Source organism: Pseudomonas bharatica CSV86, from assembly GCF_000319305.2.
In the GTDB taxonomy this organism is placed as follows: domain Bacteria; phylum Pseudomonadota; class Gammaproteobacteria; order Pseudomonadales; family Pseudomonadaceae; genus Aquipseudomonas; species Aquipseudomonas bharatica.
Genome location: NZ_AMWJ02000001.1, coordinates 2,900,774 through 2,958,444, shown reverse-complemented (window position 1 = coordinate 2,958,444; position 57,671 = coordinate 2,900,774). Strand labels below are relative to the sequence as shown.

Annotated in this window: 43 protein-coding genes and 5 pseudogenes (1 of these 48 cut by a window edge); 29 read left to right on the top strand and 19 right to left on the bottom strand. The window is 65.2% G+C overall.

Going from position 1 to position 57,671, the window contains the following annotated elements; genetic code table 11:
- Positions 1–125 precede the first annotated feature (125 nt).
- The 3 genes from CSV86_RS13090 to CSV86_RS13080 are packed head-to-tail and all read right to left on the bottom strand — an operon-like array spanning position 126 to position 3,131.
- Positions 126–1,421 carry an MFS transporter gene (locus tag CSV86_RS13090; RefSeq protein ID WP_009401591.1) on the bottom strand — a complete coding sequence of 432 codons (1,296 nt, stop codon included), beginning with the start codon at positions 1,419–1,421 and terminating at the stop codon, positions 126–128.
- Between the two features lie 43 nt (positions 1,422–1,464).
- Positions 1,465–2,241, bottom strand: coding sequence for an SDR family NAD(P)-dependent oxidoreductase (locus CSV86_RS13085; protein WP_009401590.1), 777 nt, complete (start codon positions 2,239–2,241; stop codon positions 1,465–1,467).
- On the bottom strand, positions 2,238–3,131 hold the full coding sequence (locus CSV86_RS13080) for a sugar phosphate isomerase/epimerase family protein (protein WP_009401589.1): 894 nt from the start codon (positions 3,129–3,131) through the stop codon (positions 2,238–2,240). Before CSV86_RS13080 ends, CSV86_RS13085 begins: the two co-directional genes overlap by 4 nt.
- 118 nt (positions 3,132–3,249) lie before the next feature.
- Here CSV86_RS13080 and CSV86_RS13075 point away from each other — a divergent pair, with 118 nt between their 5' ends.
- Positions 3,250–4,167 carry a LysR substrate-binding domain-containing protein gene (locus CSV86_RS13075; RefSeq protein WP_009401588.1) on the top strand — a complete coding sequence of 306 codons (918 nt, stop codon included), beginning with the start codon at positions 3,250–3,252 and terminating at the stop codon, positions 4,165–4,167.
- 166 nt (positions 4,168–4,333) lie between these two features.
- On the opposite strand, the gene CSV86_RS13070 is transcribed toward CSV86_RS13075, so the two are convergent.
- Entirely contained in the window at positions 4,334–5,107 is a 774-nt protein-coding gene (locus CSV86_RS13070; protein ID WP_009401587.1) for an IclR family transcriptional regulator domain-containing protein, read from the bottom strand.
- Positions 5,108–5,255: 148 nt separating this feature from the next.
- Here CSV86_RS13070 and CSV86_RS13065 point away from each other — a divergent pair, with 148 nt between their 5' ends.
- The 5 genes and pseudogenes from CSV86_RS13065 to CSV86_RS13045 all read left to right on the top strand — a co-directional run bounded on the left by CSV86_RS13065 (position 5,256) and on the right by CSV86_RS13045 (position 10,695).
- Complete coding sequence (locus tag CSV86_RS13065; RefSeq protein WP_037060872.1) at positions 5,256–6,065, top strand: shikimate dehydrogenase family protein; 810 nt, start codon at positions 5,256–5,258, stop codon at positions 6,063–6,065.
- An 11-nt stretch (positions 6,066–6,076) separates the two neighbouring features.
- Positions 6,077–7,806: pseudogene (locus CSV86_RS13060) on the top strand (FAD-dependent oxidoreductase).
- 2 nt (positions 7,807–7,808) lie between these two features.
- Entirely contained in the window at positions 7,809–8,129 is a 321-nt protein-coding gene (locus CSV86_RS13055; protein ID WP_037060827.1) for an NIPSNAP family protein, read from the top strand.
- Positions 8,126–9,780 (top strand): annotated as a pseudogene (locus tag CSV86_RS13050) (FAD-dependent oxidoreductase). Before CSV86_RS13055 ends, CSV86_RS13050 begins: the two are co-directional and overlap by 4 nt.
- Before the next feature lie 192 nt (positions 9,781–9,972).
- Positions 9,973–10,695: pseudogene (locus CSV86_RS13045) on the top strand (CPBP family intramembrane glutamic endopeptidase).
- Here CSV86_RS13045 and CSV86_RS13040 read toward each other — a convergent pair.
- Complete coding sequence (locus CSV86_RS13040) at positions 10,692–11,543, bottom strand: LysR substrate-binding domain-containing protein (RefSeq protein WP_009401579.1); 852 nt, start codon at positions 11,541–11,543, stop codon at positions 10,692–10,694. The pseudogene CSV86_RS13045 and the gene CSV86_RS13040 overlap by 4 nt on opposite strands.
- A 135-nt stretch (positions 11,544–11,678) precedes the next feature.
- On the opposite strand from CSV86_RS13040, the gene CSV86_RS13035 reads away from it, so the two are divergent.
- The 3 genes from CSV86_RS13035 to CSV86_RS13025 are packed head-to-tail and all read left to right on the top strand — an operon-like array spanning position 11,679 to position 14,732.
- The gene (locus CSV86_RS13035; protein WP_009401578.1) at positions 11,679–12,740 is read left to right on the top strand and encodes an agmatine deiminase family protein; all 1,062 of its coding nucleotides are present in this window, start codon (positions 11,679–11,681) and stop codon (positions 12,738–12,740) included.
- Positions 12,737–13,645: an N-carbamoylputrescine amidase gene (gene aguB / locus CSV86_RS13030; RefSeq protein WP_009401577.1), complete on the top strand. Its 909-nt coding sequence runs from the start codon at positions 12,737–12,739 to the stop codon at positions 13,643–13,645. The genes CSV86_RS13035 and aguB overlap by 4 nt, the downstream gene beginning before the upstream one ends.
- A gap of 1 nt (position 13,646) precedes the next feature.
- A complete protein-coding gene (locus CSV86_RS13025) occupies positions 13,647–14,732 on the top strand; it encodes an extracellular solute-binding protein (RefSeq protein WP_009401575.1) in 1,086 nt (361 codons plus the stop codon).
- A 5-nt stretch (positions 14,733–14,737) separates the two neighbouring features.
- On the opposite strand, the gene CSV86_RS13020 is transcribed toward CSV86_RS13025, so the two are convergent.
- Positions 14,738–15,592: an AraC family transcriptional regulator gene (locus CSV86_RS13020; protein ID WP_009401573.1), complete on the bottom strand. Its 855-nt coding sequence runs from the start codon at positions 15,590–15,592 to the stop codon at positions 14,738–14,740.
- Between the two features lie 187 nt (positions 15,593–15,779).
- A complete protein-coding gene (locus CSV86_RS13015) occupies positions 15,780–16,652 on the bottom strand; it encodes a LysR substrate-binding domain-containing protein (RefSeq protein WP_009401572.1) in 873 nt (290 codons plus the stop codon).
- 108 nt (positions 16,653–16,760) lie between these two features.
- On the opposite strand from CSV86_RS13015, the gene phnD reads away from it, so the two are divergent.
- The 8 genes from phnD to CSV86_RS12975 all read left to right on the top strand — a co-directional run bounded on the left by phnD (position 16,761) and on the right by CSV86_RS12975 (position 24,564).
- On the top strand, positions 16,761–17,627 hold the full coding sequence (phnD, locus tag CSV86_RS13010) for a phosphonate ABC transporter substrate-binding protein (RefSeq protein WP_009401571.1): 867 nt from the start codon (positions 16,761–16,763) through the stop codon (positions 17,625–17,627).
- The gene (phnC, locus tag CSV86_RS13005; protein ID WP_009401570.1) at positions 17,624–18,418 is read left to right on the top strand and encodes a phosphonate ABC transporter ATP-binding protein; all 795 of its coding nucleotides are present in this window, start codon (positions 17,624–17,626) and stop codon (positions 18,416–18,418) included. Before phnD ends, phnC begins: the two co-directional genes overlap by 4 nt.
- A 1-nt stretch (position 18,419) precedes the next feature.
- A complete protein-coding gene (gene phnE / locus CSV86_RS13000; RefSeq protein ID WP_037060821.1) occupies positions 18,420–19,238 on the top strand; it encodes a phosphonate ABC transporter, permease protein PhnE in 819 nt (272 codons plus the stop codon).
- 112 nt (positions 19,239–19,350) lie between these two features.
- Positions 19,351–20,442, top strand: coding sequence for an iron-containing alcohol dehydrogenase PsrA (psrA, locus tag CSV86_RS12995; RefSeq protein WP_009401567.1), 1,092 nt, complete (start codon positions 19,351–19,353; stop codon positions 20,440–20,442).
- Between the two features lie 90 nt (positions 20,443–20,532).
- On the top strand, positions 20,533–21,831 hold the full coding sequence (locus CSV86_RS12990; protein ID WP_009401566.1) for an MFS transporter: 1,299 nt from the start codon (positions 20,533–20,535) through the stop codon (positions 21,829–21,831).
- 29 nt (positions 21,832–21,860) lie between these two features.
- On the top strand, positions 21,861–22,721 hold the full coding sequence (locus CSV86_RS12985) for a LysR substrate-binding domain-containing protein (protein WP_009401565.1): 861 nt from the start codon (positions 21,861–21,863) through the stop codon (positions 22,719–22,721).
- A 37-nt stretch (positions 22,722–22,758) separates the two neighbouring features.
- Positions 22,759–23,586: a phosphonoacetaldehyde hydrolase gene (gene phnX, locus CSV86_RS12980; RefSeq protein ID WP_009401564.1), complete on the top strand. Its 828-nt coding sequence runs from the start codon at positions 22,759–22,761 to the stop codon at positions 23,584–23,586.
- 234 nt (positions 23,587–23,820) lie between these two features.
- Positions 23,821–24,564: a sulfite exporter TauE/SafE family protein gene (locus CSV86_RS12975; protein WP_009401563.1), complete on the top strand. Its 744-nt coding sequence runs from the start codon at positions 23,821–23,823 to the stop codon at positions 24,562–24,564.
- Here the strand turns inward: CSV86_RS12975 and CSV86_RS12970 are convergent.
- Positions 24,561–25,022: an Lrp/AsnC family transcriptional regulator gene (locus CSV86_RS12970; protein ID WP_009401562.1), complete on the bottom strand. Its 462-nt coding sequence runs from the start codon at positions 25,020–25,022 to the stop codon at positions 24,561–24,563. The two genes, CSV86_RS12975 and CSV86_RS12970, sit on opposite strands and share 4 nt — an antisense overlap.
- A gap of 128 nt (positions 25,023–25,150) precedes the next feature.
- Between CSV86_RS12970 and CSV86_RS12965 the strand changes: the two genes are divergently transcribed.
- From CSV86_RS12965 to CSV86_RS31935, 5 genes are all read left to right on the top strand, one after another.
- Positions 25,151–26,380, top strand: a complete 1,230-nt coding sequence (locus tag CSV86_RS12965) for a Zn-dependent hydrolase (RefSeq protein WP_009401559.1) — start codon at positions 25,151–25,153, stop codon at positions 26,378–26,380.
- Positions 26,381–26,452: 72 nt separating this feature from the next.
- Positions 26,453–27,661 (top strand): diaminopropionate ammonia-lyase, encoded by a 1,209-nt coding sequence (locus CSV86_RS12960; protein ID WP_009401558.1) that lies wholly within the window; start codon positions 26,453–26,455, stop codon positions 27,659–27,661.
- A 161-nt stretch (positions 27,662–27,822) separates the two neighbouring features.
- Entirely contained in the window at positions 27,823–29,448 is a 1,626-nt protein-coding gene (locus tag CSV86_RS12955; protein WP_009401557.1) for an APC family permease, read from the top strand.
- On the top strand, positions 29,445–30,407 hold the full coding sequence (locus CSV86_RS12950; RefSeq protein WP_240160424.1) for an amidohydrolase: 963 nt from the start codon (positions 29,445–29,447) through the stop codon (positions 30,405–30,407). The genes CSV86_RS12955 and CSV86_RS12950 overlap by 4 nt, the downstream gene beginning before the upstream one ends.
- 5 nt (positions 30,408–30,412) lie before the next feature.
- Complete coding sequence (locus CSV86_RS31935) at positions 30,413–30,604, top strand: hypothetical protein (protein WP_240160423.1); 192 nt, start codon at positions 30,413–30,415, stop codon at positions 30,602–30,604.
- A 175-nt stretch (positions 30,605–30,779) separates the two neighbouring features.
- Here CSV86_RS31935 and CSV86_RS12945 read toward each other — a convergent pair whose 3' ends face one another.
- The 8 genes and pseudogenes from CSV86_RS12945 to CSV86_RS12910 all read right to left on the bottom strand — a co-directional run bounded on the left by CSV86_RS12945 (position 30,780) and on the right by CSV86_RS12910 (position 40,252).
- Positions 30,780–31,670 carry a DMT family transporter gene (locus tag CSV86_RS12945; RefSeq protein WP_170394652.1) on the bottom strand — a complete coding sequence of 297 codons (891 nt, stop codon included), beginning with the start codon at positions 31,668–31,670 and terminating at the stop codon, positions 30,780–30,782.
- A 258-nt stretch (positions 31,671–31,928) separates the two neighbouring features.
- Entirely contained in the window at positions 31,929–33,419 is a 1,491-nt protein-coding gene (locus CSV86_RS12940; RefSeq protein ID WP_009401554.1) for an aldehyde dehydrogenase, read from the bottom strand.
- A 1-nt stretch (position 33,420) separates the two neighbouring features.
- Positions 33,421–34,323, bottom strand: coding sequence for a dihydrodipicolinate synthase family protein (locus CSV86_RS12935; protein ID WP_009401553.1), 903 nt, complete (start codon positions 34,321–34,323; stop codon positions 33,421–33,423).
- A gap of 41 nt (positions 34,324–34,364) precedes the next feature.
- Positions 34,365–35,693: an MFS transporter gene (locus tag CSV86_RS12930; RefSeq protein ID WP_009401552.1), complete on the bottom strand. Its 1,329-nt coding sequence runs from the start codon at positions 35,691–35,693 to the stop codon at positions 34,365–34,367.
- A 209-nt stretch (positions 35,694–35,902) separates the two neighbouring features.
- Positions 35,903–37,222, bottom strand: coding sequence for an NAD(P)/FAD-dependent oxidoreductase (locus tag CSV86_RS12925; RefSeq protein WP_009401550.1), 1,320 nt, complete (start codon positions 37,220–37,222; stop codon positions 35,903–35,905).
- Positions 37,223–37,316: 94 nt separating this feature from the next.
- Positions 37,317–37,898 (bottom strand): annotated as a pseudogene (locus CSV86_RS12920) (GntR family transcriptional regulator); the annotation flags it as partial.
- Positions 37,899–37,957: 59 nt separating this feature from the next.
- Positions 37,958–39,235 carry an ISL3 family transposase gene (locus tag CSV86_RS12915; RefSeq protein ID WP_000610830.1) on the bottom strand — a complete coding sequence of 426 codons (1,278 nt, stop codon included), beginning with the start codon at positions 39,233–39,235 and terminating at the stop codon, positions 37,958–37,960.
- A gap of 12 nt (positions 39,236–39,247) precedes the next feature.
- Positions 39,248–40,252 (bottom strand): permease, encoded by a 1,005-nt coding sequence (locus tag CSV86_RS12910; protein ID WP_040363373.1) that lies wholly within the window; start codon positions 40,250–40,252, stop codon positions 39,248–39,250.
- A 141-nt stretch (positions 40,253–40,393) separates the two neighbouring features.
- On the opposite strand from CSV86_RS12910, the gene CSV86_RS12905 reads away from it, so the two are divergent.
- Positions 40,394–40,708: an ArsR/SmtB family transcription factor gene (locus tag CSV86_RS12905; protein ID WP_000349485.1), complete on the top strand. Its 315-nt coding sequence runs from the start codon at positions 40,394–40,396 to the stop codon at positions 40,706–40,708.
- Between the two features lie 174 nt (positions 40,709–40,882).
- On the opposite strand, the pseudogene CSV86_RS12900 reads toward CSV86_RS12905, so the two are convergent.
- Positions 40,883–41,032, bottom strand: a pseudogene (locus tag CSV86_RS12900) (GntR family transcriptional regulator); the annotation flags it as partial.
- Between the two features lie 621 nt (positions 41,033–41,653).
- Between CSV86_RS12900 and CSV86_RS12895 the strand changes: the two are divergent.
- From CSV86_RS12895 to souR, 5 genes are all read left to right on the top strand, one after another.
- Complete coding sequence (locus CSV86_RS12895; protein WP_009401548.1) at positions 41,654–42,505, top strand: glycine betaine ABC transporter substrate-binding protein; 852 nt, start codon at positions 41,654–41,656, stop codon at positions 42,503–42,505.
- 107 nt (positions 42,506–42,612) lie between these two features.
- The gene (locus CSV86_RS12890) at positions 42,613–43,710 is read left to right on the top strand and encodes a quaternary amine ABC transporter ATP-binding protein (RefSeq protein WP_037060817.1); all 1,098 of its coding nucleotides are present in this window, start codon (positions 42,613–42,615) and stop codon (positions 43,708–43,710) included.
- Positions 43,707–44,564, top strand: a complete 858-nt coding sequence (locus CSV86_RS12885) for an ABC transporter permease (protein ID WP_009401546.1) — start codon at positions 43,707–43,709, stop codon at positions 44,562–44,564. Before CSV86_RS12890 ends, CSV86_RS12885 begins: the two co-directional genes overlap by 4 nt.
- Positions 44,554–45,402 (top strand): ABC transporter permease, encoded by an 849-nt coding sequence (locus CSV86_RS12880; protein ID WP_009401545.1) that lies wholly within the window; start codon positions 44,554–44,556, stop codon positions 45,400–45,402. Before CSV86_RS12885 ends, CSV86_RS12880 begins: the two co-directional genes overlap by 11 nt.
- A 149-nt stretch (positions 45,403–45,551) precedes the next feature.
- Positions 45,552–46,562: a transcriptional regulator SouR gene (souR, locus tag CSV86_RS12875; protein ID WP_009401543.1), complete on the top strand. Its 1,011-nt coding sequence runs from the start codon at positions 45,552–45,554 to the stop codon at positions 46,560–46,562.
- Between the two features lie 218 nt (positions 46,563–46,780).
- Here souR and ydiJ read toward each other — a convergent pair whose 3' ends face one another.
- Entirely contained in the window at positions 46,781–49,795 is a 3,015-nt protein-coding gene (gene ydiJ, locus CSV86_RS12870) for a D-2-hydroxyglutarate dehydrogenase YdiJ (protein ID WP_009401541.1), read from the bottom strand.
- Positions 49,796–49,945: 150 nt separating this feature from the next.
- Between ydiJ and CSV86_RS12865 the strand changes: the two genes are divergently transcribed.
- Positions 49,946–50,839: a LysR substrate-binding domain-containing protein gene (locus CSV86_RS12865; protein ID WP_009401540.1), complete on the top strand. Its 894-nt coding sequence runs from the start codon at positions 49,946–49,948 to the stop codon at positions 50,837–50,839.
- 5,202 nt (positions 50,840–56,041) lie between these two features.
- Here CSV86_RS12865 and CSV86_RS31930 read toward each other — a convergent pair.
- A protein-coding gene (locus CSV86_RS31930; protein WP_240160422.1) for a lytic transglycosylase domain-containing protein crosses the window boundary here: on the bottom strand, positions 56,042–57,671 show its final stretch. It continues 5,030 nt past the right edge of the window; only the last 1,630 of its 6,660 coding nucleotides appear in the window; its start codon lies beyond the right edge, outside the window — the gene reads right to left on this strand; it ends in the stop codon at positions 56,042–56,044.

Below are 57,671 nucleotides of genomic sequence, written 5' to 3'. Positions count from 1 at the left end.
GCGGTGCGGCGGTCCGACAAGCCAGCTCCCACAGTGTCCGCGGCGCTGCTGACCCTGTGGGAGCTGGCTTGCCAGCGATGGGACCGACCCGGTATCAAGCCTGGCTGAACAGCCGGATCTCTGAATCAAGCGTGCCGCGCCTGCAACACCGGCTCGTCGGCACCTGCCGGGCGCGACACCAGTGCCGCGATCGCCGCGAGCAACGACAGCCCGCCGATAAAGCACGCCACTGGAACCCAGTCGTTGCCATCGCTCATCAGCGCGTAGCACAGGCTTGGCGAGAAGCCGGAGATGATGAAGCTCAACTGGGTCGCCAGGCCGACGCCGGTGTAGCGCACGCGGATGCTGAACATCTCGGCGTAGAACGACGGCCACAAGGCGTTCGGTGCGCTGTACAGCACGCCCTTGAGCAGGACGGTGCTGAACAGGATCAGGCCAAGGTTGCCGGTGCTGATCGACCAGAGGAACAGGAATACCCCGGCACAGCAGGCCAGCGAGCCGATGGCGAAGATGCGCTTGCGTCCGATGCGGTCGGCCAGCAGGCCGAACAGCGGCTGGCAGATCAGCGCCACGACCTGGCTGGCGGCGATGGCGCTGAGCATCGATGGACGATCAACGTTTTGGTTGTTGGTCGCCCAGGACAGCCCGAAGATCATCACCAGCGACGACACCGCGCAGATCAGCGCGCAGCTGAACACGGTGAAGAACGCGCGGCGCTCCTTGTTGAACAGCTCGGCCACCGGCAGGCGCCGTGCGGCCGGCTTGCTCGCCTTGAATTCCGGGCTTTCCTCCACGCCGCGGCGGATCAGCCAGGTGATGACCACCATCACCGCACTGAGCAGGAAGGGAATCCGCCAGCCCCAGGCCAGCAGCTGTTCCTGGCTGAGCATGGACAGCGGAATGAACACCGAAGTGGCGAGGATCGAGCCCATGGAAGCGCCATTGATCAGCCAGCTGGTGTAGAAGGTTTTGCTCTTGCCAGGGGCGTGCTCCATGGTCAGCAGGCTGGCACCGACCTGTTCGCCGCCGGCGGAGAAACCTTGCAGCAGGCGGCAGAACACCAGCAATGCTGGGGCCCAGGGGCCGATGCTCGCGTAGGTGGGCAGCAAGCCGATGGCAAAGGTGGCCAGGCCCATCAGCAGCAGGGTCATCATCAGCACCTGCTTGCGTCCTATGCGGTCGCCCAGGTGGCCGCAGACCAGCGCACCGACGGGCCGGGCGATATAGCCAACGCCAAAGGTCGCCAGGGCCGCGAGGGTACCGGCCATCGGGTCGCCGGAGGGGAAGAACAGCGTGCTGAACACCAGTGCCGCAGCCGAGCCGTAGATGAAGAAGTCGTAGTACTCGACAACGCTGCCGAGGAAGCTGCCGAACGCAGCCCGACGCGCCATGCGCCGGTTTTCGGGATGGGGAGTGGTCATAGCGAACCTTTCTTGTAGTTGTGGTGGTCGGGTAAGGCGGGTCTCAGTTGCCGAAGGGCGCCAGCTGGCTGCCGCCGCAGACATGAATGACTTCGGCGGTGATGAAGGCGGCGTCCTCCGAAGCCAGGAAAGCGGTGGTGCCGGCGATGTCCTGCGGGGTGGCCAGGCGCTTGAGCGGGGTGTTGTTGATAGAGCCCCGGGCCATGCGCTCGAAGCTTTCCGCATCGCGGCCATCGAGGGTGAAGGCCGACGGCAGCAGGCCCGGGGCGATGGCGTTGACGGTCACGTTGTCCGGCGCCAGTTCTCGTGCCATGGAGCGGGTCAGGCCGACCAGCCCGGCTTTGCAGGCTACATAGGCAGGCGGCCCACCGGCGACCCAGCAGCGCGAGACGATATTGATCACCCGGCCGCTGGCCTGGGCTTTCCAGTACGGCGCGACTTTCTGGCACAGCAGGGCCGGGCCGCGCAGGTTGACGGCCATCATGTGGTCCCATTGCGCCGGATCGAAATCATGCAGCGAGCCGCGATGATTGACTGCGGCATTGTTCACCACCACATCGATACGTCCGAAGGCGCCGCCGCCCAGCTCCACCAGGGCAGCGATGGAGGCAGCGTCGCCCAGGTCGGCGTGCACGGCGATGGCGCGTTGTCCCTCGGCCAGCGGCAGGCTGTCGACCAGGGTTCGGGCGGCGTCCAGGTTGATATCCGCAGCAATCAGATCGAGGCCGTCGTGGCTCAGGCGCTGGCAGATGGCGCGGCCCAGCTCGCCGGCGGCGCCGGTGACCAGGGCAACACGGCGGGGGATGTGGGGCAGGTTCATTGGCAGGGTACCTCCGGGGTGGAAACAGGGGCGACCGGCGTATCCAGGTCGAGATAGCGGCAGATCAGGTCGCGGTTGCGCAGCATCTTGTGGGCGTCGGGCCAGGTGGTGTCGAAGTCTTCGATCGACAGCCAGTCGGCGAAACCGCGCGCGGCCAGGGTCTGCAGCATGCTGCGCAGGGGCAGCACGCCCTGGTCCGGCGGGCACCATTCCCAGCGCCAGCCCAGGTCGTCGGCCTGGGCCACCCAGGCCACATTTTTCACCTGCACATGGGCCAGGTGCTCGCCCATCAGGTCGAGGGACAGGCGCACATCCTCGCGGCCTTCGATGGCCAGGTTGCCCAGGTCGTAGATGATTCCGAGGTGTTGCGCCGGGTAGTGTTCGGCGATGCGCATGGCCAGGGACGGGCTGGAGCAGATGGTGCGCTGGTGCACCTCCAGCGCCAGGCGTACGCCGGCGGCTTCGGCGCGCGGCAGCAAGCGATCGAGGAAGCGACGCATGCGCATGCTGGCTTCGCTGTAGCGCTCGTTCTCGTAGCCCGGCGCCCACAAGCGCAGGCGGGCATTGCCGGCCAGGGCAGCGAGGTCGATCAGACGCAAGGCCTGCTCCACATCGCCCACTGGCAGGTAGGGGCTCAGGCCGAAGATCTCCAGGCCATTGGCCTGGCATTGCTGGCGGATACGGGCGATGGCCTGCTCGCAGGGGGGCAGCGTGCAGCGGTTGTTACTGCGTGCATCCCAGGCACGACTGGAGTTCAGGTTGTCGATATCGGCGACCCGCCATTCGACGCCCTGGTAACCCAGGCGGGCGAGTTCGTCCACCAGCGCCTCGGGAGCGAGGCTGGGCAGCGAGGCACTGGAAACGCCCAGGCGAGGGCGGGCTTGAGTCATGGCGAGGGAATCCTTGTTGATGATGGAGAGGATGCTAGATGAAGTTGCTGGTTGATTAAATTGATATAAAAGCGCTGCCTGGTTAACTTGCAGGTTGATTAACTTCCGGGCCATTCCAGTGAATCTTTCCACCATCAGCCTGCGCCACTTCCGTGTATTTCTTGCCGTGGTCAGCTCCGGCAGCCTCGCCACCGCCGCGCGCTTGCTGCATATCACCCTGTCGGCGGTTTCCAAGAGCATCAAGGAATTGGAGCAGGAGCTGGGCTCGCAACTGCTGGTGCGCGGGCGCAAGGGCGTGCAGTTGACCCGCGCCGGCGAGGCGTTCCACAAGCACGCGGCGCAGGCCATGGCCAGTTTCCGCATGGCCCTGGATGAGGGGCAGGTGCAGCCCCAGGCGCCGCAGGTGCTGAGGGTCGGCGCCTTGCCGACGGCGGCGGGCTACATGCTGGCCCCGGTGATCGCGCAGATGCGCCAGCGTTTTCCGCAGATCCAGGTGCAGGTGCTGGCCGGTGTCTATGACTTTCTCGTCGGCAAGCTGCGCACCCATGAGCTGGACCTGATCGTCGGACGCCTGATCGGGCGCGACATGCTCGGCGTAGTCTTCGAGGCACTGTACGAAGAAGACCTGCTGCTGGTGGTGCGCAGCGGGCACCCGCTGGCGGCGCGGGAAAGGCTCATGCTGGAGGATTTGCGGCCCTATGTGCTGCTGGTTTCGCCCCAGGGCACGCTGGTGCGGATCAGCGTCGACAACTTCCTGCTGTCCAGTGGCGCGGAGGAAGGGTTTACCATCCAGGAGTCGCTGAGCGAGACGTTTTCACGGGTGTATGTGCAGGACTACGACGGGGTGTGGTTCGTCCAGCGTGGGGTGGTGGATCTGGATCTGCGGCTGGGGATCGTCAAGGCCTTGCCGTTCAGCAGTACCTTGCTCAGGGCGCCGATCGGCCTCACCACACCGACGGACCGGCCGTTGTCGGAAGCGGCGCAGGTGTTTGCGGGGTTGTTGCGGGAGTGGTGTGCCCCTCAGGTTTCAGGGTGATCTTGCGGGCCTCATCGCTGGCAAGCCAGCTCCCACAGGGTACGCGGCGCACTCGGGCCTTGCAGCTGGTCGCCATCCAAAAGTTCATCATTTTTCTCAAGAGCGGCTCGGAACCTGTGGGAGCTGGCTTGCCAGCGATGAGGCCCTTCCAGGCAACACAAGGCTTTCAGGCCTCCATGACGGGCTTCAACAACGCCTGTGCCTCATAAAGCGGCATCAGATACCTCCGCCGCATTTCCTCCAGGCTGATCCTTGAAGCATGGGTGGTGATGGTCAAGGTCGAGCGCAACACTCCATGCCGATCCACCAGCGGTACCCCCAGCACGCGCATGCCCACCTCGAACTCCTGGTCCACCTCGGCATATCCCTGGGCCGCCACACGACGCAGTTCCTCACGCAAGGCCTGCTCATCGACACAGGTATGCGGCGTCAGGCCACGCAGTTCGACCCGGGCGAAATACGCCGCCAGTTCCTCCTCCGCCAAGGACGCCAGCCAGATTCGCCCGCCAGCGGTGCAATACAGCGGCAAGCGCGACCCGGGCCGGATCGATAGCGAGGCGATGTGGCTGTACCGGCTGCGCACGATATGCACGATCTCATCGCCATCGCGGGTGCCCACCGACACATGCTCCTGGGTGGTCCGCGCCACCTGTTCCACCACCGGTCGCAGCATCCTTGGCAGTTGCGCCGAATCCACATAGGCCTGGCCGATGCGCAGCGCCTTGGGTGTCAGCCAGTAGTGACGACCATCGGTTTCGACGAACGCCTCATGCACCAGCGTCAGCAGGAAGCGTCGTGCCGCACTCGGGGTCAGGCCGGACAGGCGCGCCGCCTCGGGCACGCTGAGCTTCGGTTGATCGACGCTGAACAATTGCATCAACGCCAGCCCCTTCTGCAGGCCGACGATCAGGTCACGGGCATGGATCTCGGGCTGGGCCATGGCCTGGCGCTCCGTTGATTTGCTGAAAGACTGCGATTATCGCAGTGCTACAGCGAATAACAACCTAAACGACGATCTGCGCCATTGGCCCTGACGGCGTTGAACCGCACCCTTGCAGCACAACAACACCGACCCTTTGGAGGTCAGCATGCTGCACGGCTCCACCGAACTGGTGGCGATCGTCGGGTCGCCCATCACCCAGGTCAAATCCCCGGAAAACTTCAATCGCTGGTTCCAGGCCAACCGCCAGGACCTGGCGATGTTGCCCATCGATATCCGCGAAGACGCCCTCGACGCCTTTATCGAGACCCTGCGCGGTTGGCAGAACCTGCGCGGTGTGGTGGTCACCGTGCCCTACAAGCAGGTGCTGGCCGGGCGTCTCGATGAGGTGAGCGAGCGGGCGGCGGCACTGGGCACGGTAAACGTGATCCGCCGCCAGGCCGATGGCCGCCTGCTGGGCGATAACGTCGACGGCGAGGGCTTTCTCAATGCGGCCTGCCTCAACGGTTTCCAGGCCCGGGGCAAACGTGCTCTGGTGATCGGTGCCGGCGGCGTAGGCAGCGCCATCGCCTGGTCGCTGTGCCAGGCCGGGGTCGCCTCGCTGGTGCTGGCCGATGCCAGCGCCGCCCGGTGTGAAAGCCTTGCCGGGTTGCTGGGCAAGGCCTTCGCCGAGGTGCCCATCGAGATCGGCTACGAATCGTTGGAAAGCTTCGACCTGCTGGTCAACGCCACCCCGGCAGGCATGGGCGGCACCGGTGAGTTGCCGCTGCCCACGGCGCTGCTGGAAGGCCTGCGTGCCAGCACCTTGGTTGCCGATGTGGTCACTTCGCCGGAGATCACCCCCTTGCTTGCCGCCGCCCGCGAACGCGGTTGCGCGGTCCAGACCGGTGCACAGATGGCCTTCGCCCAGCTTGGCAACCTCGGTCATTTCATGGGCGTCACGCCCCTGCAGTTGTGAGGAGCGGCACGATGAACACAGCAACCCGCTTTCCGTCCGAGGGCGACGCGCGGTTCGACCTGATCGTGCTGGGCAGCGGCGCGGCCGGCTTTGCTGCGGCAGCCACCGCCGCATGCAAGGGCCTCAAGGTACTGATGGTGGAAAAGGCCGGGCAGTTCGGCGGCACCTCGGCGATCTCGGGGGCGCGGTGTGGATACATGGCACCGACCAGGCCCGTGCCGCCGGGGCCGAGGACAGCCCCGAAGCCATGCGCCGCTACCTGCACAAGACCATCGGCCCGGGCTACAACGCCGAACTGGTAGAGGCCTATATCGAGCAGGGGCGGCAAGCGCTGCACTGGCTGGAGGCCAATACCGAGCTCAAGTACGCCCTGCGTCCACTGTCGCCGGATTACTACCCGGACGAGGAGGGCGCCACCGATCGCGGGCGGGCCCTCGAGATTCTGGAGTACGACGGGCGTCGCCTCGGCGCGCATTTCAACGACCTGAAGATGCCGCCGGCGGGGATGCTGCTGTTCGGCGCGATGATGGTCAATCGCGTGGATATCCAGCACTTCCTCAGCTTCCGGCGCTCGCCGCGTTCGTTGCTGCATTGCCTGAAACTGATGGGACGCTATGCCATCGACCGTATCAGCCATCCTCGTGGTACCCGGCTGACCACGGGCAACGCGCTGATCGCCAGGCTGGCGACCAGTGCCTTCGAGCATGGCCTGACCCTGTGGCTGGACAGCCGTACCGAGGAACTGATCGTCGAGAACGGCGTGGTGGTGGGCGCGGTTATCACCCGCGAAAGTCGCCAGCATCGCGTGCTGTCCCGTGGCGGCGTGGTCTGCGCCACCGGTGGTTTCGCCGCCTCGCCGCAAGCGGCGGCACAGCGCCCGGATACCGGCAGCGCCCACCTGAGCATGTCGCCGCCGTCCAACACCGGTGACGGCCTGCGCCTGGCCCAGGCGACCGGCGCGGTACTGGGCCAGGGACTGGCGGCCAACTTCTTCTGGGCGCCTGTCTCCGAAGTCACCCACAAGAACGGCGAGCGCGAACGCTTTCCCCACCTGGTCACCGACCGCGCCAAGCCGGGGGTGATCGCGGTCAACCGCAAGGGCGAGCGTTTCGTCAACGAATCCGACTCCTACCACCATTTCGTCCAGCGCATGTTCGCCACGGGCAGCACGCCGTGCTGGCTGATCTGCGATGCCCAGGCCCTGGACAAGTACGGCCTGGGCCTGGCCCGGCCCAAGCCGGTGGACAACCAGGCGTTGATCGACGCCGGCTACCTGCTGCGTGCCGACAGTGCCGAGCAACTGGCGGCACGGGTCGGTATCGATCCCCAAGGCTTGCGCCGCACCCTGGACAGCTACAACCACGATGCCCGCGACGGCCTGGACCGCGCCTTCGGCAAGGGCGGCAATAGCTACAACCGCTACATGGGCGATCCCGGACACCAGCCGAACCCGTGCAACGCGCCGTTGCTACAGGCGCCCTGGTACGCGATCCGCCTGCACACCGGTGACCTCGGCTCGGCCCGTGGCCTGGTCACCGACGGCCGGGCACGGGTACTGGATGCCAGCGGCACGCCGATCCCCGGCCTGTACGCCGCTGGCAACGACATGAATTCGCTGATGGACGGCACCTACCCGGGGCCGGGCATCACCCTTGGCCCCGGCCTGACCTTCGGCTGGCTCGCCGCCTGCGACGCCGCCGAACGGCTCGCCCACACCCCTTCGCTCACCCTGGAGAAATGACCATGTACTACGAACTGCGCACCTATACCCTCAGCCCGACCCGCATGGCCGACTGGCTGGCGCTGTACCAGAGCGATGCCCTGGCGGTGCAGACCGAGCACCTCGGCCAGTTGGTGGGTTTCTTCACCACCGAATTCGGCGAGGCCAACCAGGTGGTGCATATCTGGGCCTATGAAAGCCTCGACGATCGCAGCGCACGTCGCGCGAGGATGGCCGCCGATCCGCGCTGGGCCGAGTTCGGACGCAAGAACAAGGAATTGGGCGCCGTGCTGAAACTGGAGTCGCGGCTGCTGCGGCCCACCGGTTTTTCGCCGCTCAAATGAGTTCGCAACCGATGCAGACGCTGGAATGCGATGTGCTGGTGATCGGCTCGGGAGCCTCGGGACTGGCGGCGGCGGTGACTGCGGCCAGTCATGGCCTGAGCGTGATTGTCGCGGAGAAAAGCCGTTGGCTGGGCGGTACCAGTGCCTGGTCCGGTGGCTGGTTGTGGGTGCCGCGCAATCCGCTGGGGCGGGTCGAGACCGACGATGCGCCGGAGCGGTATCTGCTGGCCCAGATGCATGGATCCTCGTTGAGCGAGCAGCAGCGGGTGTACCTGCAGCGCGGTGCGGAGATGGTCGAATTCTTCCACAACCATACCGCGGTGCAGTTCTACCCGGGCAGTGCCATGCCGGATATGCGTGATGGCGAGGGCTCGGCTTCAGGTGGCCGCTCGCTGTGCGCGCAGCCCTTCGACGGTCGCCGGCTGGGACGGTGGATCGAGCACCTGCGGCCGCCGCTGGATATCGTCAGCCTGTTCGGCATGGGCATCGCCGGCGGTGCCGACATGGGCGCGTTCTTCAATGTTCGCCGTTCGTTCAAGGCCGCTTGGCATGTGGGCACGCGTTTGGGGCGACATGGCCTGGACCTGCTGCTTCACCGGCGCGGCATGTACCTGGTCAATGGCAATGCCCTGGTGGCGCGGCTGTTGCGCAGTGCGTTGGACCGGGAGGTGCAGTTGCTGACGCAAAGCCCGGTGCTGGGGCTGCTGCGCGACGGCGAGCGGGTGAGCGGGGCGCAACTGGACGGTCGCCGCGTACTCGCCCGGCGCGGGTGGTGCTCGCCTGTGGCGGCTTCGCCCATGATCCACAGCGCCTGGCGCAACGTATCGAGCATCGACACTACTGCGCCGCACCGCTGGACAACAGCGGTGATGGCCTGCGGCTTGGGGAAGGCGTGGGCGGCCTGGTTGGTGACGATCTTGCCCACGACGCGGCCTGGGCACCGGTTTCGCTGGTACCTCGGCGCAACGGGCCGCCAGGGCGATTTCCTCACCTGGTGGATCGCGGCAAACCGGGCTTCATCGCGGTGGGCGCGGATGCCCGGCGATTCACCAACGAGGCCGACTGTTATCACGACTTCATGAACCACTTGTTCGCGCGCACGCCGCCAGGGCAGGAACCCGAGGCCTGGATGATCTGCGACCACCAGGCGCAGCGCCGCTTCGGCATCGGCTGGGCCAAGCCATGGCCGTTCCCGCTGGGGTATTACCGGCGTTGCGGCTACCTGCGCGAGGGGCGGGATGCACGGGAGCTGGCCGCGCGCTGCGGGCTGGACCCGCTGCAGTTGCAGGCAACCCTAGAGCGTTTCAACCAGCATGCGCGGCTGGGCAACGACCCGGATTTCGGGCGAGGGCAGTCGGCGTACAACCGGGCCTCGGGAGATCCCTCGAACAGTCCGAATCCGTCGTTACGGCCATTGCACGGGCGCCTGTATGCGGTAAGGCTGGTGGCGGGCAGCCTCGGCACCTTCGCCGGGCTGAAGACCGATGCGGCGGCGCGGGTGCTGGACCGGAACGGGCAAGTGATTCCGGGACTGCACGCGGTGGGCAACGACATGAACAGCATCATGGGCGGTTATTACCCCAGTGGCGGGATCACCCTGGGGCCTGGGATGGTGTTCGGGTATCTGGCGGGGTTGGCGCTGGCTTCATGATGTTCTGGTGATTTTCAGGGCCTCATCGCTGGCAAGCCAGCTCCCACAGGTTCCGAGCCGCTCTTGAGAAAATTGGTGAGCCTTGGGATGGTGACCAGCTACAAGGCCCGAGTGCCAACGATGGGGCCCTGAAGACCCACAACACATCATCGGATAGACTGCTGACCCCCCAGTCGCAGACGGACACCTGCAATGCTCCAGGACGGACTCGCCCACCTTGCCACTTACCTCGTGCACATCACCCCCGGCCTGATCCTATGCCTGCTGTGGTTCGCGCTCACCCCGAAAGCCCAGGCCGGCCTGCGCATCGCCATCCTGCTGCTGACCTTCATCCTCCTGCGCGATGCCATGACGCCCACCGGTCTGTGGGCGCTGGACGGCCAGGTGCGCATCGGCTTCATCGACAATCCGCTGGTGCTCGCTGCGCTGGGGCTGATGTCGTTGGGACTGATCGCGGTCTTGCAGCAACTGGCGCCGGAGCTACTGGCATTGGTCGTCTGGCGCAAGGGCCATCTCGCCACGGGGCTGGCCCTCGGGCTGTTGGCTGGTTGTGCCATCGGTCTTCCGTTGCGCCTGTATCAGGGCGGCGGGTTCAGCGGTTTCAACCTCTGGTTCGGTGGCTTGCTGCTGCTTGCCTATGGCGGCAATGCACTTGAAGAAGTGCTGTTCCGCGGGGTATTGCAGGGCTATTTGGAACAGCATGCCTCGCCGCTGCGGGCCGCGCTGGGCAGTGCGCTGGCCTTTGCCGCCTGTCATGTGTTTCTCGCGTTCACCGTCACCCAGGCGGGCTGGCCGGTGTTGGTGTTCACGCTGCTGTAGGGTGTGGCCTGCGCCTTGATCAGGCTGCGCTATGGTGTGATTCTGGCAATCGCTGCCCATGGCACGGCAATCCTGCTGATCGCACAGCCTTTCTAAAGGCAAGCCCGCAACCACCCCATGAACGACCGGGTCAACGGACTCTTCTCACTGTCCTGATGCACCAGGCAAACCCAACTGACACCCGCTACCCGCTGCTCGCTCAGCGGTTGCAGCAAGCCTTTCTCCAGCGCCCGCGCGGCCAGCAGCTGGCTGACCAGCGCCACCCCATGCCCCTCGCACGCTGCATCCAGCAACAAGCCCGGATCGGAAAAATTCAGCCCGTGGGTGCGCTGCCCGACATCCTCGCCGCCCTGCACCGACCAGCGACTCCAGTCCATCTCCCGTTCGCCGTGCAGGGTGGTGCGCCGTGCTGCCGGTTGGTCGATCAGCCCGGGGTGGCAGGCCGGGTAGAGCCGATCTTCCAGCAGGACTTCATAGCTGCATCCGGCCTGCTGCTCCAGGTCGTCCCGCAGGCACAGGTCCACCGTCTGGCTGGACATGTCCGGTGTTTCGTAGGTGGTGAACAGCCACAGGTCCACCTGCGGATGCAGCCGATGGAAATCCCCCAGGCGCGGCAGCAGCCAGTGCCGGGCGAACGCCGGGGTGGTGTTGACCACCAGTTGGTTGGGCTTGCGGTATTGGTCGAGGCGGCGAATCCCCACCGACAACTGTTGCAGCATGGCCTGGGTGGTGCTGTGCAGGTCGTGCCCGGCATCGGTGAGGCTGACGCTGCGCCCGCTGCGGTGGAACAGCGGCTGCTCGAGAAAGGTTTCCAGGCTGCGGATCTGCTGGCTGATGGCCGATTGGGTCAGGTGCAGTTCCTCCGCCGCCTGGTGAAAGCTGCCCAGGCGCGCGGCGGCTTCGAAGCCGCGCAGGGCGTTCAGGGGTGGCCAGTGTTTGAGCATGATTGATAAGTCCTGCTAATCAGTTGTCGGCTAAATCCATCGTTTGTTGCTGCTCAGTCTGCGCCATAGCATGACATTCATTCCGCAACAGCGGATTTAAGTCATAAAAAATACTTAACTGAAGGTGGATTGAGCATGATGTGCAACGGCGATCGAAGCACTGGTTGGATGATGCCCGCGGAGTGGGCGCCCCATGCCGCGACCTGGATGGTCTGGCCGCATAACCGGGCCTTGTGGGAGAGCACCTGGAGCGTGCGCCTGGAGCAGGTGCAGGAAGACTTCGCCCGGGTCGCCAATGCCATCGCCCGCTTCGAGCCGGTGAAACTGGTGGTCGCCCTCGGCGCCCGGGCCCGCGCCGCCGGGTTGTGCGGGGCGAATGTCGAGTTGATCGAGCAGCCGGTGGACGACAGCTGGTGCCGCGATTCCGGGCCAACCTTCATTTGCCACCCGCAGCACGGCCTGGCCGGCGTCAGCTGGCGCTTCAATGCCTGGGGCGGCAAGTCGGCCCATGGCATGGACGAAGGCCTGGCCCGGCGTGTGCTCAACGGCATGGGCCTGGACTGCTTTGGCACCTGGCTGGCCAACGAAGGCGGGGCCATCCATGTCGATGGCGAAGGCACCCTGGTCACTACCGAGTCGGTGCTGCTCAACCCCAATCGCAACCCGGGGCTGGACAAGGCCGACGCCGAGGAACTCTTCGCCCGCCTGCTTGGCGTGAAGAAGACGATCTGGCTGCCGGGTGACCCGAAGTACGTCACCGGCGATATGACCGACGGCCATGTCGATGGCGTCTGCGCCTTCGCCCGCCCTGGCGTGCTGCTGGTGGATGCGACCCATGACCGCGATTCGGTGTACGCCGAAGTGGTGCGGGAAAACCGTCGTGCCCTGTCCCTGACACGGGATGCCCAAGGGCGCAGCTTCGAGCTGATCGACCTGTACGAAGCCAGCGCTGCCGTGGACCCGGAGGCCGAGGTGTTCTGCGCCTCGTACACCAATTTCTACATCGCCAACGGCGCGATCATCATGCCGGCCTACGGCATCGAGGCCGATCGTGACGCGGCGCGAGTGCTGGCCGGGGCCTTCCCCGATCGTGAAGTAGTGCCGGTGCGCATCGAGCATCTGGCCCATGGCGGCGGTGGCGTGCACTGCATCACCCAGCAACAGCCGGCCTGGCCATTGAAGAGGGAAGCAGCATGACCTTTCTCACTATTGCCACCACCCAGATGCCATGCACCTGGGACCTGAACGACAACCTCGACCGTGCCGAACAACTGGTACGCGATGCCGCCGCCCAGGGCGCCCAGGTAATCCTCTTGCAGGAGCTGTTCGCTACTCCGTATTTCTGCATCGAGCAGGACCACAAGCATCTCGCCCTGGCCGAGGAATATGCCCACAGTCGGGTGCTCCAGCGTTTCGCCGCGCTGGCCCGGGAACTGGGCGTGGTGCTGCCGCTGAGCTGGTACGAGAAAGCCGGCAATGCCTTCTTCAATTCCCTTAGCGTGGCCGACGCCGATGGCCGCCTGCTCGGCGTCTACCGCAAGACCCATATCCCCAACGCCGTCGGCTACCAGGAGAAGGAATACTTCAGCCCCGGCGATACCGGCTTCCGCGTCTGGGACACCGCCTTCGGCCGCCTTGGCATCGGCATCTGCTGGGACCAGTGGTTCCCGGAAACCGCGCGCAGCCTGGCGCTGATGGGCGCCGAGGTGCTGCTGTTCCCCACGGCGATCGGTTCCGAACCGGGTGCTGCCGCCTTCGACTCCCGCGATCACTGGCAGATGACCATGCGCGGGCATGCCGCGGCCAACCTGCTGCCGGTGGTGGCCGCCAACCGCATCGGTCGCGAGGTGGCGACCGGTGATCCCGGGTTGCACATGGATTTCTACGGCTCGTCCTTCATCAGCGACCACAAGGGCAAGCTGCTGGCCGAGGCCGACCGCGAAACGCCCGGCGTGCTGATGCGCACCCTGGACCTCGCGGCCATGCGCGAAGAGCGCCTGACCTGGGGCATCTTCCGCGACCGCCGGCCGGAAATGTACGGCACCCTGCTCAGCCTCGACGGTGGTTCGACCAGCGTCTGGCGTCCTGCCCGGGAGGTGTGAGATGAAACGTCTGCTTAGTGTGATCGGCCTGTCCCTGTGCCTTGGTACGGTCCAGGCCGACGACCAGGACAAGCTGCTGCGCCTGTACAACTGGTCCGATTATTTCGCCGAGGACACCCTGGCGCGTTTCACTGCCGAAACCGGGATCAAGGTGATCTACGACGTGATGGACAGCAGCGAGGTGCTGGAGGCCAAGCTGATGACCTCCGGCAGCGGCTATGACCTGATCTTCCCGGGCGACACCGTGGCCGAGCGCCTGATGCGTGCCGGCAGCCTGCAAAAGCTCGACCCGGCGAAGATCGAGGCGCTGGCGGATATCGAGCCGGGCCTGCGCCGGTTGCGCGAGCACTACCCGCACTCGGCGGCGGCCACGGTGCCCTATACCTGGGGCAGCATCGGCCTGACCTGGAATGACGAGATGATCCGCAAGCGCATGCCCGACGCCCCGGTCAACAGCCTCGACCTGCTGTTCAAGCCAGAGTACGCGGCCAAATTCGCCGACTGCGGGATCTCGGTGATCGATTCGCCGGACGAGGTGCTGGCGGTGGTGCTCAACTACCTCGGCCGCGAGCCGCGCAGCGCCAGGCCGGAAGACCTGGCCGCCGCCAGCGAGCTGCTGATGAAGGTGCGTCCCTATATCCGCAAGTTCCAGTCGCAGCCGGTCACCGACCTGGTCAACGGCAATCTGTGCCTGTCCCTCGGCTACAGCGGCGACATGACCCAAGCCCAGCGCGCCGCCGACGCCGCCGGCAAGCCGGCCAGCTTCCAGTACCGCATCCCCCGCGAGGGCACCACGGTATGGATGGACAACATGGCGATCCCGGTGGACGCCCGGCATCCGGAGTACGCCTACGCCTTCATCAACTTCGTCATGCGCCCGCAGAACATGGCGGCGATCAGCACGTTCACCGGTTACCCGACGTCCAGCGTCAAGGCGCGGGCGCAGGTCGATCCGAAGATGCGCGACAACCCGGATATCTACCCTGATGAAAGCGCCTTTGCCCGCCTGATTCCCGGCAAGGACATCCCGCAGTCGGACATGCGTGCACGGATGCGTGCCTGGACCAGGTTCAAGACCGCCAGTTGACGGCGCTACTGCAAGGGCACGTAGATATCCGTCTGCCACTGCTCCAGCGGGGTCTGCGGGAACACGCTGAGGTAGTGGAAGAACAGCGGCTGGTCGCGCAGTTCCTCGCCGCTTGCCGGCAACCAGTCACGGTAGACCGGGTAGATGGTTTCGCCGATATGGTCCGGCGAGCCGTGATGGCGGACCACTGCGTAGCGGCCACCGGCGATACGCAACTCGCCGACGCCTGTGTCGTTGGGCCTGACCGCTTCATCGATCTCGCCACAGACGGCGAAGCGGAATTCCTCGGGCGGCGTGGTATCCGGGTTGTTGAAGGGGATACCGAAGGTGCGGCTCGATGCCACCGGCGACTGGCCGCTGTGCATCCGCCAGTCGATGAAGCGGCGCACGGTGTCCTGGACCAGGCCGGGCGGGCCCAGGTGTTCCAGGGCGGCGACGCGGACTTCGGCAAACTCTACGATCTTCACTTGCATGCTGATGTTCCTCGAAAAGTGGGGGATGGCGAACACCGCATTCCACACCTGCCATTCCGGGTTCTGGCGAAAGGCGCTGGGGCTGGTCCCGAAATCCCGGCGGAAGGCCCGGCTGAAGGCCTCCGGGCTGTCGAACCCGGCGTCCAGCGCCGCTTCCAGCACCGAATACTCCGCCTGACCTGCCAGGCGCCGGGCCGCGCGGCGCAGGCGCATCAGTTGCACATAGCGGGCAACCGGCACGCCGACGAAAGCGCTGAACTGGCGATGGAAGTGGTAGGTCGAGAAGTGCGCCACCTGGCTCAGGGCCTTCACGGACAGATCGCCTTCGAGGTTGGCATCGATGTAGGCGAGGACGGCGCTGAAGCGGGCGGTGTAGGAGGTGGACATCATGTGGGTACCGGGTGGTGTGGCTTGCGATGGGCACAGGTTCGGGGATTTCGAGAAGGGCAGCCTAGCCGGATTTGCTGTTGTCAGTCAGGGCCCTATCGCTGGCAAGCCAGCTCCCACAGGGTTTTGCAGCGACTCGGACCCTGTGGGAGCTGGCTTGCCAGCGATAGGGCCCGGACTGACACCATCATCTCCTCAGCCGAGCCTGATCCGCACACCGCAGAAATGTCTCCACCACCTGGCTCGTCCGCCGTTCCGCCAGGCAATACAGGTAGGTCTCGGTAAACACCGGATCCCCCTCGATCCTGATCGCCTTCAACTGCGGCCCCGGAATGAACTCCGCCTCCGACACCACCCCCAGCCCGATCCCGCGCACCACCGCCTCGCGCAGGGCTTCCCGGCTGCCGATTTCCATCAGCATGCGCGGTGTCACCTCGCGCTCGGCCAGGGCCTTTTCGAAGTTCAGGCGGGTGGTCGAGCCCTGTTCCCGGCGCAGCATGGGCTGTCCCTGGAGTTCCTCCAGCCGTACGCTGTCGCGCCTGGCCAGCGGATGCTGGTGGTGAGCGAAGACGATCACCGGATGCCGGGCGTACAACGTGGCGTGAAAGGCCGGATCCTCATGCAGGCCGGCCAGCACACCGACATCGATCACATAGTTCTCCAGGTCGGCCAGCACCGAGGCCGAATTGCCGACCCGGATCGACAGCTCGATCTGCGGATACTCGCGCTGGTAGGCATCTACCATCTCGATCACATGGAACGGCCCCACCGCGCCCAGGCGCAACTGCCCGCGCACCAGGCTGCCAGAGTCCTTCAGCAGTCCCTCGGCCTCGGCCTCAAGGGCCAGCAACTGCTGGGCAATCGGCAACAGCTGCCGACCCACCGTGGACAATTCCGCCCGTCGTCCACGCCGATGGAACAGCTCCAGATTGTGCGAGCGCTCCAAGGCCTGCACCTGGGTGGTAATGGTCGGCTGGCTCAGCCCCAGGGCCCGGGCCCCGGCGCTGAAGCTGCCATGCCGGGCCACAGCGAGAAAGGCGCGCAGCTTGCTGTTGGACATATTGATCCTTTCAATACTTTTTAGAGAAAAGCCATATTGAATCGATGGCATGACCGTCACATTACAAGGCGAGGATGGGCCCATCTCCACCACGACCCGGAACCGCCCATGAATCGCCTTCGCCAGTTGCTGTGTGCCGCCAGCCTTTCCCTGCCGTTGTTCACCAGCCTTTCCATCCACGCCGAGGAGGCGCTGCGCATCGGCCTGATTCCTTCCGAAGACGCCCAGTCGATGATCGAGAGCAGCCAGCAGGTACTCGACCAGTTGCAGGCGCAACTGGGCATGCCGGTCAAGCCCTTCGTCGCCACCGACTACAACGGGGTGATCGAGGCGCTGCGCTCCAGGAAGCTCGATGTCGCCTACCTCGGCCCGTTCTCCTACGTATTGGCGAACCAGGTCGCCGGCGCCGAAGCCTTCGCCGTGGCGGTGACCCGCAAGACCGGCAAAAGCGCGTACCACAGCCTGATCATCAGCCGCGCCGATAGCCCGATAAAAAGCCTGGCCGACCTCAAGGGCCATACCTTCGCTTTCGTCGACCCCAGCTCGGCCTCCGGCCACCTGTTCCCCAAGGCCGGCCTGGAGCAGGCGGGGTACACACCGGAGACGACCTTCTCACGGATGATCTTCTCCGGCTCCCATGACGCCAGCATTCTCGCCGTGGCCAACCGCAAGGTGGACGCCGCAGCCGTGGCCGACCGCATCCTTGCCACTGCCCTGGCCCAGGGCTCGGTGAAGCAGGGCGAGCTGAAGGTGATCTGGACCTCCCCGGACATCCCCGAGTCGCCCATGGTCTGGCGCAAGGACCTGGACCCTGCGCTGAAGCAGAAACTCGCCGCCGCCCTGGCCAACGTCAAGGACGTGCCCTGGGGCGACCAGGGCATGCTCAACGGCTTCCAACCCACTACCGACGCGGCCTACGACGTGGTCCGCGACACCGCCACGGTGCTTGATCTCGACCTGGGGAAAATGAAATGATCCGCGTCCGCCAGCTCACCAAGCAGTACGGCGACAATCCGGTGCTGCGCGGCATCGACCTGGATATCGGTGCCGGCCAGTTCGTTGTGGTACTGGGCCAGTCCGGCGCCGGCAAATCGACCTTGTTGCGCTGCATGAACCGTCTGGCCCGGGCCGACGGCGGTGAGTTGCAGGTGGCCGGCATCGACGCGATGCGGGCTCGCGACGAGCGCGCCCTGCGCCGCCAGGTGGCGATGATTTTCCAGCATCACAATGTGGTGCCGCGCCTGTCGGTGCTGAAGAACGTGCTGACCGGGCGCCTCGGCGCCGTTTCCACCCTGGCGTCGTCGCTGCAGTTGTTCCGGCGCGCCGATGTCGATCTGGCCCGGCAATGCCTGGCCCGGGTCGAACTGGAACATAAGGCCGCGGCCCGCACCGACGCCCTGTCCGGCGGGCAGATGCAGCGGGTCGGCATTGCCCGGGCCCTGGCCCAGCAACCACGGGTGATCCTCGCCGACGAACCGGTAGCGAGCCTCGACCCGAAGACCGCGCGCCTGGTCATGCAGTACCTGCGCGACGCCAGCCGCGAACTGGGCATCACCGTGCTGTGCAACCTGCACCAGGTGGATTTCGCACGGGAGTTCGGCGACCGCATCGTTGGCCTGGCCCACGGCCGGCTCGTCTATGACGGTGATGCCGGTGGGCTCGATGACGCAGCCTTGCAACGTATCTACCCGACGACGGAGGAGGGCGCCTCGAACCGCCTCGCCGTCCCGGCCACCCTGCACTATGCCAATGGCCTGGGAGGTTGAAATGACGACCCGCGATTACCGCTGGATGGTCAAGACACCGCACAGCCTGCGTGGCTGGTCACTCGGCACGGGCCTTGTGCTGGCGCTGCTGGTCCTGCTGCACTGGAGCGCCGACGGTGCCCAGCTCAGTTGGGGCGAACTGGCGGCAGGCATGCCGCAGATCGGCGATTTCATCAGCCGTTCGCTGCCGCCGGATCCGGAGATCCTGCCGCGCCTGCTGGCGCCGGCCCTGGAAACCGTGCAGATCGCGATCTGGGGCACCTTGCTGGCGATCATTTGCGCCGTGCCCCTGGCGTTCCTGGCTGCGCGCAACCTGCATGGCAATCGCTGGCTGTACCAAGGCACCCGCCAGTGCCTGAACGTGATTCGCAGCATCAACGAACTGATCCTCGCCCTGGTCTTCGTGTCGGCTGTCGGCCTGGGGCCGTTCCCCGGTGTGCTGGCCCTGGCGGTGCATGGTGTGGGCATGCTCGGAAAATTCTTCGCCGAAAGTATCGAGGAAATCGACCAGGGGCCGCTGGAAGCCCTGCGTGCCACCGGAGCGCGGCCATTGCAGGTCATCGTCTTCGGCGTGCTGCCCCAGGTGATCACCGCCTGGATCGCCGTGGTCCTGTATCGCTTCGAGGTCAACCTGCGTTCGGCCACGGTGCTGGGCATGGTCGGCGCCGGCGGCCTGGGCTTCGAACTGGTCAGCAGCCTGAAGCTGTTCAAGTATCAGGAAACCGCCACCTGCATCATCGTCATCACGCTCATGGTGATCGCCGCCGACCTGCTGTCCAGCCGCCTGCGCCAGGCCATCCAGGACAACGGCCGGCACTGAGCCGGCGCCCGCTATCGGCCAGGCCGATGCTTACCCAGGATCAATCGATTGGAGTGGGTCCCGCTGGGCACCGAAGATGTGCCCACGCACCCACAACAAGAACGGAGACACCATGCCTGCCTACTTCCACAACCCGGTCGCCAGTCATTTCGGCGCCGGCAGCCTGAACCGCATCGTCGAACTGACCGAGGGCCAGACCGTGGCCCTGGTGATCTTCCCCGAAGCCCGTGCCCTCGGCCTGCTGGCGCGGATCGAAGCGCTGCTGGGAGAGCGCCTGGTGCATGTCGTCGAGGATGTCCAGCCCAACCCCGACGTGGCTCATCTGCGCGCGACCTATGAAACTTTCTGGCGCGAAGCCGCCGACTGCGAAACGGTGCTGGCGGTCGGTGGCGGCAGTGCCATCGACACCGCCAAGGCGCTGATGGTCGGTACCGCGTCCGGGCGCTTCGACGAACTGCTCGGCCTGCTGGCCGCCGGCAAGCCCTTCACCCCGCCACGCTGCAAGACCCTGATCGCCGCGCCGACCACCGCCGGCACCGGCAGCGAGGTCACGCCCTGGGCAACCCTATGGGACGCAGGGGCCCAGAAAAAATACTCCCTGCATCTGGACTGCACCTGGCCGCGGGTGGCGCTGATCGACCCCGAGCTGATGCTCACGGTGCCGGCAGGGGTCACCGTGTCCACCGGCCTCGATGCGCTGTCCCATGCCCTGGAAGCGATCTGGAACGTCAACGCCAACCCGCTTTCCGACACCTTTGCCATCTCGGCCATCGAGGACATCCTCGACTGCCTGCCGCGCCTGCGCGGCGACCTGGAGAACCCTGATCTGCGCGCGCGCATGGCCCTGGCTGCGCTGAAGGCCGGGATGGCTTTTTCCAACACCAAGACCGCGCTGGCCCATTCCATTTCCTACGAGATGACCCTGCGCCACGGCTTGCCCCACGGCATCGCCTGTTCCTTCACCTTGCCCCGGGTCCTAGGCCTGGCCTGGGGGCGCGATGCGGCGCGCGACCAGACCCTGCAACGGGTGTTCGGCGCCGACCTCGACCAGGCCCAGGCCCGCCTGCGCGACTTCCTGCACAGCCTCGGGGTCAAGACCGAGTTCGCCGACTACGGGGTGAGCGAAGAGCAGGCCCAGGCCATGATCCGCCATGCCCTGCAGGGCGCCCGGGGCAAGAACTTCATCGGTTCGCAGGCCGCCTGACACGCCTTTTTTGCTGTTTTTGTCGCACCCACGAGAATGCCAGCTTGCGGCGGCGACGCCGCGGGCGCATAACAACAAGGAAAAAGCCTCATGAACCGTGCGCAATCCCTGTCTGCTCCTGCCGTGCCTGCCCATTCGTCCTTTCGCCTGGCCCAGTGGCGCATGCTCCTGGCCGCAATGTTCTGCTACCTGTTCTTCTATACCGGCCGACAGACCTTCGGTTTCGCCATCCCCGGGATCCAGGCCGAGTTCGGCCTGAGCAAGGAAACCCTCGGCTGGATCTCCGCCGCCATGCTCTGGGCCTACGCCATCGGCCAGGCGATCAATGGCAGTCTCGCCGACAGCTACGGTGGTCGGCGCATCATGAGCCTCGGCGCGGTGCTGTCCTGCGCGGCCAACTGGCTCACCAGCTTCGCCACCGGCTTCATCAGCCTGATCCTGCCCTGGGCCCTGAACGGCTACCTCCAGGCCCTGGGCTGGGCGCCGGGCAGCCGGCTGCTGTCGAACTGGTGGGGCGTGTCCGAGCGCGGCAAGGTCTATGGCTTCTATGTGTTCGCCGCCGGCTGCGCGTCGATCCTGTCCTATGTCACCTCGATGGTGGTGCTGGAAGTCCTGCACCTGGAGTGGCGCTGGATCTTCCGCTTGCCGGTCTTGCTGATGCTGGCCGGCGGCATCCTGTTCTACTTGATTGCCCGTGACCGCCCGCAGGACCTCGGCTTCGAGCCCTTGGCCGACACCGGTGTGGCCAACGCCGACGACAAGGGCCATGAAGTCGCCAGCGATGCACAGGAAACTGCCGCGCAACGCTACAAGGCGGTGCTCAAGAACGTACGCCTGCTGATCGCCGCCGTGTCCCTGGGCTTCCAGAACGCGGCGCGCTACGGCCTGATCGTCTGGGTTCCGGTGCACTTCCTCGGCGCCGACTGGAAGCATGGCGATGGCTGGATCGATCCGAAGTGGATCACCGTGGCCCTGCCGGTGGGCATGGCGGTGGGTGCGCTGAGCAATGGCTGGATCTCGGACAGGTTGTTCGGCTCCAAACGCTACCTGGCGATCATGCTCTACATGGTCCTCGGTGCTGCCACCAGCCTGTGGATGTGGAGCCTGCCGGCCCATAGCGGCATCGGCCTGGCGGCCTTGTTCCTCTGCGGCTTCTTCGTCTACGGCCCGGCCTCGAGCTTCTGGGCGCTGTGTCCCGACCTGGTCGGCGCCCGCCGCGCCGGGACTGCGACCGGGGTGATGAACTTCTCTTCGTACCTGTTCGCCGGGCTCTGTGAGCCCTTGATCGGCAGCCTGCTGGACAGCACCGGCAATACCTCGCTGATTTTCATCGTGGTGGCCAGTGCCTGCGTTGGCAGTGCCGTGGTGGCGCTGTTCGTGCGCCGTTGATCCGTCCCGACCCTGGAAAAGGCCAACCCATGTACCAGTACCACAAATGGCTGCGCTCGTTTCACGCCGTGGCCTGCACCGGCAGTTTCACCCAGGCTGCCGAATACCTCAGCGTCGGCCAGCCGACCGTCAGCGAGCAGGTTGCTGCACTGGAGCAGATGTTCGCCGTCGAGCTGTTCCACCGCCGCGGGCGCTTTATCGAGTTGAGTGCGGCGGGGCGGCAGTTGCATGGCATTACCCAGGGCCTGTTCGGCCAGGAAGACGAAGCCATCCAGTTGCTGCACAGCTTCCGCGAGCGCAAGGCCGGGCTGCTGCGCATCGGTGCGGTGTCGCCGCCGATCGCCATGAACCTCACCTACGAACTGATGCAGCAGTACCCGGACATCAAGCTGGAAACCTCGTTCTCCCCGGAGCACGAGACCCTGGAGCGGCTGTACAGCTTCGATATCGACCTGGCGATCCTCGCGTTGTCTGAGTTCGACCAGCGCCTGCATACCCGATTGTACCGGCGCTATCCGATCATCGCCGTGGTCCGCGACGACCATCCCTGGGCGCAGCAGGAGCAGGTGCATATCGAGCAACTGCGCGGCGAGCGCCTGGTCTTGCGCGAGCCGTCTTCTCGCACCCGACAACTGGTCGAGGAAACCTGCCGGCATGCCGGGATCGAGCTCGACTGCGCCATGCAACTCAACAGCCGCGAAGCCATCGTCCATGCAATCGCCCGGGGGATCGGCATCGGTTTCGTCTCTGCCGTGGAATACGCAGAAACCCCGGGGACGCGACCAATCACCTTCGTCGATCACCCGTTCCATATCGATTACCACCTGTGTTGCCTGGCGCTGCGGCGCAACCGCGCGATGATCGCCGAGTTGTTCGACGCGCCGGCCTGAACCTCATTCGTTCCCTGACTGTCACTGGAGATCCAGCATGAACTACCAGCAACCCAAACGCCTGCAAGCCGCGATCCTCGACTGGGCCGGCACCGTCGTCGACTTCGGCTCCTTTGCCCCGACCCAGATCTTCGTCGAGGCCTTTGCCGAGTTCGGTGTCGAGGTGTCCCTGGAAGAAGCCCGCGGTCCCATGGGCATGGGCAAGTGGGACCATATCCGCACCCTGTGCGACCAGCCGGCGATCGCCGAGCGTTATCGGGCACGCTTCGGCCGTACGCCGAGCGACGAGGATGTCACGGCCATCTACGAGCGCTTCATGCCGCTGCAGATCGACAAGATCGGCCTGCACTCGGCGCTGATCCCCGGTGCGCTGGAGGCGATTGCCGAACTGCGCGGCAAGGGCCTGAAGATCGGTACCTGTTCCGGCTACCCCAAGGTGGTCATGGCCAAGGTCGTGGAGCTGGCTGCGGCCAACGGCTACAGCCCGGATCATGTGGTGGCCACCGACGAAGTGCCCAATGGCCGACCGTATCCGGCGCAGTCCCTGGCCAACGTGATCGCCCTGGGCATCGATGACGTAGCCGCCTGCGTCAAGGTCGACGACACCTGGCCGGGGATCCTCGAAGGGCGCAGTGCCGGGATGTGGACGGTGGCGCTGACCTGTTCGGGGAATGCGCTGGGGCTCACCTGGGAGCAGTACCAGAACCTGCCGGCTGACCAACTGGAAGCGCAGCGGGCGCGGATCGGGCGGATGTTCGAAGGCTCGCGGCCGCACTACCTGATCGACACCATTGCCGGGTTGCCGGCGGTGATCGAGGACATCAATGCCCGGCTGGCGCGGGGAGAGATGCCGCAGGGCGTCTAGATAAGGCCTGACTTGGGTTGCTGTGGTGAATTCACCACAGCAATCGCTGGCAAGCCAGCTCCCACAGGTATTGCAGGGCTCTCAAGGGTGGTGCTGACCCTGTGGGTGCTGGCCTGCCAGCGATGAGGCCCGAAAGCCGGGCACGATTTGGCCCCCCCACACAGGCCCCGATTGGACCTTTATCAACCACCCCCAACAGCCTATCCTCCAGCCCTTTTGCACCTTCGGGCACCCATGGACTCCCTCTGGCTCATCATCATCTTCGGCGCCATCCTCGCCGGCTTCGTCCAGGGCCTGTCCGGCTCCAACTTCGGCCTGGTGGCCATGGCCGTGTGGGCCTGGGCCGTACCGCCGGGATTGACCGGGCCGCTGGTGGTCTGCGGCTCGCTCACCGGCCAGTTGCTCGCTGCCCGCACCCTGCGCCGCGGCCTGAAACGCGAGCACCTGCTGCCCATGGTGATCGGCGGCCTGATCGGCGTGCCCGTGGGCGTCCTCCTGCTGCACCAGATCGACCCGCTGCTGTTCCGCCTGCTGGTGGGCATCGTCCTGGCCCTGTGGTGCCCGCTGATGCTGTTCTCTTCCAGCCTGCCGCGAATCCGCATCGGCGGTGCCGGGGCGGATGCTGCAGTAGGCGTGGTTGGTGGAGTCATGGGCGGTCTCGGCGGCCTGACCGGCCCGGCAACGGCATTGTGGGCGGTGCTCAAGGGCTGGGACCGGGATACCCAGCGCTCGGTGATCCAGGGCTTCAACCTGGCCATGCAACTGCTGACGATGATGACCTACGTGGTGGCCGGGACCATTACCACCGAGGCGCTGGGCCTGTTCCCCGTGGTGATTCTCAGCGTGCTGCTGCCGACCCTGCTTGGCGTGCGCCTGTACCGGCATTTCAGTGATGTCGGGTTCCGTCGCGTGGTCCTGGGGCTGTTGGGACTGGCCGGCATCCTGCTGATCGCCCAGTCCCTGCCGCACTTCCTCTAGGTGACCGGTACATCCAGCCCGACCTTCACATTGCTCATCGACACCAAAGTCTTGAAGCGCTTGACGTTGTTGCTTTCGAAGAACAGCGTCCGCGTCAGCTCGGTGTACTGCTCCATGTTGCGCACCGCCATGATCAGCACGAAGTCGCATTCCCCGGCCACGTAGTAGCACTGCTGCACCTGCGGGCAGGCGAGGAAGGTGCGTTTCATGGCGTCGAGCAGGTCGAGGCGTTCGTTCTCGACTTCCACTTCGGTGATCACCGTCAGGCCGTAGCCGACCGCCACCGGGTCCACCAACGACACCGTCTTGCGCACCACGCCCTCGGCATTGAGCTTCTTCAGACGACGATTGACCGCCGCGGGGGAGAGATTGACCCGGGCGCCGAGGTCCTGCTGCGAGGTGGTGGCGTCCTGCTGCACAGCGTCGAGCAGGGCGAGGTCGAACGGATCCAGACTCATGACAGTGGATTTCCTGAGTGAAGGCGAATTCGGAATAAAAATTCATTTCCGGGGCGAAAATCAAGAAATAACTCCATCGCATTGAAATAGCATTTCCCTCATCGACGAACACCCCTTGGAGTACCTGGATGAACCTTCAACTCGACGGCGCGCTGCTGCTGGAGCAGATCCGCATCCTTGGCGAACTGGGCGCCGACCCGGTGCAGGGCGGCCGCACCCGCATCGCCCTGACCGATGCCGAAAAGGCCGGGCGCGACCAGGTGGTGGCCTGGATGAAGGCGCTGGACCTGGAGGTGCGCATCGACCGCATCGGCAATATCTTTGGCACCTTGCCGGCTGCCTCCGGCGAGGCGCTGGCGCCACTGATGATGGGCTCGCATATCGACACCGTGACCAATGCCGGCGCCCTCGATGGCTGCTACGGCGTGCTCGCCGGGCTCGCGGTGATCCGCGCCTACCGTGACGCCGGCGTGCTGCCGTCGCGGCCGATCACCGTCGGTGCCTTCACCAACGAGGAGGGCGTGCGCTATCAGCCGGACATGATGGGCTCCTTGGTGTATGCCGGCGGCCTGGAGGTGCAGGTGGCGCTGGATACCCTTGGCACCGACGGCACCCGCCTGGGCGACGAGCTGGCCCGCATCGGCTACGCCGGCGACCTGCAACCCGGCGCCATCGTGCCGCATGAATACCTCGAGTTGCATATCGAGCAGGGCCCGATCCTCGAGGCCGAGGGCATCCAGATCGGCGTGGTGGAAAACCTCCAGGGCATTTCCTGGCAGCAGGTGACGGTGCAGGGCAATGCCAATCATGCCGGTACCACGCCGACCCGACTGCGCCATGACGCCGGCTACGTAGCCTGTGCCGCGGTAGCCGAGGCGCGCGCCATCGCTCGCGACGCCGGCAGCACCCTGGCCACCACCGGCTGCATCGCCTTCGAACCCAATGTGATCAACGTGATTCCGCGCAGGGCGGTGTTCACCGTCGATCTACGTGACCCTGACGAAGCCCGCCTGCAACAGGCCGAACAACGCTTTGCCGCTTTCCTCGAGCGGATCGCCGCAGAGGAGGGCGTGAAGATTTCCAGCGAGCGCCTGGTGCGTTTCGAACCGGTGATCTTCGACGCCACCCTGGCCGACCAGATCGAAGCCAGCGCCGTGCGCCTGGGCCTGAGCCACCGGCGCATGACCTCCGGTGCCGGCCACGACGCGCAGATGATCGCCCGTATCGCCCCGGCGGCGATGATCTTCGTGCCCAGCCGTGGCGGCATCAGCCACAACCCTCGCGAGCACACCGATGACGCGCAGTTGGTGATGGGCGCCGAAGTCCTGCTGGACGTGGTCGCCCGCCGACTCGCCTGACCCCTTTGCAAACGCCAACGCCGATGCCCCACGCCATCGGTGACGGCACCCCTTTGCCTGATGGAGACTGCAATGCTGCTAGCCAACCGCAACGCCCGCCGTATCCCGTACCCCGAAGACCTGCGCGAGATCATGAGCATCGCCAGGGCCGGCCAGAGTCGTGACTGGCTTGCGCACTGGGCCGGCCTCAATCGTGGCGCCACGCCGCTGTACAGCCTGCCGGACCTGGCCGCCGAGCTGGGCGTGGGCCAGTTGCTGGTCAAGGACGAGTCGCAGCGCTCGCCACTGGGCAGCTTCAAGGCCCTGGGCGCGCCGATTGCCCTGGTGCGCCTGATCCTGCGGCGCTTCCCCGAGCACAATTTCAATGTCCGCACCTTGCTCGCTGGCGAGTACGCCGAAGCCCTGGCCGGCTTCACCGTGATCAGCGCCACCGACGGCAACCACGGCCGCGCCCTGGCGGCTGCGGCACAGACCCTTGGCTGCCGCTGCGTGATCGTGCTGCACGCCAATGTCAGCGTCGAACGGGAAGAGGCGATCGCCGCCTATGACGCCGAGATCGTGCGTATCAGCGGCAACTACGACGAGTCGGTGGAGGAGGCTGCGGCCCTGGCCTTGCGCAATGGTTGGCTGGTGGTGTCCGACACCTCCTATGACGGCTACGAGGAGATTCCCCGGGACGTGATGCAGGGCTACGGCACCATCGCGGCGGAGATCGTAGAGGCCTATGACCAGGGCTTTACCCATGTCTTCCTGCAGGGTGGGGTCGGTGGCCTGGCGGCCGGGATCGCCAGTTACCTGTGGGAGTTGCACGGTGCACAGCGGCCGACCTTGGTCATGGTCGAGCCGGCCCAGGCCGACTGCCTGTACCAGAGCGCCCTGGCCGGGCGCGCGGCAAATGCCAGCGGCTCGGTGGACTCGGTGATGGCGGGGCTGGCCTGCGGGGAAACCTCGCCGCTGGCGTGGAAGTTCCTGGAGAACAGCGTCGACTTCTTCATGACCCTGCATGACGACGAGGCGCTGCTGGCGATGCGGCGCCTGGCTGCCGGCAGCGAGCGGGATATTCCGCTGGCGTCCGGCGAGTCGGCGGTGGCCGGGCTGGCGGCCTTGCAGCGCCTGGCGAAGGCGCCGCAACAGGCTGCCGAGCTGGGGCTGGACAAGGATTCCCGCGTGCTGCTGATCAGCACCGAAGGCGCCACGGCGCCGGGTGTGTATGCCGAGCTGGTGGGCGAGTCCGCCGAGTCGGTCCTGGCCCGACAGCGCGAGTGGCTGGCCCGCGCCTGAATCCGGCGCGGTCCCTGTGGGAGCTGGCTTGCCAGCGATAGGGCCCTATCTGGCAACAGAGGTGCCCTTGCCGGCCTCATCGCTGGCAAGCCAGCTCCCACAGGGTTAGCGGCGGGTCCTCTTTAGCGCACTCCTCTAAAAAAACAACAACGGAGACTCAGATGCACACCACCAAACGCAATATCGGACCCTGGTCGCTGATGCTGACCGGCCTGGGTTCCATCATCGGCTCAGGCTGGCTGTTCGGCGCCTGGCACGCTTCGGCCATCGCCGGCCCGGCCGCGATCCTGGCCTGGGTGATCGGCGCCGTGGTGGTCCTGGCCATTGCCCTGACCTACGCGGAAATGGGCGCGATGTTCCCCGAGTCCGGCGGCATGGTGCGCTATGCGCGCTATTCCCACGGCTCGCTGGTGGGCTTCATGGCGGCCTGGGCCAACTGGATTTCCATTGTCTCGGTGATCCCCATCGAAGCCATCGCCTCGATCCAGTACATGGCCTCCTGGGATTACCCCTGGGCCCGGGCCATGGTCGCCAACGGCGAACTGACCACCCCCGGCCTGTGGGCCAGCGCGGCACTGGTCATGGTCTATTTCGGCCTCAACTACTGGGGCGTGAAGCTGTTCGTACGCACCAACACCGCGATTACCCTGTTCAAGCTGGTGGTCCCGGCCTTGACCGGCGTCGCCCTGATCTGGGCCGGCTTCAACGGCGCCAACTTCGGTGATGGCAGCGAGGCCAGCTTCGCACCGTATGGCTGGTCGGCCGTGTTCACCGCCGTGGCCGCCAGCGGCATCGTGTTCAGCTTCAACGGCTTCCAGAGCCCGGTCAGCCTGGCCGGCGAGGCACGTGATCCGGGGCGCAGCATTCCCTTTGCGCTGATCACTTCGGTACTGATCGCCCTGGTGATCTACGTACTGCTGCAAGTGGCCTTTATCGGCGCCGTCAGCCCCGAGAGCATCGCCGCCGGCTGGCACAGCCTGAGCTTCGATTCTCCGTTGGCGCAACTGGCCCTGGCCCTGAACCTCAACTGGCTGGCCATGCTCCTGTACCTGGATGCCTTTGTCAGCCCGTCGGGCACCGGCTCGATCTACACCGCCACCACGGCGCGGATGATCTACGCCATGGAACGCAACAACACCATGCCGAAGATCTTTGGCCGCCTGCACCCGCTGTACGGCATCCCTCGCGAAGCCATGTGGCTGAACCTGGCAGTGTCCTTCGTCTTCCTGTTCTTCTTCCGTGGCTGGGGTGCGTTGGCGGCGGTGATTTCGGTGGCGGTGATCATCTCCTTCCTCACCGGCCCGGTGAGCCTGATGACCCTGCGCAGCACCGCTGCCGATGTGTCGCGGCCGCTGGTGATCAAGGGCATGCGGGTAATCGCGCCGTTCGCCTTCGTCTGCGCCTCGCTGGTGCTGTACTGGGCGCGCTGGCCGCTGACCGGGCAGGTGATCCTGCTGGTGGTGGGCGCCTTGCCGATTTTCTTCTGGTTCCAGGCCAAGGCCGGCTGGACGGGTTTTGCCAAGGACCTGTACGCGGCGCTGTGGCTGATCGGCTTCCTGCCGGCCATGGCCCTGGTGTCCTGGCTGGGCAGCAGCGACTTCGGCGGTATCGGCCTGATTCCGTCGGGCTGGGACATGCTGGTGGTGGCGCTGCTGGCCCTGGCGTTCTACTACGCCGGTGTCTGCAGCGGCTATCGCACCCGCTACCTGCAAGAGAGCGCGATGTGGCGTGAAGCCCCGAGCGAGAATCCATCCACTTCTTCATTCCCCGAGGGACAGCGAGCATGAGCACGCCATTCGAACAGCGCCTGAAAGACTGGCGCCACGCCTTCCACCGTCACCCGGAAACCGGCTTCGAGGAAGTCGACACCTCGGCCCGGGTCGCCGGGATCCTCGAAGGCCTGGGCCTGGAGGTGCATCGCGGAATCGGCGGCACCGGGCTGGTGGCCAGCCTGAAGGTGGGGGAGGGTACCGGGGTGATCGGCCTGCGTGCCGATATGGACGCGCTGAACATCACCGAGCAGGTGCCGGAGCGCGAGCATGCGTCGCGGATCGACGGCAAGATGCATGCCTGCGGGCACGACGGGCATATGGCGGTGATCCTCGGTGCTGCGCAACTGCTCTGCGAGCGCCGCGACTTCAATGGCACCGTGCGCTTTATCTTCCAGCCGGCCGAGGAGCATGGCTGCGGGGCCAAGGCGATGATGGCCGACGGGCTGTTCCAGCGCTTCCCGGTGGATGCCATCTATGGCGCGCACAATATGCCGGGGATGCCGGCCGGGCATATTGCCACCCGTGCGGGCGGGATCATGGCCAGCGAGGACAATTTCGTCATCCGCATCCAGGGCCGGGGCACCCACGCGGCGCGGCCGCATATGGGCGTGGACCCGCTGGTGACCGGCGCTCAGATCGTCGTCGCCCTGCAGACCGTGGTGGCGCGCAATGTCGATCCGGGGTTGTCGGCGGTGGTGTCGTGCACGGAGTTCCTGACCGATGGCATCCGCAATGCGATTCCGACCCATGTGACCATCAAGGGCGATACCCGCAGCTACAGCCCCGAGGTGCAGAAGCTCCTGGAAACCCGCATGCGCGAGATCTGCATGGGCATCTGTGCGGCGAACGGGGCGAGTTGCGAGTTTGAGTACAGCCACGAGTTCGCCCCGACGGTGAACTGGGCGGAGAACACTGCGTTGGCAGTCGAGGCAGCAAGGGCCGTGGTCGGCGAGGCGGCGGTGGACGGGAGGTGATGCCGATGATGATTTCCGAGGATTTCGGCGCGTTTCTTCAGCAGGTGCCGGGGAACTTCGTGTTTATCGGCAATGGGGCCAGTGGTGAGACGGGCGGGACGCCGTTGCATAACGCCTGTTATGACTTCAATGACGGGATCCTGAAGACCGGGGCGGAGTATTTTGCCGAGGTGGTGCGCAGGAGTTTGCCTCTCTAAACCAATCTTCCTGTGGGTGCAGGACCTGTGGGAGCTGGCTTGCCAGCGATTTGGCCCGACCTGACAACATCTTTGTCATTGCCGGCCTCATCGCTGGCAAGTCGGGGCGCCGAACCGCAGCTCCCACAGGGTTCTCTACAGGCTTCCGGGGCGGATCAGTGCACCTGCTCCGCCGTCAGTTTCCCCAGGCCGACAGCACCGTGGCCAGGATGATCAACGCCGCACCCGCCACCATCCGCAGCGACGGCTGTTCACCGAACAGCCACCAGGCACAGGCGATCGCATACACCGGCTCCAGCGCGATGATCATCCCCGCGCTGCGCGCCTCCAGCCCTTCCAGGCTCTTGACGAACAGGTATTGGGACAGCCCGGTGCAGAAGATCCCGAGGAGCGCCAGGTACAACCAGTCGCTGTGACTCAGTCCCTGCACCAGCAAGGTGTCGAAGGCGAACGGCGCGACCAGTACGGCCACCGTGAGGTTCTGCCAGAACGCCACCTGCACCGCGTTCATTCCTTGCAGGCCTCGGCGGTTGATGATCGCCAGCAGGGCGAAGGACAGGCCCGAGCCCAGGCCCCAGAGCAAGCCGACCGTACCCTGGTCAAGCAGGTCGAAGGACGGCACCACCAGCACCAGGCCGAGGCTGACCAGCAGCAACAGCAGGCCTTCGGCAGCACGAATGCGCTCCCGGAACACCAACAGGTCGAGGATCGCGATAAAGGCCGGGAAGCTGGCGAAACCGAGGGTCGCCACGGCCACGCCACCAACCTTGATGGCAATGAAGAAACTCACCCAGTGCGAGGTCAGCATCACCCCGCTCAGGGCCATGACCGCGAACTTGCGCGTGTTCAGGCGATGGAACACGCCACGTTTCTGCAGTTGCGCCACCGCACCCAGGGCGAGCACGGCAAAGGCCGCGCGACCGAAAGTGATGACCGAGGCGGACGAGTGGATAAGGGCGCCGAGAATGCCGGTCAGGCCGAACAGCACGGCGGCGATATGGGCCACGATCAGCGCATTGCGGTGACCGAGGGTGGAACCACGGGTTGAAACGTTCGAAGCGAGCATGGGCAGTAGAAAAGTCTGTGCATGTGTTCGCACGCGAGCGCTCTGCGGCGGTCGTGCGGACGGGTTTTTGGGTAGTTGGATTGGGTGGCCGCCTGGTCGAAATCCAGGAACCGTCGGCGCCGCAGCGTTGTAGTGGCCTGCACGGGCCGTGCTGCTCGTTCGCCGTACTGCGAAAGGAAACGGGGGTGGCCACCGCCTGCGTGGGGCGGTGGCCGGGTCGGGTACCGAACTCCGTCAGAACAGCACCCGGGTTTCAGCTCACGAAGCGTCGATCCAGATGGTTTTCAGCTCCGTGTACTGATCATGGGCCCAGATCGACTTGTCGCGACCGCCAAATCCGGACTCCTTGTAGCCTCCGAACGGCGTCGAGGCATCGCCTTCGCCGAAGCAGTTGACCGTGACCACGCCAGCGCGGATTTCCCGCGACAGGCGCAGGGCATTGCGCAGGCTGCCGGTGTAGGCCGAAGCCGCCAGGCCGTAGATGGTGTCGTTGGCCAGTTCGATGGCTTCATCGAGGGTTTCGAAGGTGGTCACGCTCAGTACCGGGCCGAAGATTTCTTCGACGAACAGGCGGCTGTCGCGGGCCACGCCATCGATGATGGTCGGCTGCACGAACACGCCGTCCTGGGTCTCGCCACCCAGGGCCACGGTGAGTTTCTGCTCGGCGGCGTACTTCAGGTAGGAACGGACCTTCTCGAAGTGCGCCTTGCTGACCATTGCACCGAGACGGTTGTCCGGGTCCAGCGGATCGCCGAGCTTCCAGTCCTTGACGTGCTTGGAGATCAGGCTCAGCAGCTCGTCCTTCACATCCTTGTGCACGATCAGGCGCGACGACGCGGAGCAGTTCTCGCCCATGTTCCAGAAGGCACCGGCGGTGACGAACTGGGCCACGGAGTCGAGGTCCTCGCAGTCGTTCATGACCACGGCCGGGTTCTTGCCACCCAGCTCCAGGACCACGCGCTTGAGGTTGGACTCGGAGGCGTACTTGAGGAACAGGCGACCGGTGTCCGTAGAACCGGTGAAGCTGACCATGGCTACGTCCATATGCCGACCGATGGCTTCGCCGGCCTCACGGCCGCCGCCAGGTACGATATTGAACACCCCGGCCGGGATGCCGGCCTCGTGGGCCAGTTCGGCCACGCGCAGGGCGGTGAGGGTGGTTTCCTTGGCCGGCTTGACCACGATGGAGCAACCGGCGGCCAGGGACGGGCCGATCTTCCAGGCCAGCATCAGCAGCGGGAAGTTCCACGGCAGGACCAGGCCGACAACACCGATCGCCTCGCGTACGACCATGGTCACCGCAGCGGAACCGGTCGGGGCGGTGGCGTCGTAGATCTTGTCGATCAACTCGGCGTGCCAGCGCAGGGTGTGGATGGTCTCCGGCACGTCGACGTTCTGGCATTCGCTGACCGGCTTGCCGCTGTCCAGGGCTTCCAGTACCGCCAGTTCATGGGCGTTGTCTTCCAGCAACTGGGCGAACTTCAGCAGGACCTTTTTCCGCGCGCCCGGGGTCAGCGCGCTCCAGCGACCGTCTTCGAAGGCCGCCTTGGCGGCGGCGACGGCGACGTTGACGTCCTGCACATCACAGGCCGCCACTTCAGCCAGCTTCTCGCCGGTGGCCGGGTTGGTGGTGACGAAGGTGCGTCCGCTGATCGCGTCGCGGAATTCGCCGTCGATGAAGGCCTGGTTGCGCGGCTGCAGCTTGGCAGCCAGGGCCTGGTATTCGGCTTTGCTCAGCAGTTCGGCCATGTCATTTGCCCTCGACGATTGCGGCTATGTTGCGCTTCAGGGTGGCGACCACATTGGTCAGCTCGGCCTGCTCGACAGCGTCCAGGCCTTGCAGCGGTGCGCGCACGCCGCCGGTGCTCAGGCCGTTGAGGCTGACGCCATGCTTGATCGACTGGACGAACTTGCCGCCTTCGAGGAAGTCCATCAGCGGCATCATTTGCGCCATGATCCGGCGGCCCTTGCTGAAGTCCTTCTGGATCACGCAGGCCTCGTACAGGGCCACGTGCTCGTGCGGGATGAAGTTGGAGCCGGCGCAGACCCAGCTCTGTGCACCCCAGGCGAAGAACTCCAGGGCCTGGTCGTCCCAGCCACAGGACAGGGAGATGTGCGGGTACTTTGTGGCCAGGCGGTGCAGCTGGTTCATGTCGCCCGAGCTTTCCTTGATGGCGACGATGTTCTTCACATCGGCTACGGCATCGAAGAACTCAGGGCCCATGCTCACGCTCATGCGGCCCGGATAGTTGTAGAGCATGATCGGCAGGTCGGCTGCTGCGTCCACGGCTTTGACGTGCACGGCGATTTCCTGCTGGGTCGGCAACGCGTAGGGCGGGGTGCCAACCAGCAGCGCGTCAGCCTTGATCTCCCTGGCATGCTTGGCGAAGGCCACCGAGTCTTCGGTGCGGATCGCGCCGGTCCCGATGATCAGCGGCAGGCGGCCGTTGATCACATCCTTGGCCTGGGCGGCCAGGTCGATGCGCTCCTGGGCGGTGTGGGCGTAGTACTCGCCGGTCGAGCCGCCGATGATGATGCCGTGGATCTTCGACTCCACCAGGTAGTCGAGGACGGCGGCGAAGCCGGCTTTGTCGATGCTGCCGTCGGCGTTCAGCGGGGTCACGGCGGGGGTGTAGATACCTGCGAATTTCATGCTTTTCTCTCCAGTGGGACGCAAGGAATGTCAGACCGCGCTCAGTTCAGCGAGGCGGCTTGTTGCAGAGTCAGGGAACGGGTTTCCGGGGCCAGGGCCCAGGCGAAGAGCAAACCGATCAGGGTCACGATGGCGGCGGCGTACATGGTCTGGGCGATGCCCAGGGATTGCAGCGACATCGGCACCAGCCAGGTGCCGACCGCAGCGCCGATCCGCGACAGCGAGGTGCCGATGCCGACCGCGACGGCGCGTATCTCGGTAGGGAACAGCTCGTTCGGGTACACCAGTTGCAGCACTTGTGCGCCGCCGATGAACAGGGCGTAGGCACCGAACAGCACCAGGACCAGCATTGGCGAGCCGTCGTGCAGGGCCGCCAGGCCGAGCAGGGCCAGGCCGGACCAGAGGAAGCTGTGGATCAGCATGCTGCGCCGGCCCATGCTGTTGATCAGACGGGTGGCGATGATGCAGCCGACCACGAACAGCAGGGTGATCGCCACCGAGCCGAAGGACGCCCAGTCACCTTTGAGGTGCAGCGCTTCGAGGACCTTCGGGGCGAAGGAGTACACGGCGAACACCGGGATCACCGAGCACGACCAGAACATGCTGACGAACAGCATGCGTTTGCCGTAGCCCGAGTGCAGCAGGCTGAGCAGCGAGGCTTTCTGTTCCTTTGGCTGTTCCGGCAGGTTCTTCAGCGAGAAGGCCTTGCCGTAGACCTGCTTGATGATCGTCTCGGCTTCTGCCGCACGGCCCTTGTTCAGCAGCCAACGGGGCGATTCCGGGGTGCCCATGCGCAAGCCGAAGAGGATCGCGCCGATCACCACGGGGCTGGCCAGCACCAGGCGCCAGGCATTTTCGCCGCCGGACGCGAGGAGGAAGTGGCCGACGATATAGGCGAAGGCAGCACCGGCGAACCACAGGATGGTCAGGGTGGCCAGGCGCGGGCCGCGGTATTTCTTCGGCAGGAATTCCACCAGCAACGCGGTGGCCACCGGGTATTCGATGCCGACCGCGACGCCGATCAGAAAGCGCAGGGCGAACAGCATGGGCCCGGATTCGACCCAGAACTGGGCGAGGGAACCGAGGATGAACAGGGTAGGGCCGACGAAGAAGATGCGCTTGCGCCCGAAATGATCGGTCAGCGCGCCGCCGAGGAAGCCGCCGAAGAAGATGCCGATCAGCGCCGAGGCGGCGATCATGCCCTGCCAGAAGGCGGTCAGGCCCAGGCCTGCGGACATCTGCACCATGGCCACGCCAATGATGCTGAGCACATAGCCGTCGACGAATGAGCCACCACCGGAACGGGCGGTGAGCAACTGGTGGAAACGATTGAGGGGTACGTCTTCAACGGATTGATTGGAAGTTGTCATTATTGTTTCCTGCACTATCGAATCTGTTTTCCGGCCGAGCGGGTCCGCGGATCTGAATGGGAACTTCAGTCCGGGGATTGGCGCCTGGCCGGCGCGACACTGTTTGCTACTTCTTTACCGCAACTTGCCGGGCGATCTTTGGGAGCGCTGCGCACTTCATCGCGGCGGTTCGGCGGTCCGACAAGCCACGCTCCTACAAGAGCAAGGGTTTAGCTTTCCTTGCCGGCGCGCATCTGGCCCCAGGTCAGGTTGGCGTTGACGCCAAGCGACAGGAACGGCTGCGGCGGGTTGGCATTCGGGCCCGGGGACTTCAGGAGGAAGTCGATCAGGTCGTTCTTTTCGCCCGCCAGCCAGTCCGCCAGCAACTTGCCGGTGGCCGTGCCGCGGGTCACGCCCAGGCCGTTGCAGCACAGTGCGCCATAGACGTTCGGCGCCAATTGGCCGAAGAAGCTCTCGTGGTTGCGCGACATGGCCAGGGCGCCGCCCCAGGTGTATTCGATACCCACGTCCGGCAGCATCGGGAAGCGCCGGGCGAACGACGCCCTGTGCCGGGCGACGTAGCGCTGCAGGTACTTGGGATTGGCGCGGCCGTCCGGGTTGAAGCTGAAGCTGTTGCGGATCAGCAGACGGTTGTCCGGGGTGCGCCGCACTGTGGTGCCGAACGGGTCCGCCGGAATCACGCCCCAGTAGGGCTTGCCGCCCAGGCGTGCCTGTTCCTGTTCGGTCATCGGCCGGGTCAGGCTGGCGTAGGTGAAGATCGGCAGCATGGCGCCCTTGAGGAAGCCGAAGTGACCGCCGAAGGCATTGTTGGCCAACACCAGCTTATCGGCGCTGATGCTGCCGCGTGCATGGCGCAGCACGGTCTTGTTGCCGTACTCGACGTCGAGGATCGGAGTGTTTTCGTAGAGCGTAACGTTGGCCGGCAGGCTTTGCGCCAGGCCCTTGACCATGGCCGATGGCTGGATCAGCGCGGTGCCGGGGGTGAACAGCGCCTTGCGGTAGAAGTGCGTGCCGATGTGCTCGGGGAGGTCCGCGCCTTCGATCACTTCGAAGGGCTGGCCGAGCTTTTCCAGGCCGCGACGGTAGGCGTCGAGCACGGCGATACCGCGATCTTCCACGGCGGCCTGGTATTTGCCGCAGAACTTCATCTGCGCATCGATGCCGTGTTCGGCGACCAGATTCGCGAGATAGTTCTGGCCGGTAAGGTTGAGGCGCAGGCAGGTCCTGGCGATACCGATGTCGCCGATATAGTCCTCGGCGCCGATATCGTGTGGCAGGTCGATGGCGAAGCCGGCGTTGCGGCCAGCGGTGCCGAAGCCGACTTCCTGGGCTTCGACCAGGAGAATCTGTTCATCGGGGAAGTTCAGCGCGAGCTGGCGTGCGGCGGCGAGGCCGACGTAGCCAGCGCCCAGCACCACCCAGCGCGCATGGCTGGTGCCCGAGTGGGCGGGCCGCGGCGTGCGCTTCGGGCTCAGGTGATACCAACCGCACAAACTGTCGTCGGCCGGCAACGAGGTTACTTTTGTCATTTCAGGGACCTGGCTGTTCTTGTTTGATCCGGTGTTGCCACCCAGGCCGAAATGACTAGCGAAACCTCGCTAGTTCTTCATGCTCCGGGGCCTTTCAAAGCGCGAGCGATACCTCCATGCCTTCCGGTGCGGCGTATTCCGCCATGCGCCGGCGCGACAGTTCCATATGCTCGCGAATCAGTTGTCCCGCTGCCTCGGTGTCATGGCGGGCAATGGCCTCGATGATCTGGTCGTGCTGGTCGCAGGCCAGTTCGAGGTCCTTCTGCATGTCCACGGTGGTCGGGTGGCGGTAGAAAATCTTGCCCAGTCGCGCATGGTCGATCAGCACACGGCGCAGGCTCGGCATCAGGTAATCGTTGCGCGCCATCTTGCCGATCTCGAGATGGAACTCGTCGTTGTAGATGACGCGGTTTTCCACGTGCTGTTCCTGGATCGCCTGGCGGAACAGGGCCTGGATCCGCCGCAGCTCTTCGATTTCGCTCGCGGTGGCGCGGGTCGCTGCCAGTTGCGTGGTGGCGATGTACACCAGCGGTGCCGCGAGGAAGAACGCCCGCAATGACTCATGACTCATGGCCGCGACCCGTGGGGCGCGGTTGGCTTCCAGCTCGATATAGCCTTCGGCGGCGATCTGGCGCAGCAGCTCGCGCACTGGCGGCCGGGACAGACCGAATTCATCGGGGTATACGGATTTAATGGTTGATGGGGCACCTTTACCCCACCAACCTGATACCATTATCAGATGGTTGATAGATCGACTCCGTAGTTGAGTTCCTCTGCGAAGTCCGGCAGTCCGTAACCGATGGTTTTCTTGTAGAAAGGAGAGACCTTCGCAGTCGGTGCCTTCTTCTTGTGCTTCGTGGTGTAGAGCATTCGTGCCCGCATCACCTCGAAGGAGTAACCGCGCCCTTCACGGTTCTTGTCCTTGGCCAGTCGGTTGATGGACTCCGTGTAAGCGTTGGTGACGGGCATGTCCGTCTCGAAGTAGGTCATGGTCTCTTCGCGCCAGTTTCCCACTGCCCTGACCAGATCGCTCCAGACTTCCTTTTGGCCCTTCGGGATGGTGGCTATCCACTCGTCCAGGGCGGCTTCTGCCTGGAGCCGTGTGGTGGCGTCCCAGATGCCGTAGAAGCGCTCCTTGTGCTCGTAGGCGGCCAGCAGTTGCGGGAACGCGCCTGTCCAGGTCTCCATGATGAGGCGCTCCCGGTCTGAGACTTCGTGAGCGCGTTTCAGCAGGATTTTCCGGTCTCCCTTGAGAGTCCGGCTCTGGGACGGTTTCAGCTCCTTTCTGAGGCCCTTGCGCACTCTCTCTAGGGCATCGTTGGCCATGCGCACCACATGGAACTTATCGACCACGATACGGGCCTGGGGCAGCACAGCCTTGACCGCTGCCCGGTAGGGGTTCCACATGTCCATGCTGACGATCTCGACCTTCTGCCGGTCTTTCAGCTTCATCAGGTAGTTGGTCACCACGTCCTGGCGGCGGGTGGCCAGCAGGTCGAGCAGGGTTCGCTCCTCAATGTTGGTCAGAATGCAGCGGTAGCGCTTGTTCAGGTATAGCTCGTCAATGCCCAGGATGCGGGGCGTCTCGAAGCGGTGCCAGCGCCCCAGGAACTCGGCGCGGGCGTTGAAGATGTCGCGCACCGTCTTCTCGTCCAGGCCGGTCTGTGCCGCCACAAAGGTGTAGGGGTGGTTGAAGGATTCCTTCTCCACGTACTCATGCAGCCGCAGTGTCATACGGAATCCGTCCACCATCTCCGGTAGCTGGGGCCTGAATGTTGTCTTGCAGGCCCGGCAGGTGTATCGGCGGCGGACCACCCAGAGAGTGACCCGCTTGCCGTGGATGGGCAGATCACGATAGGGAACGTCACGCTTGCCGAACCGCACGAACTCACCCTGCACGCCGCACCCCTCGCAGGCTACTGGTGTAGGTGCTTCAAGCCGAAAATGTATGTCTTCATTCTGCTCATCAGAATCCACCAACTGGTACCCAGGAAGGCTTAACGAATTAATCATCTCCCGCCTTGATCAGAAAAACAGGTAGGTGGCGTAACCGGCAATCATCGCCATAGCAAAAATGACTGCTAAAAACGCCGCTAAAAGCTTCAGCGTGAACAAAGAGCGCAACAGAATGAGCTCAGTCAGGCTGGCTCCGGCACTGCCGATGATCAACGCTAGCACCGTCCCGGCACCCACGCCTTTGGCCATCAGAGCCGCTGCCAGAGGTATGACGGCTTCAGCGCGAATATACAACGGCACGCCGATGACAGCGGCAACTGGAATGGCAAAGGGATTATCTGGGCCTGCATACTGCTCCAATAAGTCAGTGGGCATGAAACCATAGATCACGCTGCCAATCGCAATACCGATGAGCAGGTAAGGCAACACATCGATAAAGTCCGACCAAGCTTCCCGCCACACACCACTGTACTTCCCTTCTTTCTTAACCGTGACAGTGGGTTGACTGTCACAGCATTCGCTAGACGTAGAGACTGTTGTCTTCCTATCAGCCCCGCAAGAAGCCGTCTTCGGAGTGGTGTCGCAGCTGTTGGTGCCGCAACTCGATGCGGTCGATGTAGCACTGCACGGGCTTGCTGATGAACTACATCCACTGCTCTCTTGTGTCGCCGTCCGGCGCACATAACGCTCGAAGCCAAGCGTGTGAAGCAGCCATCCGGCACCTACCGCGACCACCAAAGCGGCGAGCACATAGATAGCAGTAAGTGTCCATCCAAACGTGGCAACCAGCAGGCCGACGACGATAGGATTCAGCAACGGAGATGAGAAAAGAAACACCATCATCGGCCCAAAACCGGCCCGTGCCCGAATCAACCCTTTCAACATGGGGATAGTCGAGCAACTACAGAAGGGCGTTATAGCTCCTAAACCAGCAGCAAGAAAATAGCCTCGCTTCCCACTGGAAGTCAGTAACGCTTCCACCTTGGATGGTGGGATGTGACGTTGAAGAACTCCGACCAGCAAGCTAATGCCAATGAATAAAACCGATAGCTCGATAGCGAGAAAGGCGAACATGCCTAGAGCGTCTTGGAGTTGAGATGACATTCAATATTACTCCTATATTTCTAGTATTGTCGAAATGATGTACGCAGCCTACTTGCGTTTATCCGACCTGTCAACTATAATTCTAGAAACATCGAATTATTGGGGCGTGCTATGGATCACGAAAAGGTTGCAGCCAGCTTAGCTGAGCTAGGGAATAGTCACCGACTGTCCGTGTTCCGCTTTCTGGTCAAAGCTGGCCATGATGGGGCTTCGGTCGGAGATATCCAGAAGGGGCTGGGTATTCCTGCTTCGACGCTATCACATCACCTTGCGCGCATGGCCAAGGTAGGGCTGATCCGGCAGGAGAAACATAGCCGCACGATTGTCTGTATACCCGAGTATGGGCACCTAGAGAATTTGATCGGTTTCTTACAAGAGGAATGTTGTGCAGGTGTCCGGATTGCGCATGAACCAGAACCGCTTTGACGCTTGCCCAGCTCTCGCTGTCCTCCCTAGTCAGCATCGCTATGAAGACTCAGGCGAAGGTGGAAACAGAAAATTGGCAGTAGAGTAGGCTGAAGAGGATCAATCAGATAATCCGCTGAGAAAGATTTTCTTCTTTACATCTTTGGCATTTTATCAACCAGAAATTCCGGATACCCATTCATCGCACAACGCCAGTTCATCCACCACCGCTCCGGGCGCCAGCTCCATGCTCAGGATGCGCCGGCGCAGCGCTTCGGCGAGAAGCGCCTTGCGATCCGGGGAGGCATCGGCAGGGGTGGAGGAGACAGCCGCGGTGGCTTTCATGGGAGCCTTTTTTGTACTCATCAGGTTGTGTCTACAATTTGTATAACGACTATAGGGGAGGATTAGACAATGTGTCTACAGATATTTCGATGAGCGGTTTCCCTGCTTATCTGGGTATCTGTGACAGGGTCTGACCCCGGTTTTGTGCTGTGCTTTCGGGCCTCTCGATGGCAATCCAGCTCCCACAGGTACGGTGTACGCCGGTCCTCGTGGGAGCTGGCTTGCCAGCGATGAGGCCATGACAGGCGATCCGAGTGCCAGGTCTCTATGGCATCCACGAGACACACTCTTATCAAATCCCGCCATCGCCATATCCACCCACGACAGCTTTTTCCTTGGCTCTACTAGCCTGAGAGCCCTGAAAACACTGGGGAAAATAGCATTTTTTATGAATTCTTTTTGAATTCCATGGGTATACACAAAGAATACAATTCCGTTGACCGTCTCTTGAGCCCGTGCGAATCTCGCCCCAAGGCCAGTGTTCGCGGGGGCTTTAGCTCTTTGCCAGGCCTTGTCGGGCGCCAGAAAACCCCCGCCAGAAAGTTGTGCAAGAAAACCAAGAACAAGCAGCGGACGTGGCAATGCGTCTGGCCAGCACCACAACCCAGGAGACGAACAACAATGAAACGCTTCCGTAAAGCGCTCTGTACCCTCGCCATGGTCGGTCTCACGGTGTTCCAGGCCCAGGCCGAGGAAAAGACCATCACCATGGGCACCCTGTCGTGGGAAGACCTTACCCCGATCACCACCGTCACCAGGAAAGTCCTCGAGGACGCCGGCTACACCGTCAAGGTGACCAACTTTTCCGAATGGGGCATCGCCTACGCCGCCCTGGGCAAGGGGGACATCCAGTTGCTGGCCTCGCAGATCGACTACGCCGCCCAGGACTACTGGAAGAAGAACAAGAACCGCCTGGAAAAGATCTCTCCGGTTTCCCACGGCCTCTACCAGGCCATCGCCGTACCGAAGTACGTGACCATCGACTCGCTGGAAGAGCTCAATGCCAACGCCGACAAGTTCGGCAACAAGATCGTCGGCATCGAGCCGGGTTCGGGCCTGATGAGCGATGCGGCCAAGGCCGTGACCGACTACGGCCTCAAGCTCAACCTCCTGGAAGGCAGTACCGCCGCCATGACCGCTGCCCTCAAGTCCGCCGTGGACCGCAAGGAGTGGATCGCGGTGACCACCTGGGAACCGTCGTGGATGAGCCAGAAGTTCGACGTCAAGTTCCTCAAGGACCCGAAAGGCTCCTTCGCCCCGCCACAGGGCTACTACTGGATCGCCCAGAAGGGCTTTTCCGCCGCCTACCCGCAAGCGCGTGAGCTGATCGCCGGGGTTTACCTGCCGCTGGCCGACATCACCGCTATCAACGGCGAAATGAAGGATGGCAAGACGGTGGAACAGGCCGTGCAGGACTGGGCCACGAAAAACGCCGACCTCGTGAACCGCTGGGAAAACATCAAAAAATACTGATTTCGAAGTACCGCGTTGTTCGGGGCTGTACCCGGGCAACGCCTTTACCACTGCCGAACTGAACGTAATAAAAAAGCCAACCAGATTCCTGGTTCGACGGGTGCGAGATGAACACAGCAAGCGAAGTAGCTGAAGACGTATTGGTAGAGTGCCAATCGGTCTGGAAGATTTTTGGCAAGAACGCCGATACCGCCATGCGTGCTTATAAAGAGCGTGGTTTGTCGAAGAAGCAGATTCTTCAGGACCATGGCTGTGTTGTCGGCGTCTCGAACGTCAGCCTCAAGGTCAAACGGGGTGAGATCTACTGCATCATGGGTTTGTCCGGCAGCGGCAAGTCGACCCTGATCCGTATGTTCAACCGCCTGATCGATCCGACCTCCGGGCAGATCCTGATCAAGGGCAAGGATCTTGCCAGCCTCGATAAGGCGGCCTTGCGCGAAACCCGCGCGCGGCACATCGGCATGGTATTCCAGAGCGTGGCCTTGCTACCGCATCGCACGGTGCTGGAAAACGCCGCCTTCGGCCTGGAGGTGCGCGGCATCTCGAAAGCCGAACGGCACAAGGTGGCCGGGCAGGCCTTGGCGAAAGTAGGTCTGAGCGACTGGGCGCAACGCTACCCGGACGAACTGTCCGGTGGCATGCAGCAGCGCGTCGGCCTGGCCCGGGCCATCACTTCGGACCCGGAAGTGATCCTGATGGATGAACCGTTCAGCGCCCTCGACCCGCTGATCCGTCGCCAGTTGCAGGACGAGTTTCGCCAACTGACCAAGTCCCTCGGCAAGTCCGCCGTGTTCATTACCCACGACCTGGAAGAGGCCATCCGCATCGGCGACCGCATCGCCATCATGAAGGACGGGGTGATCATCCAGGAGGGGACTGCCGAGGACATCGTGCTCAAGCCCGCCGATGACTATGTGGCCGAGTTCGTCGCCGGGATTTCCCGTTTGCACCTGGTCAAGGCGCATTCGATTATGTCGCCGGCCGCGGCGCATCCGTATCTCAGCCCCGGTCTTCTGCCGAGTGCCGGTCCGCAAGCCGACCTCGATGCCCTGATCAACCTGATGATCAGCTCCGGCGGCGATGCCTTGACGGTGGCGGAGGGCGGCCAGGTCCTCGGCGTGATCACCCAGCAGGACCTGCTGCGTGGCGTGCAGGGTGCGCCGGCCGCGGAACATGCCGCTGCGCAGCCGGAGCACGCACTATGAGCCCCGGGGAATTCGCTGCGGCCTTCGACGACGTCGTCGATGCCCGGCTGGAGTGGCTGTCTGACAACGGCGCCTGGTTCTTCGACGGCCTCAACGATGTGCTGCACACCGGTTACCAGGCGATCTACAGCGGCCTGACCCTGCTGCCGTTCTGGGTGCTGATCCTGGTCTTCGGCGCGCTCGGCTGGCGCCTGACCGCCAGCTGGCGCTTCGCCCTCGGGGCCATGCTCGGGCTGCTGCTATGCGTGGCCATGGGCCTGTGGCCACAGACCATGAGCACCCTGGCGCTGGTATTGTCGGCGACCAGCATGGCCCTGATCATCGGCATCCCGCTGGGCGTCGCGGCCGGCCTGATGCCGTCCCTGGACCGGGTCAGCGAGCCGGTGCTGGACCTGATCCAGACCCTGCCGCCCTACATCTATCTGCTGCCGGCCATTGCCTTGCTCGGCTACGGCCCGGGCACCGCGCTGCTGGCCACCTTCATCGTTGCCATACCGCCGGTGGTGCGCCTGACCTCGCTGGGCATCCGCATGACGCCCAGGGTCTTCATCGAACTGGGCCAGGCCAGCGGTACCACGGGGTGGCAGCAGTTCTTCAAGATCCGCCTGCCGTTTGCCCTGCCGAGCATCATGGCCGGGGTCAACCAGGGGCTGATGATGGCCTTCGGCATGGTGGTGATCGCCGGTATCGTCGGTTCCGGAGGACTAGGTGAAGTGATCTACGGCGCGATCCGCACCCTTGATATCGCCATGTCGATCAACGCCGCCATCGCCATCGTCATTCTTACCCTGATCCTTGACCGCATGGCCCAGAGCGCCAGCCGTCCCGGCCGGAGGGCTGCCCATGAATCCTGATATCACGTTCTCTCCAGGCGCCTGGCTGGCACCATCGGTCGACTGGCTCAACGCCAACCTGCACGGCCTGTTCGCCCTGATCAGCCGCTTTATCGAAACCGTCCTCGGCGGTATCGAAGGCGTGCTGCTGGCGATCCCGCCCTACGGCATGATCGCCCTGGTGGCGGTGGCGGCGTTCTTCCTGGTCAACCTGCGGGCGGCGATCCTGGCTGTGGTGATGCTTGGCTTCTGCCTGATCTCCGGGTTCTGGGTGGCGTCGATGCAGACCATCTCCCTGGTGACGGTAGCCGTGCTGATCTCGGTGACGGTGGCGTTCCCGATCGGCGTCGCGGCCTCGCGGATCAAGCGCCTGGACGCGGTGCTCAGCCCGCTCCTCAACGTCATGCAGACCGTGCCGCCGTGGGTCTACCTGATTCCAGCGGTGATGGTCTTCAGCCTGGGCAAGGTCCCGGCGATCCTCGCCACCATCATCTATGGCATCCCGCCGATGCTGCGCTTGACCACCCTGGCGTTCAACCAAGTGCCCCGTGACCTGCTGGAACTGGGCAAGGCCATGGGCGCGCCGCCCCGGGCGATCCTGCTGAAGATCGAGTTGCCCACGGCCATGCCGACGCTGTTGGTGGGCTTGAATCAGTGCATCCTGCTGTCCCTGGCCATGGTGGTGCTGGCCGGGCTGGTGGGGGCGGGCGGGCTGGGTGCGGAAGTGACCCGCGGCCTGACCCGGATGGAAATGGGCCTCGGCCTGCGTGCGGGCCTGGCCATCGTTGCGGTGGCCCTGTTGCTGGACCGTCTCTCTCGTGGAGCCTTGCAAGGCCGTAGGAGTCGAGCCGCAACTTAATCAGAAATTTCCGAAGGAAAGTTGGACACCGCCGCGCCGGCGTGCATCATTCGACGATGCATGCCGGCGTAGCGGTTTCAGCGCTTCGGATTCCCAGAACAAGATCGGAAGACACCAACGTGGTCGAAAGAAGGCATTTCAGCGATGCCATGCAGGGCTCGAACCTGCGCTTCACCGGCGAAAAGCAGGCGCCGGGCGGGCAGGGCAGGGTCGGTTTCATCCTGCTCGAACATTTCTCCTTGCCGGCCTTCACCCAGGCCCTGGATACGGTGGTCACTGCCAACCTGATCCAGGCGGCGTCCTTTACCTACCGTACCTTTACCCTGGATGGCGGCTCGCGGGTCAGCGACCTGGGACTGGTGATCTGCCCGGATGCGCCACTCGATGCCGCTGCGCTGGACGATCTTGACCTGCTGGTGGTCTGCGGCGGCTTGCGCACCGTGTTGCGGCCAATCCCGGAGCTCAACCAGATCCTGCACAAGGCGGCGGAAAAGCATGTGGCCCTGGGCGCGTTGTGGAATGGCGCCTGGTTCCTCGGCCAGGCCGGGCTGCTGGATGGCTACCGTTGCGCCGTACACCCGGAGCACCGTGGTGCGGTGGCGGAAATCGCCAGGGACAGCCAGGTCACCAGCGAAAGCTACATGGTCGACCGCGATCGCCTGACCGCTGCCAGTCCGTCGGGCGGTTTCCATCTGGTGCTGGAGTGGATCAACAGCCGCTGCGGGCGCGGGCTGGTGGATGCGGTGGTGGATATTCTTGCCTTCGAGGAATCGCGCTATCGTCGGGCCCGTCCGACCCTGCACGAGAAGATGAGCGAGCCATTGCGCGAAGCCATCAACCTGATGAGTGCGAATATCGAGGAACCCTTGAGCCAGGATCAACTGGCCCACTATGTGGGACGTTCCAAGCGGCAGATCGGGCGCTTGTTCATGAGCCAGCTCGGTACCACCCCGGTGCGCTATTACCTGGAACTGCGCATCACCGAAAGCCGGCGCCTGTTGCAGCACTCCGACCTGCAGCTGATCGACGTGGCGCTGGCCTGCGGTTTCGTATCACCGAGCCATTTCAGCAAGTGCTACACCTCGTTCTATGGCTACGGGCCGTCGAAGGAGATTCGCTATGGCCTGGTGAAGGGCGGGAAGGCAAAGAAGGCCGAGTGATGTGGGGTGACTGAACCGGCCTCATCGCTGGCAAGCCAGCTCCCACAGGGCACGCGGTGTCAGCGATGAGGCCCTGAAGAACACCCGGAGCTCCAGGGCCTGCCGAATCAGCCAGTCCCCACCCCCCACAAGTTTTGCTGGTGCTCGCGATACCTGTGGGAGCTGGCTTGCCAGCGATGAGGCCCTGAAGAACACCAAGTATCTCCGGGCCTGCCGAATCAGCCAATCACCGCCTGCAACACCACCTCCAGCGGATGTCGCAGCTTGCGGTCGGCCATGCGCTTGACCTGGCTGCGGCACGAATAGCCGGTCGCCAGCGGCTCGCCGTCCTTGTCCAGCTTGCCCGCCCAGGACTGTTCGAAGATGGTCTTCGAGGTCTCCTGGTTGCGCGCCTCATGCCCGTAGGTACCGGACATGCCGCAGCAGCCGGTGGCCTCGGTCACCAGCTTCAGGCCCAGGCGCGAGAACACCTGCTCCCATTGCCTGGTGCTGGTCGGCACGTTGGTTTTCTCGGTGCAGTGCGCCAGCAGGCGGAAGCTGCCGCCCTTGCCGGTGCCTTGCTCCGGCAGCACATCCATCAACCATTCCTGCGGCAACAGCACGTTCGGGCTGCCCTCCAGGCCCGGCACCTTCTGGTATTCCTGGCGATAGACCAGGGTCATCGCCGGATCCAGCCCCACCAGCGGCACGCCGCAGTCGGCCAGGGCCTTGAGCTGGGTGCCATTGCGCACTGCCGCCTTGGCGAAGGCGCCGAGGAAGCCCTGCACATGCAACGGCTTGCCGTTGGCGCTGTACGGGGCGAGGAAGATCTTGTGCCCCAGGCGATGCGCCAGGTCGATGAAGGCCGCCAGCAGCGGCGTTTCGAAGTAGCGGGTGAAGGCATCCTGGACCAGCACGATGCTGCGCTCGCGCTGCGCCGGGGTCAGTTCGCGCAGTGCCGGCACGCTGGCGGCACGTACGCCGCAGCGTTTCAGCGTGGCCTGGAAGTTGAAACGGCTGATCAGCGGGCTGTCGACCATGCCGATACGATCCGCCAGCAGACCACTGACGAACTTCGACCCCATCACCGCGTTGTACAGCCCAGGCGCATGGGCCAGGTACGGGATGGTGAATTCCAGCGAACCGATCAGGTAGTCGCGCAGCGGGCGCTGGTAGCGGTTGTGGTACAGCTCGAGGAAGCGCGAACGGAAGTCCGGCACGTTGACCTTGATCGGGCACTGCCCGGCGCAGGACTTGCACGCCAGGCAGCCGGCCATGGCGTCGTAGACCTCATGGGAGAAGTCGGCCTGGCCCTGCTGCTGTGCGCGCACATTGCGCAGGCGCTCGGGCAGGCCCTTGAGCCAGGAAACCCTGTTCGGCGCGAGCACATCGATGTTCGCCGCCCCTTGCAGGCGCAGCCACTCACGGATCAGCGAGGCGCGGCCCTTGGGCGAGTGCTGGCGCTGGCGGGTGGCTTTCCACGACGGGCACATGGCGTCGTCGGGGTCGTAGTTGTAGCAGGCACCGTTGCCGTTGCAGTGCACGGCGCTGCCGAAGCTCTGCCACACGCGCTCGTCGATCTGCCGGTCATGCTCGCCGCGCAGTGGCGCCTCGTTGACCTTGATCAGGCCTTCGGCACTGTCCGGCGGGGTACAGATCTTGCCCGGGTTGAGCTGGTTGTGCGGGTCGAACGCGCCCTTCAGGCGTTGCAGCGCCGGGTACAGTTCGCCGAAATAGGCCGGTACGTACTCCGAACGCAGGCCCTTGCCGTGCTCGCCCCAGAGCAGGCCGCCATAGCGCTGGGTGAGGGCGGCGACCGCGTCGGAGATCGGCTTGACCAGCGCGGCCTGGGCCGGGTCCTTCATGTCCAGCGCCGGGCGCACGTGCAGCACGCCGGCATCGACATGGCCGAACATGCCGTAGGTCAGGCCATGGCCGTCGAGCAGGGCGCGGAACTCGGCGATGTAGTCGGCCAATTGCTCCGGTGGTACTGCGGTGTCCTCGACGAACGGCTGCGGACGCACTTCGCCCTCGACGTTGCCGAGCAGGCCCACCGAGCGCTTGCGCATGGTGTAGACCTTGGTCACCGCCGCCGAACCTTCGGCCAGGGTGTGGCCCAGGCGCTCGACACTGGTGTCCTGTTGCAGGTGCTCGATAAAGGCCGCGACTCGGGCGTTGACCTCGTCCGGCTGGTCGCCGCAGAACTCCACCAGGTTGATGCCCAGGGTCGGCTTGGCCGGGTCGGCCGGGAAGTATTCGGCGACGCTGTGCCAGACGATGTCCTGCATCGCCAGCATCAGTACCCGCGAGTCCACCGTCTCGATCGACAGCGGCTTGTGCGCCATCAGCGCATTGGCGTCGCGCAGGGCGTCCATGAAGCTGGTGTAGCGCACGTTGACCAGCACCGCGTACTTCGGAATCGGCAGCACGTTGAGCTTGGCTTCCACCACATAGCCCAGCGAGCCTTCGGCGCCGCACAGCACGCTGTTGAGGTTAAAGCGACCGTCGTCGTCGCGCAGGTGGGCCAGGTCGTAGCCGGTCAGGCAGCGGTTGAGCTTGGGGAAGGTGCTTTCGATCAGGTCGCCCTGGGTTTCCTGGATCTCCCGGGCCATGCGGTACACCTCGCCGATCCGGCCGGGCAGGGCGCAGGCGGCGTCGAGGGTGGCGTCATCCACCGGCAGGCTGTGCAGGCGCTCGCCGCCGAGCAGCACGCTGTGCAGCTCCAGCACGTGGTCGCGGGTCTTGCCGTAGGTACAACTGCCCTGGCCGCTGGCATCGGTATTGATCATGCCGCCGATGGTGGCGCGGTTGGAGGTGGACAGCTCCGGCGCGAAGAACAGCCCGTGGGGCTTGAGCGCGGCATTGAGCTGGTCCTTGACCACCCCGGCCTGGACCCGCACCCAGCGCTCCTCGACGTTGATCTCCAGGATCTGGTTCATATGCCGCGACAGATCGACGACGATGCCGTCGGTCAGCGACTGGCCGTTGGTCCCGGTGCCGCCGCCTCGCGGGGTCAGCTTGACCTGGCGAAAGCGCGGTTCGGCCATCAGCGCGGCGACCTTCGCCACGTCATCGGCATCCAGCGGGAACACCGCAGCCTGGGGCAGGCGCTGGTAGATCGAGTTGTCGGTGGCAAGCACGGTGCGGGTGCCGTAGTCGGTGCTGAACTGGCCGCGGAAACCGCTGGCGCGCAGGGCATCGAGGAAGGCGGCGTAGTCGGTGGCGGGAGCGCTCACCGGCAATTGGGCGATCATCAAGGGATGGCCTCGTTTATATGGGCTAATCATGGATACCTGAGCGCAGGGTATGGTCTTGGCTCGCCCAGGTAGTGGATGATGCAATGATTCCGCAGTGTCGCGCCGGACACAAACGGATAATGGCGCAGCCTTTGATGAGTTTTATGAATGAATTACCGCAACCTTACCCCCTCGATGTCGCTGCTGCTGGCCTTCGAGGCCGCCGCCCGGCATGAAAGCTACACCCGCGCAGCCGAGGAACTGTCCCTGACCCAGAGCGCGGTCAGCCGCCAGGTGCAGACCCTGGAGCAGCAACTGGGCGTGCTGCTGTTCCGCCGCGAGGGGCGTACGGTCAAGCTCACCGAGGTGGGCCGCCTGTACCAGCGCGAAATCAGCGAGGCCCTGGGGCGCATTCGCAGTGCCACCCTGCATGCGATCGCCCACCAGGACGGCGGCGGCAGCCTGCGCCTGGCGACCTTGCCGACCTTCGGTTCGAAATGGCTGCTTCCGCGGCTGCACGAGTTCTACCGCCGCCATCCCGACGTGCTGGTGCATATCAATTCGCGGATCGAGCCGGTGGACTTCGCCATCAGCGGTATCGATGCGGCGATCGTCGTCGCCACCGGCGACCAGCCGGGCCTGGTCTGTCACCGCCTGCACGCCGAGGAACTGGTGGTGATCCTGTCGCCGGCCCTGGCGGCCTCGCGCGCCGAATGGACGCCCCGGGACATCAGCCGGCAGACCCTGCTCAGCGTCGCCAACAATCCCAACGCCTGGGGCGACTGGTTCACCCACCATGGCGTCGCCCACCAGGCCATGCGCCTGGGCCCGAGCTTCGAACTGACTTCGCACCTGATCCAGGCGGTGCGGGCGGACATCGGCATCGGCCTGGTGCCGCGGATCCTGATCAGCGATGAACTGGCCGAGGGCACCCTGGTCAGCCCGGTACTGCCCTATGCCAGTGCCCGCGGCTACTACCTGGTTTACCCGCCGAGAAACCGCGCGTTGCCGGCGCTGGAGGCGTTTCGGGGATGGTTGCTGGAGGAGTTGCCGGAGCAGTAACCCGCTTTCAACCCACCTCCAGCACCATCGGCAAATACAGATTCCCGATCACCAGCAACGGCCGCCGATCCTCCTCCAGCGATGAATACAGGGTCAGCGAGAACACCCACTCGCCGCCCTCGCGCTGTGGATTGGCCAGGTTGCGCCAGGTATCGACCGCCGTTTGCAGGTTGCCCGCGGTGCTGCTGTCGAGCGTCTGGTTGGGATACAGGTACACCGGCGTTTCCCCGACCAGGCCGTGGTTCGGGTCCAGCGGATCGGTGGCCAGTTCATAGGCATAGGCGACCCCGGCGGTGATGCTGAGCCCGCCATCCTGCGCGGCGCTGCCGAACAGGGTGTCGAACGCTGCCTGCAAGGCTGCGCTGACCGTGGTCGGCGCGCTCGCCAGCGGTACCCGCTGGTCCCAGCTGTTGAGCGGCGTGGCGATGCTGGCGGCCTCGACCCGGTCGGTCTGGAATACGAATGCCGGATTGGTCGCGGGCCCGTCGGCCCCCAGCAGCTTCTGGTTGCGCTGCACCAGGATCGAGCCGGTCGCGTTCTGCCAGCGGGCTACGTTGAGCCCGGCGAAGACCAGGCTGAACGTAGGCCACGAAGCCGCCACGTGGGCATCAGCCGGTACCTGGTAGCGCGACTCGCTGGCCGAGACGCTTTCGCGCTCCAGCGCCACCATCAGGCCCGCCGCCGTCAGTGCCCATACCTGCGGCCATTGCCCGTCCGGGCCGACTCCAGCGCTCAGGGCCGTCAGGCCGAGGCTGGCCACTTCACGGCTGGCCAGCGGTCCGTCGCGGTCGGTGACCCGCGCCTGGAAACCGAAGGTGTCGGTGACCGGCGCCTGCAGCCGGGCATCCGCCACGCTGTCGACCAGGCGCACGTTCCAGCTGGTGGCAACGGCAGCGGCCAGGTCGCGCAGGGTGTTCGCCGCATTGCTCTGCACCGGGGTCAGCGCGCCGCTGTCGGGCAGGTCGCCGAGGATCTCCCAAAGGTTGTCGGCCACGGCGATATAGCGCGCCAGTTGCACGAACAGGTCCGCATCGCTGGCGGCCATGCGCAGGGTCTGGTCGGGCCTCAGGTTGTAGCTCAGGGTGAGGCTGACATCGTCCTGCTCGGCATGTTCGTGGGAGTAGGTGAAGCGGTGATCCCATAGCGCCAGGTTGCCCAGGCTCACGTCGCTGTCCGCGCGCAGGGTACTCAGCGCCCGGCGGCTGCGAAGGCTCTGGCGCAGTGCGGCGTCCAGCGCGGTGGCGCTGGCACGTTGTTCGATGATGACCGGCAGCGCCGGGAAATCCCGCAGCGGGATCGGCACCGAGACTTCGCCCAGGTCGATGCTGACTGCCGTTGGCAGATTGCTGCCGCCCAGTGGCGGGACGAAAGTCAGCCACTGCGAAGCGGCGTAGCCGTCGGGCAGGCCGGCACTGGTGATATTGCGCTCCAGGTCGGTGATGCCGAAGGCCATGTCGGCGGTCACCGCACGGTGGCTGGCCGGATCGGATTCGGTCAGCAGCAGGGTGATGAACGGCGAGAAGTCGGTGAGCCAGCATTTGCCCGCGCTCATGCTCCAGGAGCGTTCCTCGCCACCGCTGGTGACCTCGATGCCGCCGTACAGGTCTGCCGGCAGCAAGGTCGTGCCGGGAGCCTGCCAGGCCGAGGTCACCTCGCGGTTCAGCTGTACCAGGGTCGAGGCACTCCAGGCCCGGGACAGGCTGATGCCCAGTTGCTGTTGCAGGGTAGTGGCTGCCGCAGCCTGCCCGGCGGCGGCCTGCGGATCGCTGATTTCCAGCACCGGCTGCAGCCCTTCGGGAATGGCCCCGGCCAGTTGGCGCTTGACCGCCACCAGGTCGCCGAGGGTCTGGCGGGTGTCCGGGGTGCGGTACAGCGCGGCGACGTTGGCGGCGCCGAGGATGCGGTCCATGTCCGAGAGGAAGCGTCCGGCCCAGGGCTCTACGTCTATGCCCTGGAAGTCATGCTGGCTGCTGGCTTCGGACAGGGTGCCATCGGCCTTGAGCGCCTGCAGTGCAACACCCTGGCGGCTGACCAGGCTCTTGTACAGCGGTGTCAGGGCAAAGAAGCGCGGCTGCGGCCCCGCTGCGCCGGGGACGCTGGTCGCTCCGGCGATGCTCAGGGCGCTGATGCCCGCGTCGCCGAAGTTCACCGCCCACAGGTCGCGGCTGTCCTCCAGGGCGCGGCCGGTGGCGATGCGCAGCTCGGGCAGGGCCGCGCGCATGGCGGCGATAAAGGCGTTGAAGGCCAGGCCGCCACCCTGGTCCTGTGCCGCCGGTACCTGAGGCGCCGGGATCGGGCTGCTGCTGCGGGACACGCCGCCATCGTTGTTGGCCGCGAAGTCCGGGTTGATCAGCGCCGCTGGCCGGCTCAGGGTCAGGCTCACATTGAGCGGGAAGGCCGGCCCCGGATAGGGCCCGGTGGCGCCGATCGGCAGGCGGACAAGGGCACCGGCCGGCGGCACCAGCGCCGGGGCGTCGGCAGCGAACAGTGGTTTGTCGGCGTTCGCCGGGGTTTCCACGATTTCCTGGGCGCTGACCTGCACCCCGGCCTCGGCAAAGCGCACGATCAGGCTGTTCAGGCAGTCGTTGGCCCGGGTCTCCACACTGGCCTGGCCTTGTGGTGCGATCAGGGTCACGCCGCTGGCGATCAGCTCCGGCGTACCGACGTTGGCCAGGGCGAAGGCCCCGGCACTGACGCCGAGCAGCCCGGCAATCGCCGACGGCGCGGTGGCCGTGGCGAACTGCGCCGCCGGGCAGACCAGCAGGGCACCGGTGTTCAACGCCTGGGTATCGTCGCCCATGCCCTCCAGCAGGTCCGCGAGGGTGGCGGCAGGTGCTTGCTGCTGCAACTGGCCGAGGGTCGTGGCGAGGCTCTGGCCGCCAGCGGCAGTGGTCAAGCTGTACGACTGGCCGCCGACGCTGATGTCCAGGGTCACGCCACCGGCCAGCACCACCGGCATCTCCAGGTTGGCCGTGGCCAGTTCCAGCGTGCTTTGGGCAAAGCGCGGGGCGATGCTGTCGAGGCTGTCGCCGTGCTGGATCGAATAGGGCACCCGTACCTGCGCCATGTCGCCTGGCCAGCTGACCCTGCCCGGCAGGGCGAAGGCGCCGTCGCCGGGCACGGCGAGGTCCGGGTTGGCACCCAGCAGCAGTTCCGCCGGGCAGGCATGGGCATCGGCGAACTGGTGCAGGGTCTGTGCGCCATCGGCGCTGATCCCGGCGCCACCGTTGAAATCGCCCAGGTAGAGCAGGGCGCCCATCTCGAACAGGTTGACCGAGCTGGTATTCAGCGCCGCCAGGGCCGCCTGGTCCAGGCCGCTGCCGTTGTGCGCCAGGCTGTCGTCGCTGCCTGCAACCCAGGCCGTGCTGGAAATCAGCTGGCTGGCCTGGAAGATCGCCGGCAGGGCCTGGTGGCTTTGTCCCAGGTCGTTGACGCTGATAGTCACCCCGAGGCCGGCGAAGGCCGTGCACACCTGTTGCAACGAGCGGACCGGCGTCGGCGCATCGGCCTCGGTCACCGTGACCGACACCATTTCCGCCTCGGACACCGCCACCGAGAAGGTGATGCCCGGGGTCAGGATGGTCAGGCTGGCGTTATCCCCGGCCAGCAGGCCCGGCAGGGTGCCGAGGGCATTGGCCAAGGCCGCCAGGCTGGCGCTGCCATCGCCGGTATCGCGGGTGAGTGGTGGCGAGACCTTGAGCACCGCGCCGCTGCGCAGCGGCAGGTCGCCGTTCTGCGGTGCGGCGAGCAGGGCTTCGGCGCTGATGCTCGGCCAGCCGTCGGGGCGGGCCATGGCGGAGATGCTCTGCGCCGTGTCGTTCTCGGCGAACAGGGCATAGGCCGGGACTTTGAGCCGGGCGCCGACACCGAACAGCGCCTGCATTGGCACTTGCGCGTTGGCCAGGGCCATTTCCGCATAGCGCAGGCTGTAGTCCTCGGCCAGGGAGGCGAGGGTGGCACCCGCCGGGGCACGGGCGGCGCCCAGTTGCGCGGCGCTGGCGCTGAAGGCCTGGGAAGCGGCGGCGAAGCGCCACAACGGCGCTTGCTCGATGCCGTGGGCGGCGCTGGTATCAAGGCTGGTTTCCACCGCCGCGCTCAACGGTTGACCGAGCTGGTAATAGGCCTTGGCATAGGCTTCGGCCTGGCGCCCGGCGCTTTGCGCGGCGGCATCGCCGGGTTGGCTGGGCGACGGCATCACCGTGGCCGGGCGGGCGTCCAGGCTGATGCTCAGGGTAACCCCGGCTTCGCTGGCCGAAACGGTCCAGGCGCTGACCATTGCCGGCCAGTCGCCGACCCCCAGCAGCGGGTCGGTGTAGCCGCTGGGCAGGCTGACCTGGCCCTGGCCGGCAGGATTGGCCCCGGTCTGGTTGCCGAGGATGTCCTGGAAGTTCAGCACCACCGCCGCCGAAGGCAGGCTGTCGGCCCAGCCGAAGCCGCGGTATGGATCGTCGTCCGGGTTTGGCAGGCCGGGTACGCGGGGCAGTGGCGACGGCGTGGCGAAGCGGTACAGCGGCAGGATCTGCTCGTACAGCCAGTACGGATCGGCTTCCTCGGCCAGGCGCTGGTCACGCAGCACGCCGCGGCGCACCAGGCGCTGGCGTTTCCAGGCGGGCGGCGCGTCCTTCTCCACCGGCGTGGGTGGTGCGGGCATCCCCGAGGCGGGCATGGCGAAGGGCGAGCCCGCGCTCGCGGGAATCTGCGTGCCGAGCAGGCTGAACAACCGGAGGGCCTGCAGTTCGGCGCTATTGTCGGCGTCTTCCGCTGGTGCCTCCAGGGTCAGGTTGAAGCCGACGCTGCCGGCCGGTACCAGGGCCTGCAGGATCATGTCCTCTTCGTTGTGGTCCTCGGCATACAGGGTGCCGATGGTCGCATCCAGCCCCGGCGCCACCAGGGCGCAGGTATTGAACGGCAGCAGGCTGCGGCCTTGCGCTGCGGCGCCTTGCTGGGTGCCGGCGATCACCAGCAGGTCGATGCTGGCCACGCCATTGGCGTCCACGGCGCTGGCCGGCAAGCCCTTGTCCAGCCCGAGGGTGTAGCCGGTGCCGCCGACCACGCTGCCTTCCCAGAGCAGGGTGACGAAGCGTTCCAGTTCGTCGAGCGAGGCGGCCGGCGCCGGATTGCCGTCGCGGGCCAGGCTGTTGACCCGGCCAAGCCTGAGGTCGGGCGCGCGCGGTACGCTTTCCGTGGACAGGTTGGCCTGGATCAGCCAGGTTTGCGCCGGCGTGCTGTCGAGCACGCTGACCCCGGCGGCATTGCCGGCATTCGGCGCCGGCAGGGCCAGCACCCGGACCACCGTGCCGCTGCCTTCACCGGCTGCCAGCCAGGCGCGCAGGGCCAATAAGGTCGGGCGCTCGGCCTCGTCCACCCTTGCAGGGCGAACAGGGTCAGGGCGTCGTTGATCTGCTTGATCGCCACCGGGATGCGGCAGGCCCAGGTGGCATTTGCCACGACCACCGCATCGCGGCCGGCGCTGGCCCCTTCGGCGGTCGTCAGCAGGTCGTAGGCCACGCTGGAACCGGCCAGGGCCTTGGCTCGCAGGTCTGCCGGCAGCGGCCAGAGGGTTGGCTGGGCGCCCACGGGCGGTGCATCCATGCCCGGAATGGGCAGGGCCACCGGGGTTTGCAGCTCGATGCGCTGGGTCAGGCCGTAGGCTCTCGGCGAAAGGCCGGCCAGGGCCATGGCCGCAGGCGCCTTGACCACCGGCAGGGTAAGGCTGGTGGCCGGGCCCATGGCGATGATCTGCGCGTTGCTGTAGCGGTAGTTCAGGCTTTGCACCACGTCGGTGGGCACGGCCATGCCGGCGGGGATATCGCTGCGCGCGAGGAAGCGGCTGTTTACCTGTGCATGGGTTCCCGAGGTGGTGCTGTCCACCAGGCTGATCCAGCTGCACTGGGCGGTCAGGGTCATGTCCAGCGCCGGTTCATCGGCCTTGTCCGGCGCGGTGTCCACCGCCAGGTCGAATTGCTGGCCGGTAAGGTCGTAGAGCGGGGTGGGTTGGAGCGGGTCGGCGATGGCATGGCCCTGGGCGTCGGTCACCGGTTTCGGTGCACGCAGGCCGGCCATCAGCGAGCGCGAGCCCTGGTTGACGATGCGCGGCAGCGCTGCGCCACCGAGCAGCTGCGCGAGCAACTGGTCCACGCTGATCACCGGCACCTGGGTCACGCTCAGCACGGTATCGATGGCGTACAGGCCGGCCAGGTTCTCCAGGCGCACGGCGGCATCGGCGATTGCCAGGCCATAGGTGTCGGCCAGCAGGGTGAAGCTCAGGGCCTCGCCCTCAATGGCCTTGGCCACGGCATTGGGCACCGGCACCAGGGCCAGGGGCGCCAGGAAGGTGGCCGGTCCGGCCCAGGCCATGATGTCGGCCCAGGCGTAGTTCCAGGTACCCACGGCCGGGTCGTCGCTGGCCGTCCAGCTGACATCCAGCAACAGGCGCCGGGCCAGGGCATCGAGGCTTTCCCCGGCGCGGGCGTACAGGCCGGTGGTGGCCGGCAGCCCGTAGGTGTTGGCGGCAGGGCTGGTCACGGCAGCGAGGAAGGATTGCCAGTCCGCGGCCTCTGGCGGCGACAGCTGGGGATAGACCTGGACCAGGGCCAGGGTCGCGGCGATGCGGTCGAGGGTGTCGCCGGGCTGGGTGCTGTAGTCGCTGGTCGGCTGCACGGCGTTGAAGCCTTGCGGCACCTTGAGCACCTGCCCTGGCGGCAATTCCTGGCTGTTGACCGTGCGATCGTCGCGGGTCAGCCGGGCGATCAGTTCGGCGTTGCCATCGAATACCGCCTGGGCGTACCAGTCGGCCGGCAGCAGTCGTGGCTGGCGATAGCGTACATAGGCG

Excerpts from the sequence above, each read along its gene's own strand:
- CSV86_RS13090 (WP_009401591.1), bottom strand. The coding sequence starts at position 1,421 with ATGACCACTCCCCATCCCGAAAACCGGCGCATGGCGCGTCGGGCTGCG.
- CSV86_RS13085 (WP_009401590.1), bottom strand. The coding sequence starts at position 2,241 with ATGAACCTGCCCCACATCCCCCGCCGTGTTGCCCTGGTCACCGGCGCC.
- CSV86_RS13080 (WP_009401589.1), bottom strand. The coding sequence starts at position 3,131 with ATGACTCAAGCCCGCCCTCGCCTGGGCGTTTCCAGTGCCTCGCTGCCC.
- CSV86_RS13070 (WP_009401587.1), bottom strand. The coding sequence starts at position 5,107 with ATGGCCCAGCCCGAGATCCATGCCCGTGACCTGATCGTCGGCCTGCAG.
- CSV86_RS13065 (WP_037060872.1), top strand. The coding sequence starts at position 5,256 with ATGCTGCACGGCTCCACCGAACTGGTGGCGATCGTCGGGTCGCCCATC.
- CSV86_RS13055 (WP_037060827.1), top strand. The coding sequence starts at position 7,809 with ATGTACTACGAACTGCGCACCTATACCCTCAGCCCGACCCGCATGGCC.
- CSV86_RS13040 (WP_009401579.1), bottom strand. The coding sequence starts at position 11,543 with ATGCTCAAACACTGGCCACCCCTGAACGCCCTGCGCGGCTTCGAAGCC.
- CSV86_RS13035 (WP_009401578.1), top strand. The coding sequence starts at position 11,679 with ATGATGTGCAACGGCGATCGAAGCACTGGTTGGATGATGCCCGCGGAG.
- aguB (WP_009401577.1), top strand. The coding sequence starts at position 12,737 with ATGACCTTTCTCACTATTGCCACCACCCAGATGCCATGCACCTGGGAC.
- CSV86_RS13025 (WP_009401575.1), top strand. The coding sequence starts at position 13,647 with ATGAAACGTCTGCTTAGTGTGATCGGCCTGTCCCTGTGCCTTGGTACG.
- CSV86_RS13020 (WP_009401573.1), bottom strand. The coding sequence starts at position 15,592 with ATGTCCACCTCCTACACCGCCCGCTTCAGCGCCGTCCTCGCCTACATC.
- CSV86_RS13015 (WP_009401572.1), bottom strand. The coding sequence starts at position 16,652 with ATGTCCAACAGCAAGCTGCGCGCCTTTCTCGCTGTGGCCCGGCATGGC.
- phnD (WP_009401571.1), top strand. The coding sequence starts at position 16,761 with ATGAATCGCCTTCGCCAGTTGCTGTGTGCCGCCAGCCTTTCCCTGCCG.
- phnC (WP_009401570.1), top strand. The coding sequence starts at position 17,624 with ATGATCCGCGTCCGCCAGCTCACCAAGCAGTACGGCGACAATCCGGTG.
- phnE (WP_037060821.1), top strand. The coding sequence starts at position 18,420 with ATGACGACCCGCGATTACCGCTGGATGGTCAAGACACCGCACAGCCTG.
- psrA (WP_009401567.1), top strand. The coding sequence starts at position 19,351 with ATGCCTGCCTACTTCCACAACCCGGTCGCCAGTCATTTCGGCGCCGGC.
- CSV86_RS12990 (WP_009401566.1), top strand. The coding sequence starts at position 20,533 with ATGAACCGTGCGCAATCCCTGTCTGCTCCTGCCGTGCCTGCCCATTCG.
- CSV86_RS12985 (WP_009401565.1), top strand. The coding sequence starts at position 21,861 with ATGTACCAGTACCACAAATGGCTGCGCTCGTTTCACGCCGTGGCCTGC.
- phnX (WP_009401564.1), top strand. The coding sequence starts at position 22,759 with ATGAACTACCAGCAACCCAAACGCCTGCAAGCCGCGATCCTCGACTGG.
- CSV86_RS12975 (WP_009401563.1), top strand. The coding sequence starts at position 23,821 with ATGGACTCCCTCTGGCTCATCATCATCTTCGGCGCCATCCTCGCCGGC.
- CSV86_RS12970 (WP_009401562.1), bottom strand. The coding sequence starts at position 25,022 with ATGAGTCTGGATCCGTTCGACCTCGCCCTGCTCGACGCTGTGCAGCAG.
- CSV86_RS12965 (WP_009401559.1), top strand. The coding sequence starts at position 25,151 with ATGAACCTTCAACTCGACGGCGCGCTGCTGCTGGAGCAGATCCGCATC.
- CSV86_RS12960 (WP_009401558.1), top strand. The coding sequence starts at position 26,453 with ATGCTGCTAGCCAACCGCAACGCCCGCCGTATCCCGTACCCCGAAGAC.
- CSV86_RS12955 (WP_009401557.1), top strand. The coding sequence starts at position 27,823 with ATGCACACCACCAAACGCAATATCGGACCCTGGTCGCTGATGCTGACC.
- CSV86_RS12950 (WP_240160424.1), top strand. The coding sequence starts at position 29,445 with ATGAGCACGCCATTCGAACAGCGCCTGAAAGACTGGCGCCACGCCTTC.
- CSV86_RS31935 (WP_240160423.1), top strand. The coding sequence starts at position 30,413 with ATGATGATTTCCGAGGATTTCGGCGCGTTTCTTCAGCAGGTGCCGGGG.
- CSV86_RS12945 (WP_170394652.1), bottom strand. The coding sequence starts at position 31,670 with ATGCTCGCTTCGAACGTTTCAACCCGTGGTTCCACCCTCGGTCACCGC.
- CSV86_RS12940 (WP_009401554.1), bottom strand. The coding sequence starts at position 33,419 with ATGGCCGAACTGCTGAGCAAAGCCGAATACCAGGCCCTGGCTGCCAAG.
- CSV86_RS12935 (WP_009401553.1), bottom strand. The coding sequence starts at position 34,323 with ATGAAATTCGCAGGTATCTACACCCCCGCCGTGACCCCGCTGAACGCC.
- CSV86_RS12930 (WP_009401552.1), bottom strand. The coding sequence starts at position 35,693 with ATGACAACTTCCAATCAATCCGTTGAAGACGTACCCCTCAATCGTTTC.
- CSV86_RS12925 (WP_009401550.1), bottom strand. The coding sequence starts at position 37,222 with ATGACAAAAGTAACCTCGTTGCCGGCCGACGACAGTTTGTGCGGTTGG.
- CSV86_RS12915 (WP_000610830.1), bottom strand. The coding sequence starts at position 39,235 with ATGATTAATTCGTTAAGCCTTCCTGGGTACCAGTTGGTGGATTCTGAT.
- CSV86_RS12910 (WP_040363373.1), bottom strand. The coding sequence starts at position 40,252 with ATGTTCGCCTTTCTCGCTATCGAGCTATCGGTTTTATTCATTGGCATT.
- CSV86_RS12905 (WP_000349485.1), top strand. The coding sequence starts at position 40,394 with ATGGATCACGAAAAGGTTGCAGCCAGCTTAGCTGAGCTAGGGAATAGT.
- CSV86_RS12895 (WP_009401548.1), top strand. The coding sequence starts at position 41,654 with ATGAAACGCTTCCGTAAAGCGCTCTGTACCCTCGCCATGGTCGGTCTC.
- CSV86_RS12890 (WP_037060817.1), top strand. The coding sequence starts at position 42,613 with ATGAACACAGCAAGCGAAGTAGCTGAAGACGTATTGGTAGAGTGCCAA.
- CSV86_RS12885 (WP_009401546.1), top strand. The coding sequence starts at position 43,707 with ATGAGCCCCGGGGAATTCGCTGCGGCCTTCGACGACGTCGTCGATGCC.
- CSV86_RS12880 (WP_009401545.1), top strand. The coding sequence starts at position 44,554 with ATGAATCCTGATATCACGTTCTCTCCAGGCGCCTGGCTGGCACCATCG.
- souR (WP_009401543.1), top strand. The coding sequence starts at position 45,552 with ATGCAGGGCTCGAACCTGCGCTTCACCGGCGAAAAGCAGGCGCCGGGC.
- ydiJ (WP_009401541.1), bottom strand. The coding sequence starts at position 49,795 with ATGATCGCCCAATTGCCGGTGAGCGCTCCCGCCACCGACTACGCCGCC.
- CSV86_RS12865 (WP_009401540.1), top strand. The coding sequence starts at position 49,946 with ATGAATTACCGCAACCTTACCCCCTCGATGTCGCTGCTGCTGGCCTTC.